This window comes from Mucilaginibacter rubeus (assembly GCF_014643835.1).
GTDB classification, from domain to species: domain Bacteria; phylum Bacteroidota; class Bacteroidia; order Sphingobacteriales; family Sphingobacteriaceae; genus Mucilaginibacter; species Mucilaginibacter rubeus.
Map to the genome: position 1 here is coordinate 1 of NZ_BMKD01000006.1, position 57671 is coordinate 57671.

A 57671-nucleotide genomic window follows, 5' to 3' on the forward strand; every position below is an offset into this window, starting at 1 on the left:
CATCCTTTTTTTGATTTAAATTATTGATTAATAAACTGTTAAAAAAAGCAAACTAAAACCCCTCCTGAGTGGTGAAGCGGTTTAGATGGTACACCTATAGCTCCTTAAGCAAAGATTCGCTTCCCTAAATAAGGGTTTCGCGACAGGATATAAGCACCTGTCACATAGCCTTATTCTTAGTCGCCCTCCACGCTTAACACCTTGATGGGCACGGACTATACCTGAGGTTAAAACAGCAGACTGTCTTCATCTGCTTCAACAGCAGCATTAACGCCACGGCAGTCTGTCCCTTTTCCAAACTCACCGCAAAATGCTTCAACCATTTGCGTATTAGCATAAACGTCTTCAATTTTCCGTGGCTTGATCAATTCCACACCTGCTGTTTTCAAACCAGCAACTCTCGATTTTTTGTTTTCCATGATTACTTGATTAATGTATTATTATGTATTTAATTGATTCTGCATTAAGGCATTTTCCCCGACCACTTTCGGCCGGGTTAACATTGGTCGCTGCCCCCAATTTGTGATCAGTTTGTAAAACATGATTAAAGACACCGCGGGCATTTATCGCTGAATAGTATTAGCCCGGATATTTTTTATTTGAATTGTTTTAAAATTGAAAGCTGGGATCGTACCTCAACTCCGTTGCGGATTGCTTGAAATAAAGTTAAGAGGGTAGCCTTTCCTACTAACATTTATTACACAAACTAACCTTGAATTTACACCAACAGCCGTACTGATTGAAAGCTTCCTTGCATTTACTCAATAAAACATCTATGTAAAAAACTTGGGCAGGTTTTATGATCTATGAATGGCAGCACTTACTTGAAGCAGTCTTGTAGTTCGCTAAATTTGGCCTGAAAAAGGGATGCCGGACGACTCCCAGGTAAAGTGAATACAGCAGGGAACGCGTAAATAATTTGTTTTATCAGCTTGCTTTTGCAGCGGAGTAAGGCATTGAAAAGCAACAAGGTTTAGTCAGAATTTAAACAATTAAATAAAAGCTGTAAATAGCTTCAATGGCATAGCATTCTCCCTCACGTAACCATAAAGATCGAAAAAAAATATGCTTTTTGAGCTGAAAACAGTCCTTTTTGAAAATGGCGATGCACCGCCAGGTGGCCAGTCTTTGGGATCTGAACGAAAATAGGTTATCGCGGCAGCGGATGTTATCGGAACGATATTTTCACACGGGGAAATATTAAATTATCTTTTGCTTTTAAGCATGATCAAGCCGATAACTTCCTTGAATTTATCTTTGTAAGTATGCCCCAGAGTTAGCTGAATTTTACTGTTAACGGTGATCGTATTCCCTTCAATACTTTGAATCATCGACTTGTTAACTATAAATGATTTATGAATTCTTATAAACTGATTTTGGGGTAAGGCCATCTCAATTTCCGACATGGTAAGATAGGTTATGTGTTTCTCATCACCGGTTATATGGACGATAACATAGTTTTTCAGCCCTTCGATGTAAACTATTTGGTTTAAGTGAACTTGTATCACTTTACCCCTGGTTCCGGGACTTATGAATAAGGAGTCCGGGCTTCGATAGGTATCTTTCAATAAAGTCCCTCTTACGGCCTCTACTTTTTGAACTGCCCTAAGAAATCTTGGCAAAGAAATCGGTTTTAAAAGAAAGTCTACGACATTCAGGTCAAAAGCATCTACAGCATATTTATGATAGGCCGAAATAAAAACAACGGCAATTCCGGGAGGTATCAATTTTGTCAGTTCAAGCCCGGAGAGGTCAGGCATATCGATGTCTATAAAAACCATGTCTATATCATCTCTGTTATTTAACTCTGACTGGCCCTGAACAGGATTTGTCGAGCTGCCTGCAAACTGTAACTTATCAGATTTCAAAATATAGCCCTTAATAGTATCAATCGAATGTATTTCATCATCGATAACGTAACAATTCATATTATAACAAATTAATGTAAAGCCTTAGTGCATAGGCCTCAAGGTCCTGTTCGATCTCTAAGGTGTAATTACTCATATAATGCAGGTCCAGTCGTTTTCTAATATTCTTCATACCTATCCCGAAGCTTTCGAAATGATTACCTGATCTTTTCTTATTTGTAATCATCAGCAGCAATTCGCCATTTTCTACACTAATAGAGATCTTGGCAGGATCCTCCTTTCTCCTTAACTCTCCATATTTAAAGATATTTTCTATCAATGTTATAATAATTAAAGGAATTATGCGCATTCCTGAAATTTCTCCGCTCACCGACAAGTGAATATTCAATTCCTTATTAAAACGCTCCTGGTTCAAGAAGACATAATTCTCAATATAGGTCAATTCAAATTCCAGGTCTATCTTTCCATCCGCTCCAGGTTCTTCCAATGCGAAACGCATCACATCGGATAACATCAACAATCGTTCCCCCGCCTCTTCGGAAAACCTCGCGACATCATTGTGAATCAGACTGAGGGTATTAAAAATAAAATGAGGATTGATCTGCGCCTTTAAAAAAGCAATATCCGAAAACAGTTTTTCATTTTCGAGTTCCTTGAGCGCGATCTGGTTTTGCAATTTTCCGATCTCAAGTTCCGCTATTTTGTTTTTATACCTGATAGATGACACAAAAAAACCATAAGCAGAACCCAGGCCCATAAAATAAAAGCCCCGCCAGACACCCTCTCTGAAAAAATCTCCCAATTTACTCGGAGCATTCTGATACCAACCTATTTTATAATAGCATATTGAAATGATGTATTTAATAAATAAATACGACAATAGTTCAGCCACAAAGACCAGTAGCCATAGAATATATTTTACCCTACCCGAAAACCTGAAATTTAACAGGCATTGGGCATGTACATAAAATAACGTGATATTGAGGGTGTAATAGGTAATATAATCAAGTACCGAAGAAAACGTACCACTATAAGAACGTGAAATTATAACCTCATACGCAATAAATATCGCCCAAAAGATAAAATGATTCTTGATTGGAAAATTCCCAGGTTGAGGTTTTAACTGCATTGCAATTCAAATATAATCAAATGAAGCGTTGGTAACGCTTAAATTGTTTTTCGTGTAATAGTTTTTGTTGTTATATCCTTATTTTTTACAATTGGATTATAACCACCAAATATGAAAACGAAACTAAAAAAGCTCACATTTCCGAAGTACAAATCTTTGTATAAATACCATGACAACCAAAATGGAAGGTTTCCAACTGAAACAGATCCCACCACAGTAACTATTGTGACCACCACTCATCTATCATTTAATAAATAAATTACACAATAATGCCCATCAAAAAAACAAACCGGTAGTACGATTTTTCGGTATTGACATATCGTCTTTAAAATTATTGGTAACAATCTGGTCAGGTAAGGGATATTAACCATGCACATTCTTCTTTCCAAAGGGATTTATTTTCAACATAACGAATAAAAAATTGGATAAGAGAAAGAGTTAGCTATGCTTTAGCTTGAAAAAATTCGAATTGATGAACATGTTTCGTATTCTACTAGTGATCATTGGATTTTTATGTGTGTACTAAAATACTTACCAGGGTGGGCACAATGTTTAATTTCAAAATAAAAACATCAAAGGTTCAACATAGCGCAGTCCCTTATCAAATAAGGAGGAACAGTCAACGCTTTGGTCTTTGTTCAATAAACTTTGAAAACGCTATCATTTAAATAAGTCAACAATCATGAAAAAGCTAAAATTAAACAAAATCGGGCTTGACAGAGAGGTGATCTCCCTGATCAATACCAGGCAATTAAGAGCAGGCAATCCTACATCTTCTACACAAACCGACGGTTGTTTTCCGGGCACATGTCACATCGCTACTTGCTGTAGTAACAGCATTATACATCCCAGAAATGATATCAGTAGTTTTTCAAAAGAAAACAGGCTCTGAAATCCTCATTATTCAGGCAATACAAAATAACAGTTCCCGCTGAGGTTATTTTGTATTGTTTAAATACTCTTCCCTCCTGCCAAAATGACTCCATAAGCCATGCGATCCAACGATTCTGACGATTTGCTAATAGACGACCAGATCCACATGATCAGGGAGAGGCTGCAATCGCCTGAACTGATTTCGTCGATCAGCCGCGCCACCCTGGATACCGGCTTGTTAGGACTGTCGCTCTTTTATAGCTATTATGCCTTATACACCAGTAATAAAACTTACAGATCAAGTGCAGAATATTTTCTCTGGGACGGCCTGCAGCGTCTTGATATCTACAATTTTAAGCCGATCCATAAAGTCGACTCTATTGATGCTCAATTATCCGGTATAGGCAGGTTTATAGAATTTAACAACAAGAACCATTTCTTTTTGATAGAATCGGAAGAGTATTTTGCAGATCTGGACCCATTAATGTCCGAACTGTTCACCCATCAAATAAACCGTTCAGACTTCGACACTTCAAGTGGGGCACTTGCTGCCGGGAATTATTTTTTAGCCAGGGATGGCCAAAATACGCTGGCCAATCACCATTTGAGCGATTGCGTGAAGGAAGCTTATCACCGGGCACACCGGGACCCTGAAGGCGACTTTTATTGGCCTGCTCCGCAATTGGAAAATAAGGTATACCTGGGTATTTCACATGGCTCAGCCTCTATGATAAATTTCCTTGCCGGTGTTTTTGAAAAGGGAATTGAGCAAACCTTAAGCCTCTTTACGATCAGGCGCGCGGCAAACTTCCTTATCAAACAAAAAAGAGACCAGGTCAATGGCTTATTTCCCAATTATATCGGCGAAGAGCCTTTTCAGACTCAATTTTCCCAATGTTACGGAGACCTTGGTATTGGGTACGCTTTATATAAGGCTGCCTTATTGCTTAATGACCCGGTTTTAAAAGACCAATCCTCAAAAATTCTCGAGACATGTCTTCATCGTTCAAAGGAAGATAATCTTACTTGGGATGCCAGTTTAACTTATGGTGCAGCCGGTCTCGCACTCGCATTTAATAAAATAGCGAAAATTACAAAAGATGACAGGTATAAATACCGCTCCATATACTGGCACAAAAAAACGGCCAGCTATGCAGGTCACGAAAATACATTCAGTGGATTTTTAAGCATGGTCGCCAGGGCTGAGGAATACGGCTGGAACACCTGTTTTAGTTTGGGGATAATAGGTATCGGAATTGCCCATATGCTGCACTTAAAGCCATCCATGCCCCCAATTGACGAATTATTATATATTTCATAAACTCTCCCACCTCCGGCTATTGTAAATGATCTAATTCAAACCTCCTATGTTACGAAATTTCGGTCAGATAGTGATCCGTGTTCCATTCTTCGATGCTGAAGCCTATAAAAATGTACCGGCGCCCCTTCCTCCAATTTTTGAAGAAGGAATTTATTTCGCCTCCCCTCAATTGTATGCCTCACTGCTCAAATATCAGGGGGTAGGGAGCAAAGAGGAGAAAAAAATTAACGAAAGTATTAGCAAATATTGGCTAAGAGCTTGCACACGACCGACTCCTTTCGGTGTATTCGCGGGAATCGCTGTGTTACAATTGACCCCGGGTGCTACAGATATAAAACTGTCTTACCCGCGAGATCATATTAAGAAAACACGTGTAGATATAACATTTGTAAACGAGCTGGTTAGTCATTTAGAGGGTGTCCCGGAAATTTTACCAGTTTTAAAGTTCCGCCTCAACGATTCTTTATATAATCTTCCACGCGCTGTACGATATATTGAATATCAGAACAAAGGAGATAACCGGACGTTTAAGCTTTCTTCAATACTCAAGTCGGCATTGCTAAATTCAGTATTCCGTTTTATGAAACCGGGACGTACCATAAATGAGCTGACAGAACATTTAATTACAAACACCAGTGCCAACCGGGACGAAGTAAGCAATTATATCAATGAACTGATAACAGCCAAAGTGTTTATCTGTGAGCTGGAACCACGAATGACCGATACAGATCCTTTGGATTCACTTCTGGCAAAACTAAAAGGCCTTAGCCCCAACCAAAAGATCAGCGCGCTCATTAATGATTTGACCGGAATATCAGTTAGTTTAAAAAAAAACGGGAACACAATTCTCGATTATCAGCATGTTGAAAAACAATTATCCGACCTGGTCAGCTCCCCGTTCCGCCGTAAAAATCTATTGCATGCCGATTTGTTTTTGAAATTAGGTTCCAACACGGTGAACAAACCGCTGATAGAGGAAATTACCTCCCAAATCGCTGATCTCTGCTGCTTAAAACAAACAAACGGGAACAATCTTTTGGAAACCTTTAAAAACAGGTTCGCACAGTTATACCAGGATCAACTTGTCCCGATGATGATAGCCCTTGATGTGGATCATGGTGTCGGCTACAATCAGTTCGATTTTGATTCCTATTCTGAAGAAGCCCTAATTTCAGATCTGAATAGTTCAAATGCCGACGTTTACAGGCCGGCAAATCATTCAGCGATCAGGGATTTTTGCATCAATAAATACAGACAGTACATTGATGATGGCTTGGATATGATCGAAATTGAGCCTTCTGAACTTCAACAGTTCGACAAAGACCGTAGTGCTCATCTCCCATCAAGCATGTGTATTTTCGGTAGCCTGCTTAAAACCGGAAGTGAAATCAACCGCGAAAAATTTTCATTTCTTCTTAAAAACATTTCCGGCCCTTCGGGGGCAAACCTCATGGGCAGGTTCGCTTATGGTGATCAGGGCATCTCGGAACTCGTCAACGATATTATTTCAAAGGAAGAAACAAGTGACAATGATGCGATTTACGCGGAGATCGTCCATACGCCCGCCGGTGGGATAGGCAATTCCTTAATAAGGCCGCATCTAAGAAAATATAGCATCCAATATCTCGGCGGACAAGGTGCCGATACAAAGGATCAGATCAACGTTGATGATATATTGGTAGCGGTCAAAAACGATCGTGTACATCTTTATAGCCGGAGGCTAAAAAAGCGTATCATTCCTCGGTTAACGACTGCCCACAATTTCAACAGCAAACCGCTCAGCGTATATAAATTTTTATGTGATTTACAGTATCAGGATAGGGATTTAATGGCAACCTGGGACTGGGGCGACCTGGAAAGTCTGACATACCTTCCGTCTGTGGTGTACAAGAACATCATTCTGAAAAGGGCCCGCTGGAAGGTCTCGGCCAAGCATATGTCCGGCCTCCCTGAACATCATGACTTGCGGTTAGCATTTCTGGAAGAATTCAGGCTGAAATATAAAATACCTTCAAAATTATTGTTGATCGAATATGAGGATGAATTATTGATTGACCTGGAAACGTCCACAGGAATTGCCTTGTTTTTAAAAAGCTTATCAGTCAAAAATGAAATCATTTTAGAGGAATTCATTTACAACAGCGATAAATCAATCATCTCAGACCCCAATAACAAGAATTACATAAGCGAACTTACCATACCAGTTTATACAGAGCAACGCCAAACCTTACAAACAAGTGCCAGAGAACGGATAACCTTAAATAATGTACAGCGAACTTTTCCTCCATATTCAGAATGGTTATATTTCAAAATTTATGGAGGCGCTCTCAACTTAGAACGGCTTCTGATCGAGTTCGTATACCCCTTCGTAACGAAAAACAAGACGCTATTCAAACACTTTTTCTTCGTACGGTATAAAGATGAATTTGATCATATCAGAATTAGGTTCTTCAACACGGACCTGCAAACTCAAGAAAAACTTTATCAACTTTTAATGAGTGGCGTTAAAGTATGGATAAAGAAAAAGATCGTTTTCAGAATTGTTATTGATAGTTACGAAAGAGAAATCGAAAGATATGGATTTGAGAAAATTATAGATGTTGAACGTTTTTTTCATAGAGACAGTCTAGCTGTTTTAAAATTACTGAAGCTTGGCAACAAAGGGTTCGTACCTAAAACTATCGCGGCATTATATAGTACCGATCAATTATTGAATGATTTTGGGTTCTCATTGAATGAAAAGCACCTTTTGATTGATCAACTTCGGGCTGCATTTTTCCAAGAATTTGGCGGAAACAAAGTGTTACAGAAACAGCTAAATGGTAAATACAGGTCAATGCAGGACGCTATCGATAATCATTTCGGGAACAAAAAAACATCCGACAAAAGAAAACATCAATTGCATAGCATTATAAACACCAGGAGCATTGACGCACTTTTGGATATAAACGAAATAGCAAGCCTAAAAAACACAGGAGAAACAGATCTCAATAGACTGATATCCAGCTTGATTCACATGCACATCAACAGGCTATTCTGTTTTAGTCAAAGAAAACAGGAATTACTATTATATCATTTACTTGAGCGCCATTATCATTCAAAACTTATACGATCAACAGCGATCGTTTCATAATTCCACAAAATGACTATACTTGAAAAAATCCTATATCCGCTTAAAAAAGAGATTTTTCTTGACAACTACCAGGATACTAAAGTTCTTTTTATCAAAGGGGAACAAGAGAAATTTAAAGATTTCTTTTCTTTTGATGACCTTAATTTTTTTTTGAACACCCATGCAAACAGCATTCAGTTTCCAGAAATACGTCTATCTCTGGATGGGAAAATACTGGATCCGGGACTTTACCAGGAAACTATACCAGTCTATTCAAATGATTCATTTGAAAAAACAAAAATAGATCCACGAAAAGTCAGCGACCTGATCAATAAAAATGCCTCTCTGATTATCAGTGGTATTCACGAATATAACCTGAATATACAAAGCTTTGCGCATCAGCTATCAGAAGAACTTACCAGCGACATTAACATTACCCTGTTTTACAATACGATCAATCAACCCTCCTTTGATACCCACTGCGATCCCGTAGCGGTATTTACCGTTCAGCTTGAAGGGCAAAAAAAATGGGAGATTTTCGGAGAGGGGTATAACTCTCCGGACAAAGAAAATTCGCTACCGGCTATAGAATACATACTGGAAAAAGGGGATATATTATATATTCCAAGCGGGGTATGGCATAAAGCTAGCCCCGAGACAAACAATTCCTTAAGTATGTCCATAGCTGTTCGGAATAATAATATATTGGATCTGATTGCCTGTATCCTGGAATGCTATATCCATCCCGAATTATTAAAAAATGAGCTTTATTATATGCCAATGCCCCGCGATCAGGAAGCTTTAACCAGACTCAAAACACAGATCAAAAACGATCTGGTTAAATGTATCGAAAACCTCGACGACCAACAGTTTTCTCAAATCATTGCAACGTTAAATCGTGAGGATAGAGTAAAGAAAGGAAATAGTACCTACCATGTTCCATTTGATCTGGGAAATTAATTAATCTATATCCGCAGACAAATTATTATAAGGCAAATGAGTAAAACAATACCGGAAGACCTCCTCGTAAGCATATTCAAACTCAAATGGTCAGATTTTGCGAGATCAAAAGAGGAGCAAAACATGACTTATGATTTTAAAAAAGTCTTGATAGTTTCAGAAAATAAAGAGTTAAAGCAACTGATAAACAGCAAACAGAAGCCGAAGGAAATCGATAAAATCAGGATCCTGAAAGAAGAATACGAAAAACTTGTAGTGCCGTTGAACCTAAAAGAAGATAACACTGTTCTCAGGAAACTTATAAAGCTTGATCGAAGGGTAGAAAGCGATTTTGATGGTGATAGCTATTTGTACTTAAAACAATGGGGGTTATCTGTCTGGGGATTATATTATTACAAAAACGAAAATTTTGGGAAAGCAAAGTCTAAGCTTATTGAATGCATTGCCTTAAATGAATTTTTGATTGGCAAAGGATTAAAAACTGCCATATTCAGAATATTTGAACAAAATATGAACCTGTCGGCTATATATATTCAGGAAGGTCGAATAAAGGAGGGTTTGAGGCTAAAAAACCACCTCTTGCAGTATTTATCAAATGGCAAATCAAGCAAAATGCTGGTCAGCAGAATGTTTAAAGACAATCCATTATATCATTCGCACATATACATCAGAGAAGGCTGCCTTTACCAGCTTTTCAGAAAAATGGCGGCATGGCCATTAGATCATCGGAAAGACTTTTACGATGATTTTTTTGTTTTTAAACTGTTTTTCGATAAGATCAGCATGAAAGAAGATACCAATGATCGCGAGATTATGAAGTTTTGGATATATATCAAAAGAAATTTTTACAAGGGCAATTATGAAAAATACAAAGATGCTTTCACGCAATTCATGAACACCACCTTGTCTTATAAATTTGATATACTCAAACTCTCACTAATCTCAGATATTTTACAAATGGTAGAATCATCTGAAATTGGATATGAAAACGATTTTTATACTTTAACAAATACGTTTATAAGCGAAAAGCTCATCGGAATAAATGAGTTCAAAAGCCATTTCATCAGACGGATGCCTCCCGAAGCAGAAATTTCGCGACGGGCTGAAAAAAACAGCGGAAATAATACCTTTTGATAACTGCCATCTGCCGGATATCTATATTCCTGCAGACCTGACCATTCTCATTAGAGCAATGGATTGTGTACCTCGCCCGGCGCCCCCTTATAGAAAGCGTCGCCTATGTGCAGCAACATGTCAATATGTTATGCACTGTAGACGATTTCTGGGACAACTGGCACATGCTCAAAAACTATTTTGATGTTTTTAAAAGATGGAATGCCTACCGCATACCCGGAAGCTGGCCCGACGGTGATAAGCTGCCGTTTGGCAGGATTGGTATCCGTACCGAAAGGGGTGATAACCGCATGAGTAGGTTCAGCCGAGATGAGCAATACATTGATGAGCCTATGGTGTATTTTTCACTCACCGCCGATGTTTGGCGGGGATTTGCCCAGCAATGATCCCTTTATGGAAAAACCATTTTGGTTGCCCCCTCTTCGCCAATTCCGTCTGCATTCCTAACTACTTGATTATAATAATAAAAAGCGGGCAAATTCAAATTGGCGGCAGGGGCATTATGTTATGGTTTATCCACCTGGTAATTGCCCCTTACTTTTCCGCTGTTCAGTCTCGCATGAACTGCGGACCGTAAATAAGTAACAAATAAGACAGCGTATATCGGAACTAATAAAATAGTTCGACTAAATGCAAGCTTAGCGTTTAGTATTGCCCCAATAAATTTGGTCAGTTTTTGAATTAAAATAATTCGGTGTTCAATAAATCCACCATGTTGAATTTATTGAACACCTTTTACAAAGAAAAATGGCTCAATTATTCGTGTTTCTCACGTAACTTTTGCTCCTCGTATTTCTCCAAAATCCGCTCTACGATCATCAGGAAGCTATAAATGTGTTCAATTAATTTCCCAGTTTCGGTACACATGGGATTTATGGACAAATCCGGCAAAGCTGTTCGATATCGAGCAGCCTTTTTGCTTTAATATTCAGTAAGTTATGAGCGAACTCCGGATTTATTGTAGGTGTTCGACACATACCATTTTTCCCCAGCGTATCTATTAAACCATTTTTGTAAGTACTAGGTTCGATCTCATCATTCATCATCTTTTCCTCCAACCTTTCAATTTTAGTTTCAATATCCGTCAACTCTTTTTGACGGTCACCAATTTTTTCGACTATTCCCTTTAACGTAGCTTGTAGATTGGGCGTTTCGGAGATATGTTACACCCTATTCCGGCATCCTTCATAAAAATTTTGTCGTCACGCCCCGGACCGCCAGCAGTGTAAATACACACATATGCCACCGTAAATTACCGCGGATTGACGAACTGATCATGGCCAGGCCTCCGTTTCAATACGTCAACCAAATTTTGATCAGGATCAAGCCACAACGGTATGAATGACTTTAACTTTGAAGGCACCTGCCGGAATTACCCGGAAGCCCAATGCTCTTCATTATTGAGGCGGGAAAACATTCATCTTCACATATTTATGCAAACCTATGGCAACAAACGATCGGCTACGCTACCCCTTTGAACGGCTCGATGAAATCATCGGCACAGCGCTCGTTCCCGGAAGCAGCACCTCGAAACAGATCAGTCTAAAAGATCTGCCCGGCCTGCAACAGCAAATCCGTTCCGAAATCGGAAAGATCTGGAAAAACCTGAGCGCTCAAACCTTCCTGCTCTTAAGCCATAAAAAGATCGCCGCTATGCTCCGGCAATACCAGGAAAGCCTGGACGAACTTAAATGGCAGGCCATAGTCAACATGGTCGCCTATCCCGAAGACAATCCCCTGAACAGCTTCTTTAATCAGGTCCTCGCGGAACTCGAACAGCTGGACCAGCAATTCCGGCGCCGCTACCGACATTATTTTAACGGCGAGACGGATACTCATAAATCAGCCGGCAGCGGACCGGCAGCGGGGGATCACCAACCTCTTTTTAAAATTACCTGCCGGCTGAGCGTCGACCAGGTCGCTATCCTTTTAAAGGCCGCCGACGAAACCCGGCTGCTGAGCGCCCGTTCGTTCAGCCTTGTTCTCCGCAGCATTACGCCTTTCCTTTCAACGGAAAGAATGCCCAATTTTTCCTGGAAAAGCGCGCGTAGCAGCACCTTGAAAATAGAAGAGCGGGATAAAGCGATAGCTATCGGCACGCTTGAGGAACTGATCAGAAAAATTAAGACCTATTGACGGGCAGCTGCTTCCGCTAAGACTGACGCACTCATCAGGGATGAGTACCTGTCGATTATCAGCCTCATCGTTTGACCGGACTCATGAGCCGGATACTGGAAAACCCGATCCGGATCGCGCTGGCTTATCGCTATAAATGATCTTTGATCCTGTTCTAAAATATCTAATAAATGGGATATTTTAGTTTAAAAGTTTGTACCAGTGTTCCTCTGGACAGGGTATCTTCCCGGCTGATCATTACATATAAATGTCGTTTGGAAGGTTTTCTGAACTTAATTGTACCGGTTGCCGTTGAATCTGCGTAGATGAATGTCGTTTTCAAGTTCAGACAACAATCATCGGTGACCGTGTCAGTAACCACCTTTTTATTTATAACGGTGTCTGATAACAGCGTAATTTTATTCCAGGAGTTCTTCCGGGAGCTGATCTTCAGTACGATGACCTGGTCTCTCGCGGACACAGTTGAAACTGCATTCAGGGATACGCAAGGTGTCGTTTGCCTTACGACGGGGTTGAACGCGGGTGACCCAAATTGGATGAGTAAACCTATGCTGTAAAGAAAGACGCCTATTGAAGTTAAAATAACCGCAGACTTAAACCGGGAATTACTCCGCTTTATAGCATCATTGAAAGCAGTTTGTATCGAGGCAACTTCATTGGCATAAAAGGATTGCGGAACCGGGAATCCGGCGACCGTTGCCAGCCAATAGGCCAGCGTCAATCCCATAAAACCTAACCCAAGTACCAACAAAGCCCATACATTCCAGTCGCTCTTACCAAAAACGGTCGAACCAATGGTCGTAGCCGTGTAGACACTGAATACCCAAGCGATGGTAGCCTGAAGTTTTTGCACGGCATCTTTTCTGATTTGTGTAGAATTGTATATTTCTTCCGCTCCTATATTCAGCCAGAATATGTCTGAGCTCTGGTTTTGATCGTTAATGGGCATAACATTAAGAACATTTAAGTTGATATTGATTCTTGTGACCTAATACACAGATCAGGGTAAAGAGGTGAACTTCCGATGCCCCTTCTGCAGCTTTTTTATGTATCTGGTAACGCGCCTGTACATCCTGAAAACCCAATTCGCTTTCCATTATCGCATCCAGGTGATTAATACCTGTCATAGCTTCTTTGTCGCCCGGGGTGTTTTCCAGGCGCTCCATCAGATCAGTCCGGATCTGAAACAACGCATTTGTTTTTATACAGGGATCCGAGATCCAATGAGGACATCCCGGGGTAATACATTTGATATTTGGCATATGATATGGGGTTATTTATTCGTTGTACTGTTATCGTCAAGATTCCATTGAATCGACAGAAACCCAAACAGCTTGGGATGTTTAACGTCATATTTTAGGGTAACGGGTAAAGACATTGATTTGGAAAAATGAACCCGAAAAATGGCGTTTGCGTTTACCGTGTTCCTCGCCTCATTAGCATAAGTTTGGCCATGATCCAGCCAGATATCCTCACAGGCCAGTTCAAATTCGAATAAAGGGCTCCCGCCGCCTGACTTATCGTTAATCAATACTTTATTGATGCCCAGGGAAGCCCTCGAAATATTTCGGGACAAGCCACGCTTACTAATTGAATCCTGTAAAAAGATATTGTTTAACTGCAGGTCAACGTTCCATGCTTTATTATGATTTTTACCAAGACCAACGAGGTATTCAAAAGAAATATTCAGGCTGTCGATCTTACCGGTATTCGATCTGTACCGGGAATTGATACCCAGTGTTGCCAGGCCTCTCGAGTTGAGCGCTTTCACCTTGGCATTATAAACCTGTTGCAGGCTATCCAAGAAGGCGCTTTCGTCTCTGTGCAACATTAATGCGGAGAGACTGTCACGCACTGCCAAAAGTCCTTTTGGAAGATCCATCAGATTATTGGAGTCCCTGTATTTATTAATACCGGCAACCAGTTCCTGAACAAGGGCAGGGTCTCCCGTTATTTTGTCTTTATAGATCTTCAATGCCTTTTCCTGAAAATTCCCGATGGCTTTCAGGCCGGATACGAGGATATTAAAAAAGTTAAAATCACTGCTGTCCCGGCGGTTTACGATCGCATATTTGAATCCGCCATTAAATATATTGTAGCTTCCGGAGTTGTCCTTACTCACCCCCAGTTGATATTCAAAATTCCGTTGAAATTTCCCTAACTTACTGTTATAATAATCTGACAAGTCCAATTTCCCGTGTTTAAAAAAATTGGCTGTTCCGAATAACGTAGACTTAAACGTAAATCCGCCATTATTTTCAGTCGTCACACCGGCCTGTACGAACTTTGAAAGCGCTTCATAGCTTATACCCGCTTTAGATGGCCCTTTTTGAAAAAAACGCTCCACTTCAGGATTGAACTTATCAGTGTCAGCCATCAGACTATCTGCCCGACCAAAGGCTTTTCCTGTTAGAAACAGCACAAACAGCGCCATGAGAGAAAGTTTTTTCATGATCTATATCAGTTTAAAGTATATGGCTTAATAAAACTTTTGATGATATTGCCGGAAAAGGAATTATCATCGGCAGTTGTTAACACGTTCCCCCGTGCGTCTGTAACCTCCACTGTGATTTTTCCGCCGTTTGGCGCGCTTCCGGTTACCACAATTATCTGAATACCTGGCGCTTGGTTAACGGTAAATGACTGCGTGTCGCCATCATCAGAATTGATACATTTACCATCATTCCCCATGCTTACGTCAAAAAAGCATATACCGCCTTTCCCATCGTAAAACTTTACAGTGAAGGTGATAGGTCTCAGCCCTATTTCAGCTGTCAATTCCCGGGCAAATCTGTTTTTAGATGTTAAAACTTTATTCACATTGCTTTTAATCCACTGGACCTTTGGCGTTCTTCTCCTTTCCCGCCTGCTGCCTATATACGCACGCATGCTGTACTTGAGCGACTGGCCAGTTGCGTATTTTTGCTGCCAGCCGCCGCCTGCGTTAACGTTATAGTATCCGATATACCCGCCGGGCAATAACTCAAAAGCTTGGGTGATATGGTTGCAATAATCATATTGCGTGTTAGGCAGGTTAAAGTTTTGAAACCAGGATGGGAAAACAAAATCGGATACCTGAACGCCGTTGATCGCGTAACTGTAGCGGTCGTCTTCACAGGCATCACAATTTTCGTAAGCGTAAAGGATCCCACCGTTGGCCGAGTTTTCGATAAAAACGGTCAGATTGATATCCGGGTCGCCAAGCATTTCCAGCAATTCATGACTGGCGGTAACGGTCCATGAGTTGCCGTATGCCAAATCCGTACCGGCAAAGACTTTGCCGAGCGGCAAACCTTCATTCGTTAAATCATGATAGCCCAAAGCGCCGGCCTGGTCCGAGTTGTTTAGAATAACCAATTGCCAGCATCCGGCGGGTGCCTGACCGTCAGGATAGAAAGTGACCTCAGCATCGATTCCCCATGCCGGTTCAAAGTGTTCATGTACTTGTATCTGTAAGGCTGTAACTGCTGCGGCAACCTCGTCGTCTGTTAAGCCTGCAAATTGATTCAGGACTGCTATTCTGATACCGTTCATTGTTTAAGTTTTTTAGCGTGAGCAATAAGTTTTGTACAGAACAAATTTAAATCGCTTATAAACAGATAATTAAGAGGAAAAACCCGGTATATAAAACCGGATTTTTCCGGTACAAAAATTTGACAGGAGGTTTTATAATTGTATTCGCTTCAGTAAGAAAAAGGCGGTTAAGCTCTTTGAGGTATAATTTTTTTTGTGCAAATTAGATCGGCTTATGCAGGTATGCAATATTAAGCACAATAACAACCTAACATCGATCTGAATCACAAATTTCCCCATGAAGATAACAGTAGGTATAGCCGATGACCAGCAATTATTTCTGCGGTCATTATCCGGTCTGATCAATTCATTCGATAATTTCGTAGTAGTAGTGGAAGCCTTAAATGGTGCGGAGCTGCTAAGACAGTTAACCACGCTGGATAAGCTGCCCGATATTGTTTTGATTGATGTACAGATGCCGGTAATGGATGGTCCTGCGACAGTCTCCCGGATCGCGGAACGCTTTCCCTTAATAAAAACGGCGGCGTTGTCAATGAAAGAGGATGACCATTCAATACTAAGCATGTTGCGGGCTGGTTGCTCCGCTTATTTGTTGAAAGATGTGCATCCCAAAGAACTGGAAACGGCGTTGCTTCAATTAAGTGAAACAGGTTTTTATAATGGCGACACATTTCGGCTGCATTACCGCCGGCTGTTAAGGAATCAGGAAGAAATGAAGTTTACTGACCGGGAAAAACAGTTTTTGACTTTGGCCTGCAGCGACTTTACCTACAAGGAAATTGCCTCGAAAATGTTTTTATCCGAGAAAACCATCGATGGTTACCGGGAATCGCTGTTCAGCAAATTAAACGTAAAGAGCCGGACCGGAATGGCATTAGAAGGCATAAAATTAGGTCTGGTTGAACTGAAAACTAAGTAATATTAAAAGAATAAATTATTTTAACCTTTAAATTTTTACATTATGGCTGCTTCTCCCCTTCTGGTTTTCCCATTTGGTGAAACCTTATCCAATCCTGGCAATAGTGATAGCGGTGTAAACGCTGAGATCAAAATAGGAAAGGACACTACCGGTACGATCAATTCGGCGGTTCTGACTGTTACAATTCCTATTGATCCCAGATTATTCAGAGTCGTCCCGCCGGACGGCCAGGGTGAGTATAAACTGGCTAAAAATGAAGTCGGTTTTGCAAGTACGGACAAAATGTATTTACCCGAAACGGCCCAGCCCAAAGGCGGGAACGCGCTGTCAGTAACTTTTACTGATCAGCAGGGCTTTTTGAACTTACAGCTTGCGCTTGCCGAACCCAAAAGGGATTATGGCAACTGATCATGTGTAATAGCTTAAGTGGAGGGGGGATAAACCACATCGATAAACTCCCTCCATTTTAAAACCTCAATTAAGCTCGTGACAAATGGTGCACCGGGAATTATAAACAACTGCTCGATTGCTCCGGGCGGCTGCTGCGCTTCCTGAGGGAAATAAATGGATATACCGGTCGGCCGTTGTTTGTCTATCGTTTGTGAGGTTCCCCGCCCATCTGCATAAAATCCCCTGCCAATGGTACTTGCTGTTCTTATTGCGGTACTCGCTACTTTTAATGATTTTTTCAAAGCTCTGATCCCCGCCGAATACGGCTTTTTCGGCGCCGGTTTATCAGATCGCTTTACGAGATCAAGCATATAATTGTTCAGATCTATAAATTGATAGTCCATGTCCTGAACGATCCCAAATTCGTAATCATGAGCCCTGGCGGCCCGCATCTCACCAGGCAGTTCCGTGAAAGTCCGGATCATTTCTTCCATAGACTGGATCCAATCTTTTAAAGCAGCAATCATTTGTTGTTCATAGTCTTGCAGCGAAAAAGCAAATACGCCAATAGCTTTTAGGGCCGCAGCGCGTTTCCAGAATATATAATTCTTTCGGAAGGTATTCACCGCCAACCTGGCAAGCTGTTTACCATCAATGTTTCCCTGACTCTCTTTGATTGACCTGGCAATAGCTTTGTAGTCATAACCGGGAGCGCAGATACTTCCTTCCGGAGCTACCAGGTGACTCACATTTTTACAAAGGGAAAAACAGGTATGCACATTTTGCATAAAACAGTTGAACATGAGCAATACATCGACCTGCTTTCCTTTAAAACCCATGCTGATCGCTTCTGCCAGCTTATCATTGGAAAGCAATGCAAAATCTATTGTTTGCGCTTCTTCAAAAGTGCCTGACCGCATTTTTTCAGTAAAAAAAGTATCCGGTCGTAAAAAGCGCCTATTTTTCACTACCAAGATTGTCTTGTTCTCATCGAGCTTTTTTTGTGCCAGGACCTTATAACACGGAGATTCCGGTACCTTTGTGTTTACGGATAGAAGGTCCTCCTTCGCCTGGATCGGCAAATCATCGGCCATGCCTGTCCCCCCTCTGGCCGGGCTAACCTCTTCATCTTCAGAACGAGGCGGATCTTTCAGCTTTTTTTTAAAAATACCAAATGCAGATCCATGATCCCAGGTGATCAGCATGTTCTTTTCGGCCGGATAATACCGGTCTATATAACGAAATACCTTTTTTATGCTGTCGCTTTTCTGTGCAAAGTCACGGTCCTCCAATTGCTGCAGTTGCAACAAGGTGTTATTTCCTTTACAGGGATCGAAGATCAGTCGGCTAATGTAAGTCGCGTCGCTTTGAATAATTTCATCTTTTATCTGAACTTTATTTTCTATTGTGAGCAGGTTGAAACTGTCATGCGTATCAATTTCGAGTATTATTTTCAGAAGTTGATCAAGGTCTGCTTTCACATCCGCTTCATAGCCATCCTGGCCATTAAAATTAGTTGTAATATCCTCCAATTCTGCATATATTAGAAAAATAATATTCCATTTCCGGATAACAGCATGAGTTTCCATATTGCGTGTTTTTTACTCCTAATATATTCATTTAAAAGCGTTTCCCAACAGACGGAGACCCATTTATTATTAAAATATACCCAAAACGACGGCTTATCAAGTTATAATATTCACCATACCCTGCAGGACCCTAAAGGCTTTATGTGGATAGCGACCCAGGACGGGTTAAATCTGTTCGATGGCAAGGCCTTTTCCAAGTATACGGAGAACGCCGAAAAAACCCGAAAGCTTTACGGCACGGATATACGCTGGCTGATAACCGATACTTCCAGGCATTGGGTCTGGGTTTTGAATCCGGAGATCGTATTAAACGCGGTTGACTATGAAACCGGGAAAGTGGTTAAAACAATCAGGGGACTTCGGGCAGACAATGACGACTGGGCGGTGTCGATGACCCTTTATCGGGACCAGCTTTGGCTGGGTTGTACCAACGGTATCAAAATATATGATATCGTCAGACAAGCCTGGATCAACGGCCCTTCCTCCCCGTTTAAAAAAAACGGAGACGACGATCTGTACGCTGTCAGGACAATCTTCACTGACCGCTCAGGCCGTATCTGGGCTTTCTTTAACCACTACGGGATTGCCGTTATTGACGGAAAGACCAAAAACATCATTAAGGTCATCACCAATGCACAACTGACCGGAGAAACAGGCCCGCTGATCTTTAAGACCGTTATAGAACTTAAACCAGGAGAACTTCTGCTTGGCACATCATCCGGTTTGATCGCCCTAAGTTATAACAACAGTCTGAAACTTGTCATCCGCCATCGGTTTGCCGGCCCACTGATGACCCTGGCCCGCGAGCAGACCACAGCGATGACAAAGGCCGCCGGTCATATTTATCTCGCCGGAAACAGCGGCTTGTATAAGACCGACGAAGGACTGTCAACCTGCATCAAGATCAAGGAGTCCAACAGCAATGGCGAAGAATCCTGGTTAAACGAAATCAACCACCTCTGTACAGACAGTGATGGCAACCTGTGGATCGGTTGTAAACGGGGACTTGCCTATCTGTCCACTACCTCATCCGCGTTCCGGGGTTTTAACAATACAGGGTATGCACACGCCGGACTTACGCATACCTATAATCTGTATCCCTTACCTTTCGGTAAGATATTGGTTGGCCAGGAAAAAAGTCTTTTGCTATATGATAGCACGACCGACAGATTCTCTAAGATCGACCAAAAAAGATCTTTCAATTTTGCCTTCACGGACTTCAACAAGCGCGTAATTGTTTCAGGTGACGACGGACTATATGTGTTTACCGCGGGAAAATTAATCCCCGTTAACGCTTATTACCCGGAATTAAAACCGGTGTCAGGCAACTATATCAACAGCGCGATAAGGATAGGTGATTCTCTCGAGGTAATAGGTTCAGATAATGACAGAGGTTTTTTTTGCTGGAATTTCAAACGGCGGACACTCCGGATCGTCAATAATAACAGCTCACCTATAAGGTTGCGAAGCAATATCGTAAAAAAAATCTTTCAGGACAGTTCCGGTCGGTTATGGGTATTATCCGATTTCGGGATCGATGTCATCGAAAAAGATTTCTCAAAAGTGAGTTATCTGAATATAAAAAACCCGGTTTCCGGTAATCCATTAAGACTGTATTTTGATATATGTGAGGTCAATGGCCGGTTCTGGCTGGCCAATTACAGCCTCGGAATAGTGGAAATCGACGCCGCCGGCAAAGTATTTCAAGTACTCAACAGTGCTAACGGCTTATGCAATGACGGTGTTTATAAAATATTCCGCGTTGATCGCGATAACCTGATGGTAACATCAAACAATGGCTTATCGGTGTATAATCTATCTACCTCATCCTTTACCAATTACTACGAGGAGGATGGCCTGCATTCCAGCGCCTTTGATGAAAATTGTGGTATCGAATCTGGAGGGAAAATATATGCAGGCGGTTTGAACGGGTTCACGATTATTGACCCTAAAATGCTGATCATTGATCGCCATCCGCCAAAATTGTACTTCACCGATATCAGGATAGACTCCAAATTAGCCAGCACGGTATCGAGAAATTTAAACATTTCAGAATTATTGGTTCCCGATGACGCCTTACAAACCACGATCTCTTTTACCGGCTTACATTACAATAATTCCAAAAGAGTTCAGTACCGGTACAAAATTGAGGAACTTAACGATGACTGGATCGACTTAGGAACAAGAAATTTCATCAACATTATTGGTATCAATCCCGGTCGCTATCATTTATCAGTGGAATCTTCCAATGAAAATGGTATATGGACTACCGCGCCGATCAGGTTATCGATGATCTTTGTCCCCAAATGGTACCAAACCCTGTGGTTTGAAGTATTGATGATCCTTTCCCTATGCAGTGTTTTGTATAGTATTTACCGCTATCGTATTGAACAGGTTAAAATTCAGCACCGCATCAGGCGGGATATTGCCAATGACCTGCATGACGACCTGGGCAGCAGCCTCAACTCAATCAAGATTTTCACACACCTCGCGATCGAAAAAAAACAGAACCAATCCTACCTGAACGAAATTGAAACGCTTATAACCGGTATGACAGCGGGCCTCCGTGACATGCTATGGGTCCTCGAGGATTCACGGGACAATATCGACGTGCTGATGGAACGTATCAAAAACTTCGTGCTGCCCCTGGCTCATGCGAACGGGATTAAATTTGAAATATATGTTGATCCGGGAATAAAAAACCAGCATTTGTCCAAGATCGAAAAGAGAAACCTTTTATTGATCGCGAAAGAGGCGATCAACAACTGCTTTAAATATTCGAAATGCAGTAATATCAGCGTCGTCATTAAACCAGACCATCATAACAGGCTATCATTTGCTATAACCGACGACGGTATAGGATTTCAGGTCAGCAGCAAACCTACCGGCTATGGATTGGGAAACATGCAGCACCGGGCAGAGCAAATCGGGTTTCAGTTTTTATTAGCTTCGGCACCGGGAAAAGGAACATGCATAACTATAGCAAGAGCGTAAGTTTCCGGCCGGCCGGGAAAAGCGATGATTTTTTGGCTAACAACGAAATGCACTTACTACCCATTTCCGCTTTAATTATTTAATTGCATAAAAATGTTTAAATCTATAAAAACGTGGCCGTGTTTATTAAATAAGACTCGTATATGATCTACCTGTTTTCTTAAATACTTTGTATGGACAACGGGGTTCTCCATACAAATAACCATTTGCTCCTTATGAAATACATTCTGAATAATAAGCCTGCCATAACAAGGTTAATCAAGCTAAATCAACATACAGTCCGAAAAGGCAAATGAAGCAGTCTATGCAGGCCTAAAAGATCTGCAATCTTCCAAAGATACTTTTCTGCGATAGACGGACGTTGTTGTTGCAAGTAAAATGAGTTGAATCATCTATAATCCCTGTCCAATATCTTCCCAGACGAGCCAGTATTCATTCAGTGGAACGGCACCATTTTTCTTATAAAAATTTAAAGCGACCAGGTTGTCAGAAGCGCAATTGACACAAATGCGTTTTGTACCCTGTTCTATAAACCAGTTTTTCAAAAGCTGAAATAAACTTGTGGCAATGCCCCTTCCCCGGTAGTCAGGTATAGTGTCAATCCATTGCAGTTCTCCATCGAAATCATAACGGCGGGTTAAATGTCCGGCTACAAATCCAATAACCCTGAAATCGTCAGTAGCGATGATAATAACACGCGGGGTTAACGCCAGTTGTGGGCTGTGTGTACCGTGATAATAACCGGAAATCCGGTTAAACCAATAGCTTTCAGAATTATCATCCGTCCCGCGAATAGCAGCCAGCGTCTTTAAGTCGTTTGGTTCAGCGAAACGAAATTCCATGCCCCAAGATACAGAATTACAGTAAAATGAGCGCATACAAGTACGTAATAGGCATTACAGTAAATTAATGGTTCGTTATTAATATAATGATCTCGATGCCGGCCTCGCGACATGCTCTCCTAAGGGCGAACGGCGGCTTAAAGGCTGAATTCATCCGCTTTGATTACGATATCGAAAAAGCAGTCGAGACTATAGCACGAAGCGAACTGCCGGATGAACTGCCGCATCGATTACTTAAAGCCTGTTAATTCAAATCACATAGTTGTGTAAAAGCATTCCGGATAAGGGACAAACTCATTAAATTAACGGATGACAACGAGACGCTTACTAAGGTTTATTGCAAGGCTATGATTCCAAATAGATCGTCTTTTTTAAGGTCGTATTTTAAAGTTATCGGAAATGATAACGAAGATGCCAGTTCTATTGTATCAGATAAAAAACAGCAGCATACCTGGAGACGGTACCGGAATCCTTTACGGCTTCCTCATTACCGATCATCACTTTTTCTACCTCATATTTCTCCTGATTGAGTTGTAAACGTAACTCCCCGGCTTCCTTTTCTCCCAGCTTGAGATAGATAACATCGGCAGGTGATTTTTGCAGAAAAGTAAGATTACCGAGGAATAAGGTATTGAAATTGAACTTCTCATTACCATAAGAAAACCCTGGTCGTATCGCAAAGTCCATTGGGATGACATTGCTATTTCCATCTTTCCGGTATACAGCGATCCTGTCTTTTGTATATGATCCTGTTGTCTTATCATTTAAAAGATCGTCTCCGTTAGTGTTTTTTATGACTAAATTAACTTCGGGCCCACGTACCGGGGAGCATGCGCAAAGTCCGCCGCCACCAACATTTTCTTTCTTACAGCCGACACTTACGATAAATAACAGGGTAAAGATGATCAGGAATTTTTTCATGGTAATTCAGGTTACGGGTATAATAGATATTACGCAGGAAAATCGTTGTACGATACAGTTTTATGGTAAAGATTAATGACATAAAAACAGATAGCTATTTGGATTACTTCTTTTCCCGGATTTCCTATGGGATTCTGAACAAATCTCCATCCCGAAAGGCCACTTTAAGCTCAGTGCTTAAAAACCGGGGTTATAGTCAATCCTCGCTGAAATTAGGCCGTTTGTTGGCAGCAAGCTATTTTGGTTATCACCGTTGTTATGGCCTGGTTTAAATGGTGGTTCAGTTACCTGATCGGCCGCCCTGGTAGCCCGAACGTTTGAAAAAATCGTCCACTGCTACCGGGTTTGCGTAATCTAATTCGATGATTTCCTTTAGCGCTGTTTTTTTATCTTTTGCCTGGTCATAATAGGCCTGGCATATCCGGTAACCGATAAAGTAGCCCAGGTCAGGCGCGGGCAACGCCGGGTTAAGGCCGGTACTCACCCAGTTATCATTATTTTGAGTATACATTTCCTGTCGGAAAGAGTGCCACACTTCCTTTTCGTGCAGGGGACCGTAGGCCATATAAGGTGTTTTCATTGGGATGCCGGTTACCCGTTTGGCCACAAAATCGCAGGCCCCCTCCCGGATAGCCGAAGTAAGTACATTGATATGCTGAAAATCCGGACGCTTTTGCTGCGTGTGGGTATACTCGTGGATCCCCATGCGTACCAACTGATCGCCTGTCATCTCAGGATCGTTCAACACGACTTCCACCCCGATGAGCGACAAACTGCCGCGTACCGTGCCGCCCTGTTGCCGTAAACCAACAATAAAATAGGACTGTGCGGGCTTCAGCCCGGGATATAGCTTTTGAAAGCGGGCGATCTGTCTTTCCAGTTTTCGTACGGCAGCATTGACCATGAATTGCTTTCTTTGCAGGGTATCCCAAAAGCCGGGATTGCTCTTAAGCAACGCCAGCCATTTACGGTCCAGGCCGTCTTTATTACGCATGAACGCTTTCAGACCTTCACTGGCGTTGCTTATATACAGACGGTTAACCGCGGCAAGTTGCCGGGCTGTATCAGAGCTGGCTGATACGCTATCGCGCATCGTCCAAAAATTCTTCCAGTCTGTTTGAGAAACATGCTGTGCCCGGCAAAGCACCGGGGCCAACAAAATCAGGAACATGATTTTCTTCATCATTAAGCTGCTTTAGTTCAATTCTTCGGGGTATTTAGCAGGCAAGTAAACTGAGAAATGGTAAATAACTTACTCCGTTCGTAGACTTTTGGCTGGGTTGGCGATCGCTGCCCTGACAGATTGAAAACTGATAGTGATCAGGGCGATCAGTATAACCAATACACTACCGGATACAAACAACCAGCAGTTGAGTATAATTCGGTAGGGGTAATGTTGCAGCCACTGGCTGGCCGCGATCCAGGCAAACGGAATAGATATGGCGAGCGCGATAACGACCAGCTTAAAAAAATCCGCTGAGAGGATTACCACTACGTTGCCTGCTGAAGCTCCAAGCACTCTGCGTATGCCGATCTCTTTGACCCGCTTCTCAACGGCCAATACAGATAAGCCGAACAAGCCGATACAGGAAATAAAGATAGCAAGTGCGGCACTGAATAAAATGATCGCTTTCCACCTGGCTTCGGCTGCATAACTTTGCTTATTCTGGTCTTGTTTAAAGTTGTAAACGAAAGGATTCAGCGGGAACAATTCTTTAAATACCCGGCCGATGAACCGGAGGCTCGCGGTCTCCGTGCCGGGCTTGATTTTAATGTACATCATACCGAAGCTATTTGCCGGATTCATGGTGAAAAGCTGCGGGCCTGTTTTTTCAGTCAAAGGCTGATAATGGTAGTCCTTAACCACACCTATGACGGTGTAGGTCTCATTACGAAAGGTGTTGATTTGCTGCCCAACGGGGTGCTTCCAACCGGCTTCTTTGACAAACGCCTCATTGATCAAGGCTGATTTTAGTTGATCCGACGGATAGGCAACTGAAAAATTCCTGCCGGCAATAACGGGTACACGAAGGAGCGGTAAATAATCAGCATCTATCGTTTCAACAGCAATGTTAATCTGCTGATCACCATTTATTTTTACTGTATTGTTATTATAACCGCCATTTTTAGGAGCAGCTTCAATAATATTGGGATTCTCCATCAATTTCTTTTTTATCAAAGCCGCTTCACTTCGGGTCAAAGGGAATTGGTCAACCGTAATCAAATTACGATCATCATAACCCAGACTTTGCGTGGTCAGGTAATTGAACTGTAAAAAAATGGTGATCGCGCCTATGATTAAAAAAGAAGCCAGCGCGAACTGAAAGACGACCAAGGCCTTTTGTAAATAACTTTTCCCGGTCAGGTTAAAACGACTGTACAATGTTTTGACCGGGTGGTAACCGGACAAAATGATAGCGGGATAAAACCCGGCCAGTAAACCGGTGAGCACAAAAAGCGCGATATAACAGCTCACCAATTTTGCATTAAGCAAATAAGTAAGCGACAGCACTTTATTGGCTAACCCGCCAAATACCGGTAATATCGTTATAACGATCCCTATCGCGACGGTGAAAGCGATCAGACAAAGCAGAAGAGACTCGCTTAAAAATTGCAGCCGTAATTGCTGCCTGGTGCCACCGATCACTTTACGGATACCGATCTCTTTTGCCCGCTTTACCGAACGTGCTATGGTAAGGTTAACAAAATTGATACAGGCGATCAGCAGCACAAAAAGGGCAATAGCCGAAAGAATATACGCAAATTCAGGGTTACTTTTATCGTGGAGTATTTCGTTTTCACCCGGCACCATCTTACCCAGATGAATACCAGTAAGCGGCTCCAGCAAATAAGCTATACCGATATTTTTTACGTGATATTTATTTTTTATCTCCCCAATGGCTTTGCCGGCATCTGATACAAATACCTGGTTCATTTTTGCTTCAACAGCTTTAATATTCGCACCGGGAGATAGCACGACAAAAGTGCTGAGAAATGAGTTAAACCAATTAGCATTATTATTTTCGGCTGCAGCAGAAACATGCAGCGGTAGCAGTACCTGGAATTTGAGGGATGAATTTTGCGGGCAATTCCTGGCAATCCCTGTGATCATGCAGGGTCTAAATACACTGTCGTCCTTGATGGAGATAATCTGGCCAACGGCGTTTGAGCGCCCAAAATACTTTTTCGCCATTTCTTCGGTAATTACCGCGGAATTGGGCTGGGTTAATACGGAACGTGCATCACCACTAAGTAAAGGAAAACTGAATACCGAAAAAAAGTTAGCATCGACAAAACATACACCCTGCGAATTGACATCGGTGCCGATTTTAATATCTGCCTGCGCCGGTTGAAAGCGGACAAAGCTTTGTATCTCCGGGATCTTTGCAGCAAAACGCGGACCGGGGAAATAACCGGTATAACTGCCGTTGGAGACACTGTTATCATCTTTGGTCGTTTGCTTATCGATCCGGTAGATCTGGCTGGCGTTTTGATGAAAGCGGTCGTAGCTTACTTCATCCTGAACATATAGCATGATCAGCATGGCGCAGGCCAGCCCAATACTTAAACCGGCGATATTGATGATGGAATACAACTTTTGCTGACGGAGGTTTCTGAATGCAGTTTTAAAATAATTGCGGAACATACGATTGCGTTTTAATTTTTCGGAGACCCGGTTTGGCGGACTTTCCGAACGCAATATTACCGGCCGCTTATGCGGCAGAATGGCCAATTTATCAAATGGCCATTCTTTTTTCAGGTTGTTTTTGTATTCCACAGGGGTCTTTCCGGTCATTTCTTTAAAAACCCGGTTGAAGGTTCTTTGGGAATTGAACCCGGACCCGAAAGCGATGCCGAACAGGGTCAGGTGGTTATAGCTGCTATCCTGCATTTTCCGGACGACTTCCCGTACCCGGAACTCATTGATAAAATCATTAAAATTCTTTTTCATACCCAGGTTAATAATCCGGGACAAGTCATGCGGATGCATCGCCAGTTTCACCGCCAGGGTAGCCAGGGTCAGTTCGGCATCTTCATAAAGGCGGCCGGCGGCTACCGCTTCTTTAAGTTTCCGGCTTTTACTTCTGGCATCCGGTATGTCCGTCGTTACCGGTTGTGGTTGCACCGATCCAAGGGGTTTCAGTATTGCACCGGCCGTCATCCCGAACAATACCAAGGCTACGGCAAAACCGAAGATAGTGTAAAATGACCAGAGCAGGCAGAGCACAGCCAGCAAGAAAAGTCGCTGTTCCAGCCGCCGAAAAGCAAGCCGGGGCCGGTCCATCAACACCGGCTGTATCCGGTCATAGAAAATACTGATCAAACGATGTGACAAATACAAGTAGCCAATGGTCGAAATTAATACCAGCCATCCCGGCATCCAAAATCCAGGCAGCAAGAGGCAGAAATGCAGCAGCTCTATTAGTTTGAATCGTTGGCCGGGACAGGTTTGCTGCCGCACATAAAAATACAACAGCGGCCCCAGGGCCGGCAAAAGAACCGGTGTAAGTCCGCCGGTCTTCAATACGACTGTAACCAACGCAGAGCTTAAAAATAAGTTACTGCTACGGTCGGTGCTTTTGGCTGCCAACAGCAAAGCAAGCGTTAGCCCGGTAAACAAGGTTCCAAGGGGTGCCAGATCGTAAAAGGTCATATAATAGGAATATGATTCACGTGCTCAATTAGCTCAATCGTCATTCCAAATCAATAATTAACTAACAAATAAATAGTTATAAAAACTTTCACATATTCATTTGTAATAAAACCGCACAGGCAGCGTACGTTTTTAATAAATAACATAGCCCTTCATAGCCTCAGATAGCCGGGAAAACCTATTAAAGGGCTCAACATTTGCTATCCCATTGTTAAAACGAGGATGTTATGCAGTGACCTCACAGAATAAAAACATTTATAAAGAGCAGAAAAGGTTTCGGATACCTTCACTGCAACGGCGATATTACAATTGAAAGAGCAGGGCAAGTAGATAAGCCATTTTGATTGCCCCCTCTTCGCCGATTTCGTTTACATTCAGAACCGCTTGACTATTATAAAAAAATTGGCCGACTTTCTCCTGAAGATCAACGCTCGCTTTTGATCTGTCAAATATCAAGTTATTCATTTTAGTGATCTTGTTTAGCAACGCTTTCATGACAATAGCTGAATGTGCTGATACCACGGGTCCGGATGAGGTAGTCAAAGTTTTGCGGGATCGTTGTTATCAAATATTCAAATGTAACACCATCATATAAATACCTGAATATTAACACACTATCAAAAACCAAGCTATCAGTAAGCCACGAAATCCCGTTAATGTGATTTTGAATTATTGATATATGAACAAAATTTATTCGGATTCACAGGTAATCCGTGACCGCGCATGTTTACCAGCCCCAAAACCGAGCGGATCAATCCGTCTGAATTGAAGCCGGCTATGTCCGCGTCCGGCATAACGAAATAAATTTCCTGCATAAAAATAAATTTGCTTTATTGTGCTTTATTTAAGTCGAAATTTAAGTTATAACGCCAGCCAATTCGTTTCAAGATTTTCAGTACATCTTCATAGGAGTTGATCGGCCATTTTACTCAAATTGCGTTTAATGTTAAAACTACATTTAATACATCTGCCAATTACTAACTTAATTATTTACATGCAATGGCTGCTTGCATCAGGCAGGTGTGCTTTTTTAGGTAACTTAAATAATCGCGATGGTCAATTATAACACATTAAGCGATTCAGAGTTAACAGATCTGCTCAAGCTGGATGATCCACTGGCCTTTGCTGAGATATACGACCGGTATTTCGGTTTGTTGTATCTCCACGCATTCAACCGCGTAAGGGATAAAGAAGAAGCAAGAGACGTAGTGCAGGAGTTATTCGCGTTTTTGTGGGCTAATCATGGTTCCATTGAATTTAAAACCAACCTGTCAAACTATTTATATACTGCTACCCGAAACAGGATCCTAAACGTAATAGGGCGTAAACAGATTCATGAAAGATATAGATTGAAACTTCCTGAACAGCTCATCGCCCCTGTCATGACCGATCACCTGATGCGTGAACGCCAACTGACCGAGATTATTAACAAAGAAATACAGGCCTTACCCCCTAAAATGCGCATAGTTTTTGAAATGAGCCGCAAGTATCATATGACCTATAAGGAGATTGCCGGTAAGCTGGATATTACCGAACAATCTGTAAGAAGCCATGTAAAAAATGCGCTTAAAGTATTGAGAGTTAAATTGGGGCTCATAACATTTTTGATTTTTATTTTATTCGATAAATAATTTTTACCCCCATGGCTACCGGGCTATTTGTCTATAATAAACAAGACAATACTTAGCCAATTGAACCCAAAAATCAATCTTCAGGAGTTATTAAGTAAATATCACGCCGGCACGATAACCGACGAAGAGCGCATTTTATTGGAGGAGTGGTACGCCCAATGGACACCTGAACAACAGGAGCTTTCATCCGAAGAAATTGGCCAGCTGAAAGCGGATGTTTGGCAATCATTAAATGTAACTGTACTGCCGGCAGCAACCAAACGGCTATGGCCACGATTAGCATTAGCGGCGTCTGTGATACTTTGTTTATCAGTAGGAGGCTACTATTATCTTTCAGATTCAAAAGCCAGTCAGCAGCAAATGACGGCAAAGGTTGAAAAGGCAGACATTGCCCCTGGCGGTAATAAAGCGGTCCTGGTACTAAACAATGGCCTCAAGATTAATTTAAACAGCCAGATAAACGGAACAATAGCTAAACAAGGCAATATCAGAATTGTAAAAACGGCTGCCGGTCAGTTGGCGTATGCACCCGACAATACAGATGCTTCTGTTATAGTTTACAATACTTTGAGTACCCCCCGCGGAGGGAAATATGATCTGGTTTTAGCTGATGGTACCAAGGTATGGTTAAACTCTGCATCATCCATCACTTACCCCACGGCTTTTAAAGGAAATGATCGCACCGTAAATATTACCGGCGAAGTTTATTTTGAGATTGTACATAATGCGAAACAGCCATTCCGGGTAAATTTCAAAGGGCATACTATTGAAGATATCGGCACCGAGTTTAATATAAATGCCTATGATGATGAACAGGTAATAAAAACCACCCTGGTGGCAGGCAGCATAAAATTATCAAGAGATTCAAGGAGTGTGCTCCTCCGCCCGGGACAGCAAAGTATAACGTCTTTATCAAATACAGCAATTGAAATTAAAGACGCAGATATTAACGAGGCAACGGCCTGGAAAAACGGGCTGTTCAAATTTAAAAAAGCAAAAATTGAGGATGTTATGCGGCAGTTATCGCGTTGGTACAACGTTGATGTTTCATACCCGTATGGTATTCCGAAAACCGTTTTTTCTGGCGAAATGATCAAGGATGCAAACGCGTCGCAGATACTGGATATGCTGGCCTATTTTAAAGTGAACTATGAAATTGTACAGCAAACTAAAGGCTCGGAAAAGAAAATCATCATTAAACCTTAACCTACACAACAAATAACCAATTATTTAACACTAACCTAAAAACGATGAAAAAAATGTTACGTCAAATAACCTGATCAGAGAAAACAGGGTTCTTAAAAGAACGCAGAAGTGGTTCGAAGCACTTCTGCGATAAAGCTTGAGTCAACCCTTCCGAGTAAATCGGTAAAACAAATGGAGTATTATCTTATGTGTTAACCTCAAACCTAACAAATGTAATGAATTTTACAGGTGTCCTAACAGTGATATGCCCTAAAAAAGGCTCGCTGGCCCATAAACTTATTATGGTTATGAAACTAACCACCCTGCTATTAATAATTACGCTATTACATGCAAGCGCTAAAAGCTATAGTCAAAAGATCAGTCTAAACGAAAAAAATGCCCCCCTGGAAAAAATTTTATCCCAGATTAAAAACCAGTCAGGCTATGTTTTTCTGTATACCGATCAAAACCTGGTGAATACGTCCATCAGCGTTAATGTTAAAGACGCCTCGATTGAGGAAACATTGAACGCCTGTTTTAAAAACGCGCAGATCGGCTACAAGATCACCGGTAAAAATATTTTGCTGAGAGCGACTTATCCTCAAACAGCTGAGCAGGAAAACACTCCTCCGCCGATCACTGTCAAGGGAAAGGTTGTTGATGATACCGGAAAACCCCTGATGGGCGCATCGGTAAAATTAAAAGGCGGGAGTTTAGGTACACAAACCGATACCGAAGGACGTTTTACCTTGAGCAACGTTCCGGATGACGGTATCCTGGTTATCTCTTTCGTGGGATTTACTACTTTGGAAGTACCGGCAAAAAAAAGCCTCGATAATATCAGGCTTGTTCCTCTGGCTTCAGACCTGAGCCAGGTTGTTGTGGTTGGTTACGGTACGCAGAAAAAGGTAGTCGTGTCGGGCGCGGTATCAGATGTAAAGGGTTCAGAACTTGCCAAATCGGCCTCTGTTAACCTCTCCAACTCTCTTGGCGGCCGCCTGTCGGGTATAGTTGCTATCCAATCAAGCGGCGAACCTGGTGGTGATGGCTCTACTATTCGCATCCGCGGTATCAACTCCTTATCAGGCGGTAACACAGATCCGCTGATTGTAATTGACGGGGTACCGGGACGTGCAGGTGGTATTGACAGGATCAATCCTAACGACGTAGAAAGTATATCAATCCTGAAAGATGCATCAGCCGCAATATATGGATCAAGGGCCGGTAACGGTGTAATTTTGGTTACTACCAAGCAAGGTAAATCGGGTAAGCCACAATTCAGTTATGATTTTTATTATGGTTTGCAGCGTCCTACCCGTGTACCCAAAATGGCAAATGCACCGGAATATGCCGAGATCATGAACGAATTACAAATATTCAATTCGGGCTTAAATCAAAGCAACTGGAACGATGCCTGGCAAGCTTTAAAAAACACAGGCACGTACACCCGGCCTGATGGCAGCAGCATAAACGCTGCTTTTTCGCCGGAGGCTATGCAGAAATTCAGGGATGGATCTGACCCGCTCCGATATCCCAATACCGATTGGTTTGGCACCGTATTTCAAAAATGGTCGCCGCAACAAAGGCACAACCTGCAGGTTACGGGCGGTAACGACTATACCAAATACCTTGTTTCGCTGGGCTATTTAAACCAGGACGGTTTTTATAAGAACTCGGCCACCAGATACAAGCAGTACGATTTGCGAATCAATGTAGAATCTAAAGTTAGTAAATATATCACCACCAGTTTAAATGTTACCGGCAGGGAAGAAAACCCTAACTACCCAACAGTGAGTGCCGCCAACATTTTCAGGTTTATTATGCGTGGCAGGCCAACGGATGTAGCCATTTGGCCCAACGGTTCGGCCGGTCCGGATATTGAAAACGGTATTAACCCGGTTGTGGCTACAACTAACCAAACCGGATATGATAAAAACACTAAAGATTACCTGCAGACTACCGGTAAAATAGAAATTAAATTGCCGGGCGTAGAAGGCCTAAAATTAACCGGTACAGCGTCGCTGGATAAATACTGGGACAGGCAAAGTACCTGGAGAACACCATATGAATTGTATTCGTGGGATAAAACTACCTTAAATAATGATGGCAGCCCGCAATTGCAGGTTAAAAACTTCTATCCTGACCAGTTTCATACACCAAATCTTACAGAAAAAAACATTAATGAGCTGGATATAAACTTAACCGGCATCATCAATTATGACAGGAACTTTAATGGTCATGCGGTTTCATTAATGGCCGGTGTACAGCGCCAAACTGCTAATAGCAGCGGCTTTACAGCTTTTAAAACCAACTTTATATCCTCGCAAATCCCGCAGTTATCATTTGGCCAGGAATTGGGACAATCAAACGGGGCCAATGATGTATTTAAAAGTGCGCGCTTAAGCTATTTCGGTTCCGCCAATTATAACTATAAAGAAAAATATATCGCGCAATTTCTTTGGCGTGTAGATGGCTCCTATATCTTTCCGCCCAGCCACCGGTTTGGCTTTTTCCCGGGTGTTACGGCAGCATGGCGCATTTCGGAAGAGGGCTTCTTTAAAAACAACATTCACTTTGTCGATAATTTGAAGCTAAGGGGCTCATGGGGCCGGATGGGGGCCGAAGCATATTATGGCGGTGCGCTTAAAGAGTACCAATACCTAACTTTATTGGCAACCAGCAATAACATGTTTAACGGACAGCCCGTTGCGACGGTTTATGAAGGCACCGTACCTAATTATGATTTTACCTGGGAAGTTGCAAACAATACCGATGTTGGCCTTGAAGCAAGCTTTTTAAACAGCCGGTTATCAGTAACGTTCGATTATTTTTATAACCTCCGCTCAAATGTGCTGGCGCCTAAAACCGGATCGATACCGGGAAGCGCAGGTATCCCTGTATACAACTTCCCTCCTGTTAACCTCGGCAGGTTGAAAAACTCGGGGTATGATTTCAGCGTGAATTACAGTGACCGCGCCGGCGATTTTAATTACAGTGTTAGTGTAAACGCCGGATATGCTAAAAATAAAGTATTGTATTTTGACGAAACCCCGGGCGCGCCAGACTGGCAGCGGGCAACCGGTCATCCAACAGATGCCTGGCTGCTATACCAATATGACGGCGTTTTCAAAGACCAGGCAGACATCGACAACAACAAGCTTGATTACAGCGGATTAGGCATTTCAAACTCGAGCTTAAGGCCCGGAGATATGAAATTTAAAGATGTAAACCACGACGGTAAAATTAATGGTGATGACAAAATACGGATGGATAAAAACGGCACTCCTACCTTTACAGGTGGCGTGAACATCAACCTGGGTTACAAAGGATTTGACCTAAGCGTATTGGTTCAGGGAGCTACCGGCGGCTTACAAAAAATAGGGCTGACCGAATCAGGAAGTATCGGTAACTACCTGGAATGGTCATATCAAAAACGCTGGAGTATTGATCATCCTAACAACCTTTATCCGCGGTTATCTGACTCTAATAGCGGCGCTACCTACTTCACTTCCAGCGCGTCAGACAATAGCTATTATGTAATCAACAGCAATTACATCCGGATAAAGAATGTGGAGTTGGGTTATACACTTCCGAAAGAATGGATACAAAAGTTAGGGCTCAATTCATTGAGGATCTACGCTAATGGCATCAACCTGGCCACTTTTGATAAGATCAAAATTTGGGACCCCGAATCTACCAATACCAACGGACAGTATTATCCGCAGGCTAAGGTAATTAACATGGGTGTTAAAGTTACTTTTTAAGGAGCGTAAGAAAACGCATTATGAAAGGAATTGATATGAAAACGACATTAAAAAATAAAAACCTGTATCTGCTGGTGTTCATTATGATAATGGGCGCGGCTTGTAAAAAGGATTTCCTGAATGTTGCTCCACCCAACCAACTATCTGCTGATGTGGTTTGGAGCGACCCGACTTTGGCCGAAGCCTATATGAACGATGCCTATAAAGGCCTGATAAACGGTGGATTATCTGAGCAAATGCTCGCCTCCGTATCCGATGAATCTCTGTTTAACCATACCGGGCGAGGTATCGATATCGTCAATACGGGCAATGTTAGCCCCACTACTACCGGCTGGATCGACGATTCGTGGAACTGGGACAGGATGTACCTGTATATCAGGACCTGTAATACGGCCATCGACAGAATTGTAAGCGGCAAAAACAGCATTTCCGACCAGACCAAAAAAGACCAGTTTTTAGGTGAAGCCTATTTTTTGAGGGCCTATTACTACCAGCAATTATTACGCTTTTACGGCGGTGTCCCCCTCATCACCAAAGTATATAACATTACCGACGACCTTAAGGTAAAGCGTAATACCTACGAGGAGTGTGTAAACTTTATTGTAAAAGATTGCGATGAAGCGAACAAATTATTATCCGGTAAAACAATGGGGCAAGGTCGTGCTACGGCGCTTGCAGCCCTGGCCATTAAATCGAGGGTATTACTTTATGCAGCGAGTGACTTGCATGATAAAGCTAAACTAACGGCAAAAGTTAGTGGTATTCCGGATCAAACCCTTCCCCTGCTATGTTACACAAGCGGCAACCAGGCCGATCGTTACCGCCTGGCACAAACCGCGGCAAAGGCGGTAATGGATGCTGATCCGCGCACCGGTTATAAACTAAATTTATCAGCTCCTGTTTCAGCCAGTCAGGGTGCTATTAACTATGCGAGTATCGCAATGGGCGGAGGTAGTAAAGCGCCCAATATTGACCCCGCCGGGGCTTCGGAAATCATCTTTGCAAAGTATTTCCTGCTGCCAAACTATGCCGTAACACCAAACCTTTACAACGGGCCTAACGGTTATCATAACTGGGGCGGAAACTCTCCGATTGGCTTACTTGTTGATGATTATGATATGCAGGACGGCACTCCATTCAGTTGGTCGAACCCATTAGAAAAAGCTGATCCCTATAAAAACCGCGACCCCCGATTTTATGCAACGGTGCTGTACGATGGCTCGGATTGGAAACCCCGCGATAAAGTATCCGGCAATGTTGACCCCGCCAATCAAATTCAAACCGGCACTTATGATTTGATGGTGAGCGGCAAACTAACATCTTTCAGCGGACTGGACACCCGCAACAGTTCGTTAGAAAACTGGAACGGTACCTACACCGGCTATTACTATCATAAATTTACCGATCCGGATCCTAATATCATTGATCAAAACATGCCGCAAACTATTCCCTGGCCTTTTTTCAGATATACAGAAGCGGTTTTGAATTATATTGAGGCGTCTATCGAACTCGGTGACACAGGCCCGGCGGTAGAATGGTTAAACAAGATCCGCTTCAGGGTTGGTATGCCCGCGGTTACCGCCACAGATCAAACAAGCCTGAGAAACATATACCGTCATGAGCGCCGGATTGAGATGGCCTATGAAGAACAGCGATATCATGATGTACGAAGATGGCTGATAGCCAACGAAACCGTAGGCAGGAAGGTAACCATAGTAACTGTTACCGGAAAATTCAAATCGGGAAAAACGCAATCCTCTCCTTACCATTATGACCCATCGGTTTATGATTATAGCTACACACCGTCCGAATATAATGTATTGGAAAACAGGGCCTGGAACAACGCGCTTTACTTCAGGCCAATCACTCGCGATGAAGTAAACAAGAACAATTTACTAATACAAAATCCCGGATATTAAATATATCCGAAAGAAACCTCTAAGTTGGTTTAAACAGAGGTTGTTGGTTAACCCACAAACAGTAAAAGGCCGCTTGCGCGGCCTTTTACTGTTTGCTATTAATAAATTTCAGATTACTTTCCCTTTAAAAACCCGGATTATTAGGTAACAACTTCGGATTGACATCTGTTTCCTGTTTAGGCAGCGGGAACAGCAGTTGTTTATCGGTAAACGTGGCGCCAAATACTGTTTTATGGCCTATAAAATTATCCCAGTTACCGGTAACATCGTTATGAACTTTGCGGGTTCGGAGCATATCGAACCACATTTTATTTTCAAAGCAGAGCTCAAAATACCGCTGTAACCACACCTCCTGCTCAAATGCAGATTGGGTTAATACCCCTATCGGGGCCAGCTTAGCCCTTGCACGGATATTATTAACCATCAAAATAGCCGTGGCATTTGGTGCGCCTTCAGCTTCGTTTGATGCTTCGGCGTACATCAACTCAACATCGGCCAAACGGTAAAGGGTGTAGTTAAGATCAGATTTTAACGTGGTATTAACTGCGGTAGAATCAAACCACTTGTAGATATAGGGGCTGCGGAAAGTAATTTTTTTGCCCGTTTTTGTATTAGTATAGCTTGAGTAAAAGAACTGCTTTTCTTGTACTCTTTTATCGCCGGCGGCAAATGATGCTAAAAACTGAGTTGTTGGATAAACCGAGCCATACTCATCTGAGTATTGCGAAACACCCGAAAAATTCGGAATAGTAAGCGGTGTAAGCGGATTTGACGATGGTACCGACGCCGCATATTGCACCTGGAATATAAATTCGCCTGTATTTTTATTTGCCGGTTTGATCATGTCGGTATATTCCGGGAATAGTGTATAACCACCATTCTGGATCACGTTAAGTGAACGCTTGGCCGATTCGGCGTAGAATGTTTTACCGCCGTTGATCGCGGCACCTGCGTAGGTTAAATACACATCGGCCAGTAAGGCCTCAACAGCACCCATTGATACTTTGCCGGTGTTATCCTTCCATGGCAGCGTTGATTTTTCGGCAGCTAACAGATCGGGGATGATCACTTTATCATAGATATCTTTAGCCGCGGTGCGCGGGATATTCAGGTTGAGGTCTTTAGGTGTTTCGGTAACCATTGGCACCGCGCCGTACATCCGTACCAACTGAAAGTAATAAAGCGCGCGCAGGGTTTTTACTTCGGCAAGCATGTTATTTTTTACCTCATCGGTAAGGCCGGGGGCGCTGATAGCAGGTATTTTACCAATGGCCAGGTTACAGGCACCTATACCAAGGTACATTTGCTGCCACCATGTATCAAAATAAAATGAGGTGGTGCTATAAGTTAGGTTCTGGTAATTTACGTATCCGGTTTGCCCAAGGTCGCTGCCCGATTTGCCGGTCATAAATTCCATCAAATTCCAGGTATTACCACCGTACGAGCCACTTTGGCCTGATAAAAAGCCCTGTAGGTTTTGGTAACCCGAATTGGCAAAAGCCCTGGCCACCTTAACACTCGATACATTCGACTCGGGCGTAAGGAAACTGGTAGGCTCCTCCTTCAAAAACTTTTTGCAGGAGCATGCAAACAGCACCAGCCCTACAAGCAATATATTTTTTATGGTTTTCATTTTTATATAATTTAAATTAAACTATCAATCGATCCTCTACCCCTGTTTAAAAAGTTACCTGTAAACCAAGGTTCCATACACGGGGGCGAGGGTTTGAGAAGAAATCTAAATTCTGCGAGAACGAACCGTTCGACCCGTAGCTTGAATTGAAGGTATCCACCTCCGGGTCATAACCGGTATATTTGGTTATGATGAACGCGTTTTGAACACTTGCATAGATCCTGAAACGATTGGCATGAAGCTTTTTAAGCACCGGCTGTGGCAAGGTATAGCCCAACGTAAAGTTTTGCCCGCGAATAAACGAACCATCCTCAACCCACCAGGTATCGAAATGCGAATCTTGCGCAAATTTGTAATTACGCACCTGCGAAATATAGGTATTCTGATTATTAGGTGTCCAGGCGTTAAGCACGGTGGCCAAACTGTTTGAAAGGGTTTGCCTGTCTTCAACAGAGTGTTTGAAGTTGGCGGCAGTATTTACACCCTGAACAAAGCGGATATCGAACGAAAAATCGAAAGCTTTATATCTGAAGCTGCTGCTGAAAGTGCCCGTCCATTTAGGATAAGCGCGGCCGATGATACTATAATAATTACTGCCATCCGGGTTGTAAATATATTTCCTGTCGCCGGGCTTTAAGCTGTGTTTAGCGGCCTCGGCTACATCCTCGGCTGAGGTGCTATAGGTACCAAGCCTTGTCATACCATAAAACGAACCGATAGGTTCGCCAACCCTGATCACAAAGTTTTGACCAAGGAAATTAGGGCCCGGGAAGATGTCCGCGCCATTATCGTTTAGTTTTAAAACTTTGTTTTTATTGGTAGTGAATATAAAATTGGTACTCCATTCAAAATCGGGAGTTTTAACGTTTAGGGTGTTCAGACTAACCTCGACACCGGAGTTACGCACCGATCCTACGTTTTTATATACATTGGCATTGGTTTCACCGGCAGACCATGGTATAGGGGCCTGCAACAACAGATCTTTAGTTGTGCGGTTATAATAATCGAGGTTAAGGTTTACACGATCATGAAATAAACCTAACTCCAAACCGGCATCAAACTGAACAGAACGTTCCCACTTTAAGTTAGGGTTACCAATATAGCTTGGCAATAATGTTGACTGAGCAGCCCCACCCAAAACCGTGGTGCTCGGCTGGATCTGTGCCAGCGAGCGATAGTTACCTATCTCCTGGTTACCCGAAGTACCGTAACTGGCCCGCAATTTCATGTTGGTGATGGTATGGTTATCCTTCAGGAAATTCTCCTGCGATACACGCCAGGCGGCACCCACCGAAGGGAAGAATGCATACTTATTATTCACCCCAAACCGCGATGAGCCATCGTACCGGCCGGTTGCGGTAAACAGGTATTTTTCATCCAGATTGTAAGTTAAACGGGCGTAATATGAACTTAATGATGATTTTTCATCCTGCGTTTCATTGGCGCTCCTTACAGACCCTGCCTGCTCGTAGTGGTACTGAAAAATATCATCAATAAAATTCTGCGTTTCTGAGCGTACCCGGGCATACCCTTGTTGCTGGAACGAAATACCTAACAAAGCGGTAAAACGCTGCCTTTCGTTGATCTTTTTGTTCCAAGTAAGGTAGTTCTCTGTTTGCCAGTAGTAATTATTATAAGCGTTTACATTGGCTACACCTCCCTGATCCTGTGATAAGTGCGGCAGATCGCCTGCTGAGTAGAAGTTATTTTTTTGAGCGCTTAAGTTATAGCCGAAATCTGTTTTAAAATCCAGCTCTTTTGTAATGTGGAACAGCGAGTAGATGTTACCTAACATTTGCAGGTTATTGTTAAGCGTGTAACGCTCGTTGGCAACCTGCACCGGGTTTGGCGCGCCCTCAAGACCGGCAATGTCATAATTACCTGCCCATGTGCCATCAGGATATTTAACAGGCACTATTGGCACCTCTTCTGATACGTCCCTTGGCACGTTCAGGCCACCGTTGCCATCGGTAACTAAACGTTGCCTGCTGCTGATGAGGTTGATGCTGCCGCCCACTTTCAACCAGCTTTTCAGGTCGTTATCCATTGTCATTTTGATGGTATATCTTTTAAAGGCCGATGTTGGCGCAAGACCATTCTGGTTAAAATAGCCAAGCGATAAGCTGTAAAGCGATTTTTCGCTGCCACCCTGAATATTTAACTGGTGACTTTGAGAAAACGCCGGCTTGTAGGTTTCCTTTTCCCAATTGGTATCATAAATTGGGTTATTATTAGCGTCAAAAAGCTTAGGGAAATTGGTATGGTTTAATGCAACCGGTGGTGCCCATACCCCTCCGGCCGGGTCAAATTTTTGACCGTTGGCGAATGATTCATTGTAAACTTTAACAAACTCGGCCGAATTTAAAGTGCGTAAATGGCGATACAATTCGCTTACGTTAAAGTTATCATCATAAGTAATAGTTGCAGCACCAGTACGGCCACGTTTGGTAGTGATCATAATTACACCATTGGCACCACGCGAACCATAAATAGCTGTGGACGAAGCATCTTTTAACACCTCGGCCGAGGCTATATCCAGCGGGTTGATAGAGTTTGGATCAACTCCTACCACGCCATCCACCACATATAATGGATCAACATTGGAGTTGATGGATCCGATACCCCTAATTCGTACTTTAGCGCCCGCGCCGGGGGCAGTGCTGTTAACACTAACTTCCACACCGGCTATTTTACCTTGCAGGGCCTGGGTTACGTTAGCCACGGGTTTATCATTTAACTGATCGCCTTTGATGCCGGTAACAGCGCCGGTAAGATCCGATTTTTTAACAGTTCCGTAGCCGATCACCACAACTTCGTTAAGGGCGCTGGACGTGCCAGCTAACTGCACGTTAACGACAGTTTTGCCAACGGTTGATATTTCCTGGCTGGCATAACCTGTATATGAAAATATCAATACAGGTTTGGCACTGGTTACCTGTATCGAGTAATTTCCGTTAAGATCCGTCTGGGTACCACCCTGGGTGCCCTTTATTTTGATACTTACACCAGGTAAAGCTGAATTATCCTTAGCATCGGTTACCTTGCCGCTGATCTTAACCTGCGCCATCGTGTGCAGCGACAGCAAGGTGAGCAGAATTGAGTAGATAAGATTTTTCTTCATAACATTGTTTAGTAGGTTGTTTTTAAACTGGTAATTATAGGAACACTTCTCCGCGAAGCATTCATGGCGGTTTATAACCGCCGCAAGGCCGGAAGTTGCCCTTCAGAAAGGGCAAAGAAGTCCGGATTGCCTTTATGGCATCATTTTTTTTCATGAATTTGGATTATAGTTTACTTTAGTTTATGTCAGCTTATTGGCTGGCAGGTTAACGGTTTTTAGCGGCCCATTGCCTTAGTGCCGTAATGGCATCATATAAAACACCTGCCTCACCCCTGAAATCGCCCGAACCTTTTGGTGCGCCGGATTGCACATCATACCATTCAAAAAAACCCTTGTTGGCAAGCATCCTGTCGAGCATCGGTGACAACTCCGCGTAAGCTTCCTGCGGGCGACCATAGATAATGAGCGGTGCTATCATTCGTCCGCCAAACCATGTCCAGTCGCCGCCGTTTTGATAATTATAAGGCTTCATGTTTGGATACTGCTTTTCAGGATAAGGAGGATACACTGTAATGCCGATAGTGGCATGCTTTTCTTTAGTCGCGGCTGCAAGCATTTGTTTGTTTATTTCCAAAACTTCGGCCGGAGTGTTAAACCCTGCTATGATAGCACATATGGATCCACCGGTGTATAAGATCTCTTTTTCATTAAAATCCGAAGAGAAAGGGCTGCCGTTAAGGTAGATATGCGGGATATATTTTTGAGCGGCAGCATCCCAAAGGTATTTACGAACATTGGCAGTGACCTTTGCGGCAATGATCTTCCAATCAGTTTGGGCTTTATAGCCTCGGGGTGCCATCGCAAGGAAATCTTGAACTGCCTTCACAAACATGGCGTTATCATAAATATCCAAAGCCCATTTGGTTTTATCATTAATGGCCACGCCCCAGCCGTTTTCGGATTGCACATCGCCCCAGTCAATAGTGGTGGCCCCGGTTATCAAACCATATTTTTCCGACCAGCGATCTTTATGCAGATAGGCCAGCGCCTCCTCCATTCGTTGCAAAATCGTTTTACCACCAATACACTCGTTTAAAATAGATTGGTCACCGGTAAAATCAATGTATTTTTTCACAGCCTGGATCAATGACGATTCCTGGTCGGTCTCTACCGTGTTTTTATGCGCTGCCCAACCCGGTAATAAGGATGAGTAGCGATATTTATAACCTACACTGGCTTTAGCGCTGTCAACCACACCATCCACAATATCCCCGCCCTGGCCCTGGATGCGGAAAAACATCAATAGTTTGGTTTTTACTTCTTCTTTGGGATGTACTTTTAATGAGCCATTGATGAAAGTGTTGAAGTCGCGGATCCACACCTCACTGTAGGATGTACCTGCAGAAAAACCGGATAACAGTTGTAAAGCTTTCGCCTGGACTGTATCAAGCCGGATATCGGCAAGAATTTTCTCTGCCAAAGCTTTGTTGGAGGACTGTTGTGCTCCGGCAATGGAAAAAATAAAGCAAGACAATGCCGTAGAAATGAGTAAACGTTTTTTCATGCAGGTAAATATGTAATTAGGTTACTGCCTTACCAGATAGAAATGGAGACAGATTGTTATAGTATGTACAAACATAGTGTCATAATATTATATTCCAAAGTTTTTCCAAAGTTTTTTTATTAACTATGATAAAAAATGAACAGAGGTCAGAAAATTACCTTAGTAAAGGAAGCTGCTACTGAACCCCAAAACCGTATTATAAAAAAATTCAACCTTTTTCTGCTCCGTAGATGTTCCTCCTCCAAAGGTGATACCACTACATGCCGCCCCCCGCCGTTTTCCTGATAAATTATTACCTTGCCACTTAATTCATTATGAAAATTTCCATCGATCATAAAAGCGCCGTACCCTTACATATCCAGGCAGAGAACCTACTGAGAGAGCTCATCCGCGAGCCTGAATATCAGGCCGGTAAATTATTACCTAACGAGGTTGACCTGGCTAAAAAGTTGGCTATATCGCGCACCACTTTACGCCAGGCTATTAACAAACTGGTTTATGAAGAGCTGCTGGTGAGAAAAAAACGGCTTGGAACCAAAGTGGCCCATACCAAAATGAGCTCCAAATCAATGAATTGGTTGAGCTTTACACAGGAGATGGAAGCCCGCAGCATCCCCATAAAAAATTACGAGCTTCATATCAGCTGGGTCTTTCCCGAAGATCATATCGCGAATTTTTTCGATATCAAAACAGATAAGAAAATTTTGAAAATGGAAAGGTTAAGGGGAAACGCCGAAGAGGCTTTTGTATATTTTATTTCGTATTTTCATCCAAGGATCGGGCTTACAGGCGAAGAAGATTTCAAGAAACCACTTTACGAAATGCTTGAAAGTGAGCATTCTGTAGTTGCAGACCTGTCAAAAGAAGAAATAAGCGCCAAGGCAGCCGATAAATTCATAGCAGGTAAACTGGAGATAGATCCGGGCAGTCCTGTTTTGATCAGGAAACGGTTTGTTTACGATCAGGGCGAACGGCCGATGGAGTATAACCTAGGCTATTATAAAGCCGAAAGCTTTGTTTATACGGTAGAAAGCAGGCGCAGTTCCTAAATTTATTTTTTTTTGACTTATTTGAAATATAAATGAAATAAAATATGTTTGCACATTACAACATATTAGTGCATGAATAAATCTATTTTATCGAACGCGGTTAATATCGAAACGATGAGGAACACCAAACAGTTTCTGCTTCCGGACTTGAAGAAAGCCGCGAAAAGGCAGGAGTATGACATTTACCCCACTTTCGACATTGCCGGGCCAATATATACCGGCTATAAAACCTTAGCCAATTGGATCATTGCATGCAACCATGATATTGTTATAGATGGCTATTCGGGCGTATATTGGGATGTACTTATCTGCAACCTGAACGATGAATTTGCCGCTTCAAACATCCAGGCTAATTGGATTAATGTAAATAAAGCATTAAAACCGGAAAGCATTATTCATGAAATAACCGCTAATTACGATGGTGGCGATGACCCGTTATTTGGTAAGCTATACGATGGAGAGCTGAGCGATTTTTTTTATGTCGAGAAGCTCAAAAGTCTTAAACCCGAACCAAACAAATTAAACATATTGTATGGTGCGGGTGCCGCTCTTGCCGGATGGAAATGTACATTGCTATATATCGATGTTCCTAAAAATGAGATCCAGTTCCGGTCAAGGGCCAACACAATCTGCAACCTTGGCGAAAAGCTGCCTTCCGATCCCAAAAATCAATACAAACGTTTTTATTTTATAGATTGGCCGGTACTCAATAAACATAAAAAACAGCTTTTGCCTGCCATAGATGTAATCATCGATGAGCAAAGGATCAATGAAATATCGTGGGCAACTGGCGATACATTAAGAAACGGACTTAAAACCATGTCCGGCCACATGTTTAGGGCCAGGCCATGGTTTGAGCCCGGGGTTTGGGGAGGCCAATGGATTAAAAACAACATCAATGGGCTGAACAAAGATGTTGTAAACTATGCCTGGTCATTTGAACTTATCGCCCCGGAGAACGGCATCCTGCTGCAAAGCGGCAACAATATATTAGAGGTATCGTTGGATACCTTGCTGTTACTGGATAACGAAGCCATTTTAGGCAAAGCGGCAGCCAGGTTTGGCGATGCCTTTCCTATCCGGTTTGATTTTTTGGATACTTTTGACGGTGGCAACCTTTCATTGCAATGCCACCCTTCTGTTGAATACATTAAAAATAACTTCGGCGAAGATTTTACACAGGATGAAACTTATTATATCCTCGATGCAGAACCAGGCGCCGAAGTTTACCTTGGTTTCCAGGAAAATATCAATAAACAACAATTCAGGAGCGTTTTAGAGAACAGCTTTGAGCAAAACGAACCGGTAGAGATCAAAGACTACGTACAAACCTTCCCGGCAACCAGGCACGACTTGTTCCTGATCCCGAATGGTACGGTACATTGCTCGGGCAAAAATAATATGGTACTGGAGATCAGCGCCACGCCGTACATTTTTACCTTTAAAATGTACGACTGGCTCCGCCCCGACTTAAGCGGAAATCCACGAACGCTGAATATCGACCGGGCCTTTGAAAACCTCAATTTCGAAAGGAAAGGTGATGTAGTGACGGAAACCCTCATCTCCAAACAAACCACCTTAAAAAAAGGCCATGACTGGGAGATCATTAACCTATCAACTCATCCTGAGCACTTTTACGCTATTGAGCGCTTTGAGTTTGATACCGAGATAACTGAAGATACCAATAACCAATGCCATGTATTGAGCCTGGTTGAGGGCGAAAGTATTGCAGTGATCACTAACGATCGTGAACAGGTTATTCATTATGCCGAAACCTTTATTATTCCGGCCGCGGTTAAAAGCTATACACTTAAAAATACAGGCAAAACAAGGGTTAAGGTTGTCAAAGCTTTTGTTAAAGACGAATGTTGTTAAAATCTCTGCTTAAATCAAACTCAAAACGCATCCTCTTAAAACCTTCTAAGTTATGAATAAGATTTTTTCCATCCTGTCGGCATTCATTTTCATATGCACATCAGCAATGGCGCAAACAGGTGGTAAGCATTTTAATGGAATCACCCTGCAACCAACAATAGCCTATATCAATTACCAGGGCGAGCCCCGCAGAATGGTCCGGCTGTTATTTCATGAGGGTAAAAACTGCGCAGCCACAGAGGCCACCGTTTCCTTCAATGGCATAACCGATCATGTTATAATACCGGCCAGTAAAGAGGGCACTGATGTATTTGAGCTTCCGCTTCCCGGCTCGCCAATAACTTCGGCAGCACAGGTTACGGTTATCTTAAATTCCGGCGGGCAAACCTATATGGCCCGCTGCATTGTTGAACCGGCCCGTAACAACTGGACCATGTATATCCTCCCTCACTCGCATGTAGATATCGGTTACACCAACACACAGGCAAAGGTTTTGAAGCTGCACATGGATAATATTGATGAGGCTATTGATCTGGCTAAAAAAACGGCCAATTACCCAGTGGAAGCCCGCTATAAATGGACAACAGAAGCCATTTGGGTAGTTGATAATTACCTGAAAGCGGCAGATGAAGCTAAAAAAGAGCGCTTTTGGGACGCGGTGAAAAAAGGATGGATTAATTTGGATGGTGCTTACGGTAATATCAACACCAGCATGACAGACTCCTACCAGTTGATGCAAATGTTCGCCAAATCGCAAAAACTGGCTAAGGCGAATGGGGTTGAGATCCATACCATGTTCCAGGGCGATGTGCCGGGCGCCAGTTGGGGCCTTGCTGCGCAAAGCGAACAAACCGGGATCAAATATTTTTTATCAGGCCCAAACGCATCCGACAGGATAGGCAACCTTGCCAAATGGCAGGATAAACCATTTTATTGGATTTCGCCATCGGGTAAACAAAAACTACTGTTCTGGCAATGCCAGCCTTACTCGATAGGCTATGCGTTAAAAGGAACCAGGATCCCTAATTTTTTTACTATAGAAGATCCTAAACCTTTTTACACTGGCCACCCATCGGATAATTTTCTAAACCCGCACCTTTTCCAATATCTCGGCGGCCTGGAACAAAATAACTTCCCGTATAACATGTCGTTGTTAACCTGGGCAATGAGCGATAACGCCCCTATCGATCCTGAACTTCCCGATGCTGTTAAAAGCTGGAACGAACATTTTGCCTCGCCAAAACTGGTGATCACCTCGGTAAAACAGTTTTTCCATGATTTTGAGAAACAATATCAAGACAAAATCCCGTCGTTCACCGGCGATTATACTGAGTACTGGACGGACGGCGTGTCGTCAGCGGCGAAAGAAACGGCCATCAGCCGCCAAACATCTGATAAGCTAAAACAGGCATCGGCCCTTTGGGCCATCCGTAATAAACGGGCCTACCCTGCTGATGATTTTGACGACACCTGGAAAAACCTGCTGCTTTACAATGAACATACCTGGGGCGCATATAACAGCGTTGACGACCCCGAAGATGCAAAAGTTAAAAGCGAGTGGACTATTAAAAAAGGCTATGCACTAAGCGCCCAAAAACAAACCGATTCGCTAAGCAATTTGATATTGGCTATAAAAACAGCAGCAGCAAATAAGGTAGACGTTTACAACACACTGTCATGGCCGCGTACCGATGTTGTTTATGTACCGGCCGGTTTAAGCAAAGCGGGCGACCTGGTTAAGGATGCAACAGGCAATGCAATCCCATCGCAACGCTTAAGCTCGGGCGAGCTGGCTTTTGTCGCCATCGGGGTACCGGCGTTTGGTAAAAAAACTTACACCATTAACCGTGGTAAAGCTTTTGCAAAGGGCAAAGCTGTCATTTCGTTAAACGGATTGGCTAACGGCATCTACACTGTCACAATTGACAGTAAAACCGGCGATATAAGCAAACTTGTAAAGATCGAGGGTGGCAAAAAACAGGTATTGGTGGATAGCACCGGTTTTAACAAATACATTTATATGCCCGGCGATTCGCTGCAGCGCCAGCAAACAAGTACCGACGCCATCATTAGCATTAAAGAATATGGGCCATTGGTGGTGAGCCTTTTGGTTACCTCAAAAGCGCCCGGAGCCTATGGCTTAACCCGCGAAATCAGGCTGGTTAACGGGCTTGATAAAATTGAGCTGATCAATACGATTGATAAGGAAAGTATTCGCTCTAAAGAGAGCGTTCACTTCGCGTTTCCGTTTAGTGTTCCAGGTGCGCAGGTACGTTATAGTATTCCATGGGGAAGTGCTGCTGCCGAAGCCGACCAACTCCCTAACGCCAATAAAAATTGGTTTACCATGCAGCGCTGGGTTGATGTTTCAAACGCGGCGTTCGGTATTACCTGGTCAAGTCCGGATGCGCCTTTGTTTGAGATAGGCAAGATCACAACTGCCGATTTACTTGGTGGTTTGTATCACGCGCCGCAGTGGCTAACATTCACGGCGCAGTCGCCAAAGATTTATTCGTGGGTAATGAACAACTTATGGCATACCAATTTCCGCGCCGAGCAGGAAAAAGGGCCGGCCACCTTCCGTTATATCTTCCGTTCACACGCCTTAGGATACGATAGTTTTGATGCCAACCGGTTTGGCCTTAATAATCATCAACCTTTAGTAGTTTCCGCTTCGGATAATCAGGATGACGAACTGTTTTTTAATATCGGTGGTAAGCAGATCTATGTAGAATCCTTAAAACCCGCCGATGATGGCAATGGCGTTATTGCGCAGATAGTGAGCACCGGTGATAGCGAAGTGAACATCACTCCAAAAGCAAAAGCGACGATAAAGATCTGGAAAAGCAATCTGGCCGAAGAAAAGGTGGCCGCGCTTGATAACAATTTTAAGATTCCGGCAAAAGGAATAATCACTGTACGCATCGAAAAATAAAATCGCTATGAAACAAAAACTATCGCCGGAAACCAAAACCTCCGCCCTGTTTTTAACCACTGTAACCCTTATAGCCACATTAGGAGGCCTGCTTTTTGGTTTTGATATGGCCGTTATTTCGGGTGTGCTCCCGTTTGTGAAAAGCCAGTTCGCACTATCGGCCGCTACCGAAGGCTGGTTCGTATCATCTGCACTCATCGGGTGTATTATCGGTGTAGCTTTTTCGGGGGACTTAAGCGACCGGGTAGGCCGTAAAAAAATGCTGATGTTATCGGCGGTGCTTTTCTTGCTTTCTGCCCTGGGTTCGGCCTTGTCATCGGGCTTTACCTTGCTTATCTTAGCCCGGATGTTGGGCGGTATGGGTGTTGGCGTAGCATCAATTGTGGCACCGCTATACATATCAGAAATTGCCCCGGCACGGATACGCGGCCGCCTGGTAACTTTTTATCAACTGGCTATCACCGCGGGCATTCTTGTAGCCTACCTTACCAATGCCGGCTTACTTAATTTTTCATTACACCATAAGAGCAGTTACTTAGGTACAATTATCGATCTGGTGATGGTTAAAGAAGTTTGGCGCAGCATGCTTGGCCTGGGCGCCATCCCTGCCCTGCTGTTTTTTGTTGGTCTGTGCTTTGTACCCGAAAGCCCACGCTGGCTTATTCAAAACGGAAAAACCGACGATGGCATTGCCGTCCTCTCAAAAGTAACCGACTATGCAACGGCTCTAAAAGACGTAACACTGATAAAGAACACCCAAAGCCGTGACATAGGCACCTACCGCGAGATATTTGCACCAGCTATGCGTAAACCATTGCTAATTGGCTTGCTGCTTCCGCTGTTCTCTCAGTTCAGTGGTATTAACGCCGTTATTTATTATGGCCCCAGAATATTGAGCGATGCAGGCATCAATATCAGCAACGCCCTGCTTAGCCAAATCATATTTGGCATTGCTAACTTTGCTTTTACGCTAATAGCTATTTGGAAAGTTGATAAAATGGGGCGCAGACCGCTATATATAGCCGGCGCTTTAGGCGCCACGATTTGCCTTCTTTTTACCGGGGCTTGCTTTTATACAGGTGCTACAACCGGCCTTGCATTAGTTGTTAGCATCATCCTATTTTTAGCTTGTTTCGCGTTCTCGATAGGCCCGTTGAAATTCGTTATCGCATCCGAAATTTATCCAACAAGGATCCGAGGTCGGGCTTTAGGCTTAAGCATCATGACCATGTGGGTGGCAGATACAATTGTAGGGCAGCTAACCCCTATGTTTTTAAATTCAATCGGGCCGGCGGTCACCTTCTGGTTCTTTGCTGCGTGTTGCTTTTTTTCTTTACTGATTGTTTATAAAATGGTTCCCGAAACCAAAGGAAAATCGTTGGAGGAGGTTCAGGAAATCTGGGCTGGGCACTAACCTGAATTTGCATTCAGAAAGGTCACTTCAGAGTGCTGCTTAACCTTCCGCCTGAGGTTCACTCCCGGCAACAGGTTGGCAATTTTCTGAGTATCGCGGGCCGCCCCAATCGTATTATTTAGGGCATTAACGTTCTTTATAACGTAAAAGGTATATTTTTAATCACTTAGTTTTTAGCTGAAGCAAATGCACCGCCTGTATGCCCGCCGCAGGACTTCCGGTCGGATAAATCGAGCTTTGTGAGGCCCCGGTAATAGCAGTACTTATCACCCAAAGCCTGATGGCATTAGCAGCGGTATTTACCGAATAACTTTGTGTAATAGTATGTCCTCCACCGATCTTCCAAGACGGGATACGATGCCGTCTTCCACTGGCAACGCTTCCATTGTACCCTTTGGAGCGATCTTCCGCCCGTCCGCATAGTTGATGCTGACCTGGCTTTAGCTTTATATGTACTGGCTATTTTCAGTTTGGCACCACCAATCAAAGCCTTTAATCCCTGGTACAGTGTAACTCAACGCGATCATTACTATAAGAAGTGCAGTTCATTTAACCGCTGGCCTTACATTGCCCAGTTGCCCGGTATGCGAATTGAATGGCGAAACCGGTGGCAATTGAAGACTATAAGTGCTACAAAACGCTTTCTCATTAGATGATTGCCTCCCTGGAGCAATATGCTGTGGTTTATCCACTAAGTGCTTTTTTCAACTAAAAATTTCCCTTTTGTCCCCTCTTTTTTGCTGGTTAGCCCCTTTTGTTTTCTGTGTTTTTCAAAGACTTTGCATCTCTCGAATGGTCATTAAGAGATGACTATTCGTGCAACCAATTATACTGTTAATTAAACCCATGATGAAAAAAAACCGAACGCAGCGCATGCTCCGAGGAAAGAGGAGCCGCATGCATCTTAACTGAAAACGATCTCGAGAAATGTCGGGATAAATACTGTCCGGGCAATTGTCCTTTATTGTTAACCCTGAAAGGGTCATTTAAATTATGCCCTTCGGTTGTTGGTGCCTTACATACCACCAGCGTTTACATAACTGTCTTTTGCCAATACCCAAAAATCTAAATTATTAATACCCAATTATGAAACGAAAATTACTTATTTCAAATTATTTGTATTCCAGGGGTTTTCGCACCACACTTAAAACTTTGGCATTATTTATATTGCCAATCGGTGCTAACGCGTCAATTCCACATTTAATTCACAAAAGCAGCCTGATAATCGATCAAATAGTTCCTGATAAAGCTGCGATTACTGTAAAAGGATCCGTCATAGACGCCTCCAACGGCCAGCCCCTGGTAGGTGTTTCTATCAGTGTCAAGGGAACTAACAAAGGTACGCTAAGTGATATAAAGGGAAACTTTCAACTTAACAATGTGCCGGAAAATGCCGTGCTTGTTGTAACCTACATCTCTTACGAAAAAGTTGAAATAGCCGTAGGCGGAAAGACTGATATCGCCATAAAGCTTCAGCCATCGATGAAAACGCTCAACGATGTTGTAGTAGTAGGTTACGGAACGCAGAAGAAAGAAAACCTTACTGGCTCTGTAGGTATTGTAAATACGCAGGATCTGGAAAGCAGGCCTTTGACAAATACAGGCCAGGCACTACAAGGTACAGTTTCAGGTGTTTATGCGCTGCAAAGTTCAGGTAAACCCGGAGATGACAATACTGTCATCGACATCCGCGGCGTCGGAACTTTTGGAGATAATTCTCCTTTAGTGTTAGTTGACGGCTTTCCCGGGGCTATAGGCGACGTGAACCCTAATGATGTTCAATCAATTTCGGTGCTTAAAGACGCGGCATCATCGGCTATTTACGGTAACCGGGCTGCAAACGGCGTTGTTTTAATTACTACTAAACGAGGATCTGCAGGCAAAGTCCGTGTTAATTACAGCGGATATGCAGGTATTCAGAGCCCGACAAGGCTACCTAAAGTACTAAACTCGGTTCAATATACTACACTGCATAATGAGGCGGATATAAATAGTGGAGCGCCTCCTACATATCCCGACTCGATAATCCAAAAGTACGCGGCTCACAATAACCCCATGTATCCGGATATCAATTATTTTGATGTATACTATGGTAATGCTTACATGCAAAACCACCGGGTAAGTGCAACAGGAGGAAGTGATAACGTTAATTATTCTTTTATGCTTGGTCATTTGGATCAGGATGGGATTCTGGTTGCTACCAATTACAAGAAAACGGACTTCCGTCTTAACCTTGACAGCTATCATTTAAAAGATAAAAAGCTCCGTGTTTCGGGCAACATATCCGGCAACGTAGGGATAAAAAATGAACCAACCGATCTTTGGAACGCTGAATGGTACGCAACCTTAGCGCCAATACATCCGCTTAAAGATGCCAACGGCAACTGGGTTTCTGTTAATGGCGAACGCAACTATTACGGTGAAATTAAAGAGGGCAGTACAAACCTTACAAAACGCTATAATTTCAGCGGTCAGGCCGAAGCGGAGTATAAAATTCTGCCCGGTTTAAGTGCGCAGCTTACCTACGGTTATAACGTTATCTCTACTAACGGCAATGCCTTTCATGCCAATGTAACCTTACAAAACCAAAACGGAACAGTTACGCAGTTACCTTCTGATTTGACTACATCAAGCGAGATTGATGGCCACTCATTACTTACCGGTTTACTAAAATACAACAAGACCATTAACCGTCATTCATTCAATTTATTAGGTGGCTATAGCGAAGAGGAGTTTACTTACGATTGGCAAAGCGGCTATCGTGCACATTTTGTAAATAATTCTCAGCGGATATTGAATCTTGGCGATGCAGCTACGCAAACAAATAATGCCGGCAGCTATGCTCTTGGCCTTCGCTCATACTTTGGCCGTTTCAATTATGCTTTTGATGAAAAATATTTATTTGAAGCCAATATCAGGAGGGACGGCTCTTCCAGATTTGCACAAGGAAAACAGTGGGGTACATTTCCTTCATTCTCAGCTGGATGGGTGATATCGAAGGAAAGTTTTATGAAAAACCTGAGTTGGCTTGATTTTGCGAAAGTTCGTGCTTCCTGGGGCCGTTTAGGCAATCAAAATATCAGCAATTATTATAATGGCAGCGATATTCTGAATTCGGGCCAGAACTATTCGTTTGGCGGAACCCTTTACTCGGGTGTTGCCATTACCGCAATGACTAACAAAGATTTGACATGGGAAACAGCTCAGCAGCTTGATTTCGGCCTCGACATCTCTTTGCACAATAATATTGAAATTACAGCGGATTATTTTGACAAAAGGACTAAAAACCTGCTGTTGACCCAACCGATTCCACTAACAATTGCTCAATCGGCTCCAACGGCCAATGCAGGTGAAGTGCAAAACAAGGGCTTCGAACTCGGGATTTCGTATAAAAAGGCATTTGATAATGGTATTAAATTAAGGACTTCTTTAAATGTGTCGCACATTGTCAACAAGATCCTCGCTATGAATGTACCTCAGCAGTTTACATCACCAAAAGCTATTGTTGTTGGCTCTGCTATCAATTCATTCTACGGCTATCAGATGACGGGTATTTACCAGATCGCCGACTTTACATGGCAAAACAATAGTGATGCGTCTATACCTTATGCAAGCCGTACTTATACGCTTAAGCCAGGTGTTGTTAAAGTAAGTGATTATAACGCACAACCTGGCGATATTAAATATGCCGATCTTAATGGAGATGGTATAGTTGATCAAAATCATGACCGTAAAGTTATCGGGAAGCAGTTTCCAGGTGTAACGTATGCATTCAATTTCAATGTGGCCTGGAAAGGCTTTGACCTTGGCGCGTTTTTACAAGGCGTACAAGGTATGCAAGGTTATACCTACTATGAAATTGCTTCGCCGTTCAGCGGCTTTGCAAACCTTGGCACCTGGTGGTTAAACAGGTGGACACCGCAAAATCCTTCTAATACTTATCCGCGCATCACGTTAGATGGCGTAAAAAATAATATCCACTCTTCTTTTTATGTTGAGAATGCATCTTATCTGAGGATCAAAAATATTGAATTAGGGTACACCTTAAGTCCGGCTGCCATTAAGAAGATCGGTTTAAGCTCATTGAGGATCTATGCGAACGTGCAAAACGCCTTCACATTCACCAAATTCAAAGGCTTTGATCCCGAACAAACTACAGATCAAACAAGGGCCGAAGCGTATCCGCAGGTCCGTGTGATGACAGCGGGTGTAAATGTTAATTTCTAAATGATAAAATCATGAAATATATATATAAAGTCTTAACTGTATTAGCTGTTATTAATCTTGCAAGCTGCAAGAAAGGTCTGTTGGACAAGACTCCAAATGACCGCTTATCACCATCAACATTCTACCAAAATGAAACCCAGGTAAAAATGGCCTTGGTGGGTATTTACAATGCGTTACAGCCCAATGCCACGCCGGCACAATTTTTCCAGTTTGATTTTGAATCGGATAACGCCTATTGCCAGGACGCGTGGCAGGGCTCGAAGGAAGTGGGGGAATGGCAAACAACATCCAACAGTTGGGCCCCATACGCTAAGTGGACGCAGGACTATACTATTATCTCCAGAGCCAATGAGTTCCTAAAGGATGTTGCCGCTGCAAGCATTGATGCTACAGTAAAAAGCCAAATGACAGGAGAGGCTAAGTTTTTACGTGGTTACGCCTATGCTGATTTGATTGCTTATTTCGGCGATGTACCTTTAATTACCCAAGTTCAGTCACTTTCGGACGCATATGTTTCAAGAACGGCCAAAGCCACTGTGCTTACCCAGGTTGTAACTGACCTTACAGATGCCGCAGCAGCATTGCCAGCCTCTTACTCAGGTACCGACGTGGGCCGTGCAACAAAGGGTGCCGCCCTGGCCTACAAAGCAAAAGTGCTTTTGTATAATGGAAAATGGGCCGATGCCGCGCAGGCAGCGCAGGATGTGATTGATCTTAAAGCCTATAGTTTATATCCAAATTATGGTTTATTATTTGATGAAGCGCATGAAAACAACAGCGAGGTAATTTTTGATATCCAATATATTCCAACCACCCAACCACAACCATGGCCGTCATCTGCCCTATCTTTGAGCGTTTGGCCAACACCAAATGTTACCACCGATTTGATCGATTCATATTACATGACCAATGGATTGCCAATTACCAATTCGGCTTCTGGGTACAATTCGCAAAACCCTTATGTTAATCGCGACCCAAGACTGGCCGCTTCAGTGGTGCTGCCCGGCTCTCAGTGGGGTTCAACTACTTACATCCCCGCCACTGATGTAGTGCCGTCAGGGGCCCGTCCGCGTAAATACGCAGCAATTGGTATTGCCGACCCGAATAATTGCTCTTTAAATACAATCCTGATGCGTTATGCAGATGTATTACTGATCCGTGCAGAAGCCTTGATTGAATCCGGAAGTACTGCACCCGAAATTTATACACTCATTGACCAGGTACGGGCAAGGGTAAATATGCCAACGGTAGAAAGTGTGGAAGGAGCCGGTTTAAGCCAGGCACAATTACGTGCCGTTTTGCGCCACGAGCGTAGGGTAGAGTTTTTTATGGAAGGCACCCGGTATGCAGATATGTTACGATGGAAAGATCAATCCCTTGTTCATGACGTGTATGGTTACGACAAATCGTTGCTAAAAAACCCGGCAAGCCCATCTACCTGGAAATTTAGCCAGGTTAAGTTAGAGACCAGGACATTTGACGCTGGCAAAGGGTGGCTTTGGCCTATTCCTCAGGCTGATATTGATATTAATAAAAAATTGTTGCCTAACAATCCGGGATATTAGGGCTCCCGGACATTACGTCAATAAATGATGTGATTGCCCCCCTCTTTAATTATACAACCCTCGATAGGACTGCCGATTGCGGCGAGCTATCGAGGGTTTTCGCATTATAAATGCATTTATAACGCATCTATCTTGTATCTTATTGAAAATTTTACGCCCTGTTAGTGAAAGATCGGAGAGTGTATGGCTGGTTAAAAGGGAATGTCTTTCGAATGTGATGCCGATCTATGTAAAACCTTCTCAAACAAAATTTAAACGCCCTTTGAGATATGATGGATATACTTTTCATTTATTTTAAGAAACGGCTTTTAAAGCCCGACGAATTTAGAATCTCTATAATTATGAATTGATTGAAAACTAAAAAAGGCCGTCCTTTTGAGACAGCCTTCAACAATGTGTTTTTAAACTAAAGCCGGGTGCTTACCCTGGCAATTAAATATGTTCTATTGAGCAATAAGTTTCCATTGCTGGTTATAACTTGAACCCTGTGGCCACTGCTGTACAGCTGATCCATTGGCAGTTAAACCTCCGGTATCAAGGCATTTGCCTGTGGTTAGATTAATTACCCTATAATAGCCATCTCCGGTTGAAACAAGCGACCAACGTTGGTTTGTACTCGTGCCTACTACATACTGTAAAACATTTGACCCATCTGCGGTATTTGTACCCACATCAAGACATTCTTTTCCGGTAACACAACTTAAAGTATAATAACCGGCAGTGTAGCTTATATTCCATTTCTGGTTATTGCTTGTTCCTGATGCCCATTGAGCCACAGCTGCGCCATCGGTTGTACTGCCCAGGTTATCAAGCATAAGGCCCGATGCCCGGTTTTGAAGTTGATATCGCCCGTCAGCAACCGGCCCTATCCATACGGGTGCAGCGGTAAGCTTCCATGACCACCTGAACATATTTGCGGTACCCGGGCTAACCTCGGTAAGGTTATTGTTTGCAGTATACCACCGATAAGTATCAATATCATTAACGCCCGACCATGCTATTGTCCCCATTGAATTATCCTTGGCGTAGGCAAGCGATCCGGTGAGGAAGGCCTGGTCAACATATACGCCGGTATCCCATTGCCACCAAAAGCTCATGTTCCTGAAAGTTTCGATACCAACCTCGGTAACTATGGTACGTGACGCGTATGAACCTGTACGGGCCGACATGATATTATAGTAGCTTGACCAAACATTGTACGAGCCCCAGAACCACCAGTAGCAATGCAGTCCAAGATACTGGTTGGCTAACCTTGAATCGGCACCAACCGCAGTTACGTCGGCGGCATACCCTGTACCATCAAGGATACATTTTCCATCGGCCGGGCTATAAGTGGTTAAGAAACCAGCATATAAGTTGTTCAGGTCGGTACTTGAATAATCAACCGGCTCGTTGATAGGTTCATATAATACCGATGTATTGTTTTTATATACATTATTTACTGTTGTCCACATGGTATGCCATTGTGCAGTA

38 protein-coding genes (1 of these 38 running past the window's edge) are annotated in these 57671 nt (G+C 42.9%); 21 read left to right on the forward strand and 17 right to left on the reverse strand.

Annotation, left to right across the window (positions count from 1 at the left end; translation table 11 throughout):
• Nucleotides 1–227: 227 nt before the first annotated feature.
• From flmA to IEX80_RS19085, 3 genes are all read right to left on the reverse strand, one after another.
• Nucleotides 228–419, reverse strand: coding sequence for a FlmA family RiPP peptide (gene flmA / locus IEX80_RS19075; protein WP_188833791.1), 192 nt, complete (start codon nucleotides 417–419; stop codon nucleotides 228–230).
• A gap of 786 nt (nucleotides 420–1205) precedes the next feature.
• Nucleotides 1206–1928 (reverse strand): LytR/AlgR family response regulator transcription factor, encoded by a 723-nt coding sequence (locus tag IEX80_RS19080; protein ID WP_188833792.1) that lies wholly within the window; start codon nucleotides 1926–1928, stop codon nucleotides 1206–1208.
• Between the two features lies 1 nt (nucleotide 1929).
• Nucleotides 1930–2625, reverse strand: a complete 696-nt coding sequence (locus IEX80_RS19085) for a sensor histidine kinase (protein WP_188833793.1) — start codon at nucleotides 2623–2625, stop codon at nucleotides 1930–1932.
• A 483-nt stretch (nucleotides 2626–3108) separates the two neighbouring features.
• On the opposite strand from IEX80_RS19085, the gene IEX80_RS19090 reads away from it, so the two are divergent.
• The 8 genes from IEX80_RS19090 (at nucleotide 3109) to IEX80_RS19125 (ending at nucleotide 12533) form a co-directional block, all read left to right on the forward strand.
• Nucleotides 3109–3255, forward strand: coding sequence for a hypothetical protein (locus tag IEX80_RS19090; RefSeq protein WP_188833794.1), 147 nt, complete (start codon nucleotides 3109–3111; stop codon nucleotides 3253–3255).
• Between the two features lie 424 nt (nucleotides 3256–3679).
• Nucleotides 3680–3889, forward strand: a complete 210-nt coding sequence (locus IEX80_RS19095) for a hypothetical protein (protein ID WP_188833795.1) — start codon at nucleotides 3680–3682, stop codon at nucleotides 3887–3889.
• 99 nt (nucleotides 3890–3988) lie between these two features.
• Nucleotides 3989–5191, forward strand: a complete 1203-nt coding sequence (locus IEX80_RS19100; RefSeq protein ID WP_188833796.1) for a lanthionine synthetase LanC family protein — start codon at nucleotides 3989–3991, stop codon at nucleotides 5189–5191.
• Nucleotides 5192–5237: 46 nt separating this feature from the next.
• Nucleotides 5238–8324 carry a lantibiotic dehydratase gene (locus tag IEX80_RS19105; RefSeq protein WP_188833797.1) on the forward strand — a complete coding sequence of 1029 codons (3087 nt, stop codon included), beginning with the start codon at nucleotides 5238–5240 and terminating at the stop codon, nucleotides 8322–8324.
• Nucleotides 8325–8333: 9 nt separating this feature from the next.
• Nucleotides 8334–9263 (forward strand): JmjC domain-containing protein, encoded by a 930-nt coding sequence (locus IEX80_RS19110; RefSeq protein WP_188833798.1) that lies wholly within the window; start codon nucleotides 8334–8336, stop codon nucleotides 9261–9263.
• A gap of 36 nt (nucleotides 9264–9299) precedes the next feature.
• Complete coding sequence (locus tag IEX80_RS19115) at nucleotides 9300–10397, forward strand: hypothetical protein (RefSeq protein ID WP_188833799.1); 1098 nt, start codon at nucleotides 9300–9302, stop codon at nucleotides 10395–10397.
• A gap of 125 nt (nucleotides 10398–10522) precedes the next feature.
• Complete coding sequence (locus tag IEX80_RS19120) at nucleotides 10523–10783, forward strand: hypothetical protein (protein ID WP_188833800.1); 261 nt, start codon at nucleotides 10523–10525, stop codon at nucleotides 10781–10783.
• A 1057-nt stretch (nucleotides 10784–11840) separates the two neighbouring features.
• Nucleotides 11841–12533 (forward strand): hypothetical protein, encoded by a 693-nt coding sequence (locus IEX80_RS19125; RefSeq protein ID WP_188833801.1) that lies wholly within the window; start codon nucleotides 11841–11843, stop codon nucleotides 12531–12533.
• 163 nt (nucleotides 12534–12696) lie between these two features.
• Here IEX80_RS19125 and IEX80_RS19130 read toward each other — a convergent pair whose 3' ends face one another.
• From IEX80_RS19130 to IEX80_RS19145, 4 genes are read right to left on the reverse strand one after another with little or no spacing between them, the layout of a single operon-like run.
• Nucleotides 12697–13482, reverse strand: a complete 786-nt coding sequence (locus IEX80_RS19130) for a hypothetical protein (protein ID WP_188833802.1) — start codon at nucleotides 13480–13482, stop codon at nucleotides 12697–12699.
• A 4-nt stretch (nucleotides 13483–13486) separates the two neighbouring features.
• Nucleotides 13487–13795, reverse strand: a complete 309-nt coding sequence (locus IEX80_RS19135) for a hypothetical protein (protein ID WP_139160042.1) — start codon at nucleotides 13793–13795, stop codon at nucleotides 13487–13489.
• Between the two features lie 11 nt (nucleotides 13796–13806).
• The gene (locus IEX80_RS19140) at nucleotides 13807–14985 is read right to left on the reverse strand and encodes a hypothetical protein (RefSeq protein ID WP_188833803.1); all 1179 of its coding nucleotides are present in this window, start codon (nucleotides 14983–14985) and stop codon (nucleotides 13807–13809) included.
• An 8-nt stretch (nucleotides 14986–14993) separates the two neighbouring features.
• Entirely contained in the window at nucleotides 14994–16067 is a 1074-nt protein-coding gene (locus tag IEX80_RS19145; RefSeq protein WP_188833804.1) for a hypothetical protein, read from the reverse strand.
• Between the two features lie 277 nt (nucleotides 16068–16344).
• Here IEX80_RS19145 and IEX80_RS19150 point away from each other — a divergent pair, with 277 nt between their 5' ends.
• On the forward strand, nucleotides 16345–16986 hold the full coding sequence (locus IEX80_RS19150) for a response regulator transcription factor (RefSeq protein WP_090533136.1): 642 nt from the start codon (nucleotides 16345–16347) through the stop codon (nucleotides 16984–16986).
• 42 nt (nucleotides 16987–17028) lie between these two features.
• The gene (locus IEX80_RS19155) at nucleotides 17029–17394 is read left to right on the forward strand and encodes a hypothetical protein (RefSeq protein WP_188833805.1); all 366 of its coding nucleotides are present in this window, start codon (nucleotides 17029–17031) and stop codon (nucleotides 17392–17394) included.
• Between the two features lie 14 nt (nucleotides 17395–17408).
• On the opposite strand, the gene IEX80_RS19160 is transcribed toward IEX80_RS19155, so the two are convergent.
• Nucleotides 17409–18965, reverse strand: coding sequence for a clostripain-related cysteine peptidase (locus IEX80_RS19160; RefSeq protein ID WP_188833806.1), 1557 nt, complete (start codon nucleotides 18963–18965; stop codon nucleotides 17409–17411).
• On the opposite strand from IEX80_RS19160, the gene IEX80_RS19165 reads away from it, so the two are divergent.
• Nucleotides 18954–21959, forward strand: a complete 3006-nt coding sequence (locus tag IEX80_RS19165) for a sensor histidine kinase (RefSeq protein WP_188833807.1) — start codon at nucleotides 18954–18956, stop codon at nucleotides 21957–21959. The two genes, IEX80_RS19160 and IEX80_RS19165, sit on opposite strands and share 12 nt — an antisense overlap.
• A 392-nt stretch (nucleotides 21960–22351) precedes the next feature.
• Here IEX80_RS19165 and IEX80_RS19170 read toward each other — a convergent pair whose 3' ends face one another.
• The 5 genes from IEX80_RS19170 to IEX80_RS19190 form a co-directional block, all read right to left on the reverse strand.
• The gene (locus IEX80_RS19170) at nucleotides 22352–22801 is read right to left on the reverse strand and encodes a GNAT family N-acetyltransferase (protein WP_188833808.1); all 450 of its coding nucleotides are present in this window, start codon (nucleotides 22799–22801) and stop codon (nucleotides 22352–22354) included.
• Nucleotides 22802–23221: 420 nt separating this feature from the next.
• The gene (locus IEX80_RS19175; RefSeq protein ID WP_188833809.1) at nucleotides 23222–23722 is read right to left on the reverse strand and encodes a hypothetical protein; all 501 of its coding nucleotides are present in this window, start codon (nucleotides 23720–23722) and stop codon (nucleotides 23222–23224) included.
• Nucleotides 23723–24002: 280 nt separating this feature from the next.
• Nucleotides 24003–24908 (reverse strand): DUF2268 domain-containing putative Zn-dependent protease, encoded by a 906-nt coding sequence (locus IEX80_RS19180; RefSeq protein WP_188833810.1) that lies wholly within the window; start codon nucleotides 24906–24908, stop codon nucleotides 24003–24005.
• Nucleotides 24909–24974: 66 nt separating this feature from the next.
• Complete coding sequence (locus IEX80_RS19185; protein ID WP_188833811.1) at nucleotides 24975–28376, reverse strand: ABC transporter permease; 3402 nt, start codon at nucleotides 28374–28376, stop codon at nucleotides 24975–24977.
• A 303-nt stretch (nucleotides 28377–28679) separates the two neighbouring features.
• Complete coding sequence (locus IEX80_RS19190) at nucleotides 28680–28841, reverse strand: hypothetical protein (RefSeq protein ID WP_188833812.1); 162 nt, start codon at nucleotides 28839–28841, stop codon at nucleotides 28680–28682.
• A gap of 587 nt (nucleotides 28842–29428) precedes the next feature.
• Between IEX80_RS19190 and IEX80_RS19195 the strand changes: the two genes are divergently transcribed.
• From IEX80_RS19195 to IEX80_RS19210, 4 genes are all read left to right on the forward strand, one after another.
• Nucleotides 29429–30007, forward strand: a complete 579-nt coding sequence (locus tag IEX80_RS19195; RefSeq protein ID WP_188833813.1) for an RNA polymerase sigma-70 factor — start codon at nucleotides 29429–29431, stop codon at nucleotides 30005–30007.
• A gap of 60 nt (nucleotides 30008–30067) precedes the next feature.
• Nucleotides 30068–31213, forward strand: coding sequence for a FecR family protein (locus IEX80_RS19200; RefSeq protein ID WP_188833814.1), 1146 nt, complete (start codon nucleotides 30068–30070; stop codon nucleotides 31211–31213).
• A gap of 287 nt (nucleotides 31214–31500) precedes the next feature.
• Entirely contained in the window at nucleotides 31501–34956 is a 3456-nt protein-coding gene (locus IEX80_RS19205; RefSeq protein WP_188833815.1) for a TonB-dependent receptor, read from the forward strand.
• 35 nt (nucleotides 34957–34991) lie between these two features.
• Nucleotides 34992–36875, forward strand: coding sequence for a RagB/SusD family nutrient uptake outer membrane protein (locus tag IEX80_RS19210; RefSeq protein WP_090533401.1), 1884 nt, complete (start codon nucleotides 34992–34994; stop codon nucleotides 36873–36875).
• A gap of 124 nt (nucleotides 36876–36999) precedes the next feature.
• Here the strand turns inward: IEX80_RS19210 and IEX80_RS19215 are convergent, their stop codons facing one another.
• From IEX80_RS19215 to IEX80_RS19225, 3 genes are all read right to left on the reverse strand, one after another.
• Nucleotides 37000–38508, reverse strand: a complete 1509-nt coding sequence (locus IEX80_RS19215) for a RagB/SusD family nutrient uptake outer membrane protein (RefSeq protein ID WP_188833816.1) — start codon at nucleotides 38506–38508, stop codon at nucleotides 37000–37002.
• Between the two features lie 46 nt (nucleotides 38509–38554).
• A complete protein-coding gene (locus IEX80_RS19220; RefSeq protein WP_188833817.1) occupies nucleotides 38555–41629 on the reverse strand; it encodes a SusC/RagA family TonB-linked outer membrane protein in 3075 nt (1024 codons plus the stop codon).
• Nucleotides 41630–41834: 205 nt separating this feature from the next.
• Nucleotides 41835–43133, reverse strand: a complete 1299-nt coding sequence (locus IEX80_RS19225) for a glucosidase family protein (RefSeq protein ID WP_176628665.1) — start codon at nucleotides 43131–43133, stop codon at nucleotides 41835–41837.
• Between the two features lie 314 nt (nucleotides 43134–43447).
• Between IEX80_RS19225 and IEX80_RS19230 the strand changes: the two genes are divergently transcribed.
• The 6 genes from IEX80_RS19230 (at nucleotide 43448) to IEX80_RS19255 (ending at nucleotide 56198) form a co-directional block, all read left to right on the forward strand.
• Nucleotides 43448–44182 (forward strand): GntR family transcriptional regulator, encoded by a 735-nt coding sequence (locus IEX80_RS19230; RefSeq protein ID WP_188833818.1) that lies wholly within the window; start codon nucleotides 43448–43450, stop codon nucleotides 44180–44182.
• A 72-nt stretch (nucleotides 44183–44254) separates the two neighbouring features.
• Nucleotides 44255–46057, forward strand: coding sequence for a class I mannose-6-phosphate isomerase (locus IEX80_RS19235; RefSeq protein ID WP_229701681.1), 1803 nt, complete (start codon nucleotides 44255–44257; stop codon nucleotides 46055–46057).
• Nucleotides 46058–46109: 52 nt separating this feature from the next.
• Nucleotides 46110–48992, forward strand: a complete 2883-nt coding sequence (locus tag IEX80_RS19240; RefSeq protein ID WP_188833819.1) for a glycoside hydrolase family 38 N-terminal domain-containing protein — start codon at nucleotides 46110–46112, stop codon at nucleotides 48990–48992.
• A 7-nt stretch (nucleotides 48993–48999) separates the two neighbouring features.
• A complete protein-coding gene (locus IEX80_RS19245) occupies nucleotides 49000–50406 on the forward strand; it encodes a sugar porter family MFS transporter (RefSeq protein ID WP_188833820.1) in 1407 nt (468 codons plus the stop codon).
• 1086 nt (nucleotides 50407–51492) lie between these two features.
• Nucleotides 51493–54633 (forward strand): SusC/RagA family TonB-linked outer membrane protein, encoded by a 3141-nt coding sequence (locus IEX80_RS19250; protein WP_188833821.1) that lies wholly within the window; start codon nucleotides 51493–51495, stop codon nucleotides 54631–54633.
• An 11-nt stretch (nucleotides 54634–54644) separates the two neighbouring features.
• The gene (locus IEX80_RS19255; protein WP_188833822.1) at nucleotides 54645–56198 is read left to right on the forward strand and encodes a RagB/SusD family nutrient uptake outer membrane protein; all 1554 of its coding nucleotides are present in this window, start codon (nucleotides 54645–54647) and stop codon (nucleotides 56196–56198) included.
• 443 nt (nucleotides 56199–56641) lie between these two features.
• Here IEX80_RS19255 and IEX80_RS19260 read toward each other — a convergent pair whose 3' ends face one another.
• Nucleotides 56642–57671 carry the 3' portion of an RICIN domain-containing protein gene (locus IEX80_RS19260; protein WP_090533168.1) on the reverse strand. It continues 443 nt past the right edge of the window, so 1030 of the gene's 1473 nt are visible here — the last part of the coding sequence; its start codon lies off the right edge, out of view — the gene reads right to left on this strand; the stop codon is at nucleotides 56642–56644.

What these genes read in the sequence shown, in the direction of transcription:
- flmA (WP_188833791.1), bottom strand. Translation starts at nt 419, where the DNA reads ATGGAAAACAAAAAATCGAGAGTTGCTGGTTTGAAAACAGCAGGTGTG.
- IEX80_RS19080 (WP_188833792.1), bottom strand. Translation starts at nt 1,928, where the DNA reads ATGAATTGTTACGTTATCGATGATGAAATACATTCGATTGATACTATT.
- IEX80_RS19085 (WP_188833793.1), bottom strand. Translation starts at nt 2,625, where the DNA reads ATGGGCCTGGGTTCTGCTTATGGTTTTTTTGTGTCATCTATCAGGTAT.
- IEX80_RS19090 (WP_188833794.1), top strand. Translation starts at nt 3,109, where the DNA reads ATGAAAACGAAACTAAAAAAGCTCACATTTCCGAAGTACAAATCTTTG.
- IEX80_RS19095 (WP_188833795.1), top strand. Translation starts at nt 3,680, where the DNA reads ATGAAAAAGCTAAAATTAAACAAAATCGGGCTTGACAGAGAGGTGATC.
- IEX80_RS19100 (WP_188833796.1), top strand. Translation starts at nt 3,989, where the DNA reads ATGCGATCCAACGATTCTGACGATTTGCTAATAGACGACCAGATCCAC.
- IEX80_RS19105 (WP_188833797.1), top strand. Translation starts at nt 5,238, where the DNA reads ATGTTACGAAATTTCGGTCAGATAGTGATCCGTGTTCCATTCTTCGAT.
- IEX80_RS19110 (WP_188833798.1), top strand. Translation starts at nt 8,334, where the DNA reads ATGACTATACTTGAAAAAATCCTATATCCGCTTAAAAAAGAGATTTTT.
- IEX80_RS19115 (WP_188833799.1), top strand. Translation starts at nt 9,300, where the DNA reads ATGAGTAAAACAATACCGGAAGACCTCCTCGTAAGCATATTCAAACTC.
- IEX80_RS19120 (WP_188833800.1), top strand. Translation starts at nt 10,523, where the DNA reads ATGTTATGCACTGTAGACGATTTCTGGGACAACTGGCACATGCTCAAA.
- IEX80_RS19125 (WP_188833801.1), top strand. Translation starts at nt 11,841, where the DNA reads ATGGCAACAAACGATCGGCTACGCTACCCCTTTGAACGGCTCGATGAA.
- IEX80_RS19130 (WP_188833802.1), bottom strand. Translation starts at nt 13,482, where the DNA reads ATGCCCATTAACGATCAAAACCAGAGCTCAGACATATTCTGGCTGAAT.
- IEX80_RS19135 (WP_139160042.1), bottom strand. Translation starts at nt 13,795, where the DNA reads ATGCCAAATATCAAATGTATTACCCCGGGATGTCCTCATTGGATCTCG.
- IEX80_RS19140 (WP_188833803.1), bottom strand. Translation starts at nt 14,985, where the DNA reads ATGAAAAAACTTTCTCTCATGGCGCTGTTTGTGCTGTTTCTAACAGGA.
- IEX80_RS19145 (WP_188833804.1), bottom strand. Translation starts at nt 16,067, where the DNA reads ATGAACGGTATCAGAATAGCAGTCCTGAATCAATTTGCAGGCTTAACA.
- IEX80_RS19150 (WP_090533136.1), top strand. Translation starts at nt 16,345, where the DNA reads ATGAAGATAACAGTAGGTATAGCCGATGACCAGCAATTATTTCTGCGG.
- IEX80_RS19155 (WP_188833805.1), top strand. Translation starts at nt 17,029, where the DNA reads ATGGCTGCTTCTCCCCTTCTGGTTTTCCCATTTGGTGAAACCTTATCC.
- IEX80_RS19165 (WP_188833807.1), top strand. Translation starts at nt 18,954, where the DNA reads ATGAGTTTCCATATTGCGTGTTTTTTACTCCTAATATATTCATTTAAA.
- IEX80_RS19160 (WP_188833806.1), bottom strand. Translation starts at nt 18,965, where the DNA reads ATGGAAACTCATGCTGTTATCCGGAAATGGAATATTATTTTTCTAATA.
- IEX80_RS19170 (WP_188833808.1), bottom strand. Translation starts at nt 22,801, where the DNA reads ATGGAATTTCGTTTCGCTGAACCAAACGACTTAAAGACGCTGGCTGCT.
- IEX80_RS19175 (WP_188833809.1), bottom strand. Translation starts at nt 23,722, where the DNA reads ATGAAAAAATTCCTGATCATCTTTACCCTGTTATTTATCGTAAGTGTC.
- IEX80_RS19180 (WP_188833810.1), bottom strand. Translation starts at nt 24,908, where the DNA reads ATGATGAAGAAAATCATGTTCCTGATTTTGTTGGCCCCGGTGCTTTGC.
- IEX80_RS19185 (WP_188833811.1), bottom strand. Translation starts at nt 28,376, where the DNA reads ATGACCTTTTACGATCTGGCACCCCTTGGAACCTTGTTTACCGGGCTA.
- IEX80_RS19190 (WP_188833812.1), bottom strand. Translation starts at nt 28,841, where the DNA reads ATGAATAACTTGATATTTGACAGATCAAAAGCGAGCGTTGATCTTCAG.
- IEX80_RS19195 (WP_188833813.1), top strand. Translation starts at nt 29,429, where the DNA reads ATGGTCAATTATAACACATTAAGCGATTCAGAGTTAACAGATCTGCTC.
- IEX80_RS19205 (WP_188833815.1), top strand. Translation starts at nt 31,501, where the DNA reads ATGAAACTAACCACCCTGCTATTAATAATTACGCTATTACATGCAAGC.
- IEX80_RS19210 (WP_090533401.1), top strand. Translation starts at nt 34,992, where the DNA reads ATGAAAACGACATTAAAAAATAAAAACCTGTATCTGCTGGTGTTCATT.
- IEX80_RS19215 (WP_188833816.1), bottom strand. Translation starts at nt 38,508, where the DNA reads ATGAAAACCATAAAAAATATATTGCTTGTAGGGCTGGTGCTGTTTGCA.
- IEX80_RS19220 (WP_188833817.1), bottom strand. Translation starts at nt 41,629, where the DNA reads ATGAAGAAAAATCTTATCTACTCAATTCTGCTCACCTTGCTGTCGCTG.
- IEX80_RS19225 (WP_176628665.1), bottom strand. Translation starts at nt 43,133, where the DNA reads ATGAAAAAACGTTTACTCATTTCTACGGCATTGTCTTGCTTTATTTTT.
- IEX80_RS19230 (WP_188833818.1), top strand. Translation starts at nt 43,448, where the DNA reads ATGAAAATTTCCATCGATCATAAAAGCGCCGTACCCTTACATATCCAG.
- IEX80_RS19235 (WP_229701681.1), top strand. Translation starts at nt 44,255, where the DNA reads ATGAATAAATCTATTTTATCGAACGCGGTTAATATCGAAACGATGAGG.
- IEX80_RS19240 (WP_188833819.1), top strand. Translation starts at nt 46,110, where the DNA reads ATGAATAAGATTTTTTCCATCCTGTCGGCATTCATTTTCATATGCACA.
- IEX80_RS19245 (WP_188833820.1), top strand. Translation starts at nt 49,000, where the DNA reads ATGAAACAAAAACTATCGCCGGAAACCAAAACCTCCGCCCTGTTTTTA.
- IEX80_RS19250 (WP_188833821.1), top strand. Translation starts at nt 51,493, where the DNA reads ATGAAACGAAAATTACTTATTTCAAATTATTTGTATTCCAGGGGTTTT.
- IEX80_RS19255 (WP_188833822.1), top strand. Translation starts at nt 54,645, where the DNA reads ATGAAATATATATATAAAGTCTTAACTGTATTAGCTGTTATTAATCTT.